Below are 57,671 nucleotides of genomic sequence, written 5' to 3'. Positions count from 1 at the left end.
GAAACCCGGCAACCAAAAAGCAGCAGCTTATAGGTGCCAATTCCTGCAAGATCCGGTCGGATTTTGAGAGATAAGAGAAGATAGAGTGTAGGGCTTCTCTTGTTTCAGCGAGAGAAGCCCTTTAATGTACGCATTCTCAAAAAAGGAAGCTGGATGGTTGAGGTTAGAATTCAGAGTATTCTTATACACATATGGGAGGAAGACAAGTTGAAAAAGATTACTGCCATTATCTCAGCGTTACTCGCATGTTCACTGATTTTTGTACTTGCCGCCTGCGGCAACGGCTCTTCTAAGGAATTGAGCACGAAAGAAATAACCGTCGGTGTGACCGGCGGACCGCATCAGCAGGTCATGGAGCAGGTCGTTAAGCTGGCGAAAAAAGACGGCCTGAAGATTAAACTGAAAGTATTTAATGACTATAATCAGCCGAATATTGCGCTGAACGATAAAGATCTGGATGCCAACAGCTATCAGACACTTCCGTTCCTCAAGGATCAGATTAAGAATAAAAATTATAAGATCACCGACGTATTCAAGACGGTCGCCTTTCCGATGGGCATCTACTCCAAGAAAATTAAAAGTCTTGATGAACTGAAAGACGGCGACAAGATTGCGGTACCGAACGATCCGGCTAACGAACTCCGCGCACTGCAGCTGTTTGAAAAAGCCGGTGTCATTAAGCTGAAGAAAGGATCGGGCATCACATCGACAAAGCGCGACGTAGTCAGCAATCCGAAAAATCTGAAAATTGTTGAACTGGATGCCGCTCAGCTTCCGGCACAGCTTGGCGAAGTAGCTGCTTCAGCGATCAACACAAATTTTGCAATGGGCGCCGGTCTGACCGTCCTGAAAGATTCGATTTATCACGAACCGCTTGAAAACAATCCATATCCTAACTACTTCGTTGTCCGTACCGATAATAAGAATGATAAAGTTGTGAAACAGCTAAAGAAATATTATCAGTCGAAAGAAGTTAAAGCCTACATTAAGAAACAGTTTGGCGGTTCTGTAGTTCCTGCCTGGTAAGGAGGAAGTCATCATGATTAAATTGCAGCATGTGTCAAAGACGTTTCGTGTCGGAAAAAACAGAATTGAAGCCTTGAAGGATGTTTCTCTGGAGGTTCACAAAGGTGAAATTTTTGGCGTCATCGGCTTCAGCGGTGCGGGAAAGAGTACGCTGATCCGCTGCGTGAATCTGCTCGAGCGCCCAACCAGCGGACAGGTAGTTGTTGATGGTGAAAATGTACTGCAGTTGAATAAAACCAGGCTGCGGTTGCTGCGCCGGAAAATCGGCATGATTTTTCAAGGATACAATCTGCTGGAGACGGCAAATGTATATGAAAATGTCGCGACACCGCTGAAACTGGAGGGCGTACCGAAGGAAGAAATTAAAGCGCGCACCGAAAAATATCTGGAAATTGTCGGTTTGTCAGATCGCAAAAACGCCTTTCCGAGTCAGCTCTCCGGCGGTCAGAAACAGCGTGTGGCCATTGCGCGTGCGCTTGCGCACGAACCGGAAGTGCTGCTTAGTGACGAAGCAACCAGTGCACTCGATCCGAATACAACCGATGCGATTCTTGAACTTCTGCTCAAGGTAAATAAAGAGCTTGGGATCACTATTTTCCTGATTACGCATGAATTAAATGTGATTCAGCGTATCTGCGACCGGGTAGCGGTCATGGAGAACGGTCGCGTTGTGGAACAGGGTACGGTGGTTGATGTGTTTACGCAGCCGCAGCAGCCGATGACCAGGCGATTTATCAGCACGGAATCCAAATTTCAGATTCCGGAGACTGTCAAAAGCGACCTGCTGAAATCGGGCAGACTGGTGAAACTGACCTTTATTGGTGAGTCATCGAAAGATCCGGTACTTGCGACACTGGCGAAACAATATGATGTCCTGCCAAGCATTATCGCCGGCGGTATCGATCAGCTGAAGGATCAATCGGTCGGCAGGCTGCTTGTTCATCTGAAGGGCGATGAAGCCAAGGTTGGGACGGCAATCGATTTCCTTCATGATCAGGATGTTCTTGTGGAAGAGGTGAAGAATTAATGGCTGACTTTATCAATGAATGGGGCAGCGCGATCTGGGAAGGTTTTATCCAGACCACACAAATGACGCTGATCTCGCTTGCCTTTTCAATTCTGATCGGTCTTCCGCTTGGCGTGCTGCTCGTTCTGACACGGAAGGGCGGTCAATGGGAGAGCGTCCCTGCCTTTACGATCGTGAACTCGCTGATCAACGTGATTCGGTCTATTCCGTTTATTATTCTGCTTTTTTTCCTGCTTCCATTTACGAAAGCGCTGGTTGGAACGACAATCGGTGTTCGCGGCGTCATCGTGCCGCTTGTTGTAGCCTGCGCGCCGTACATTGCCCGCCTGCTGGAGACGGCGATGCTCGAAGTAAGCAAAGGTGTGATTGAAGCCTATCAGTCTATGGGCATTTCAACACCGAAAATTATCTGGCATGTCATCATCCGCGAGGCCCGTTCATCGATCATTCTTGGTTTGACGATTGCCATCATCGGCCTGATCGGCGAAACGGCAATGGCCGGCTTTGTCGGTGCCGGAGGTCTCGGCGATCTCGCCTATCAATTCGGCTACGTACGTTTCCAGCCGGATGTCATGTACGCAGTCATTATTATTCTGATCGTGATTGTACAGATCATTCAATCGATCGGCAACGTGATTGCCAGGAAACTGAAGAAAAACTAAAAGCGGACGGCGCAGACGATTTTTTGCAGCAATCGTTTGACTGCCGCTTTTTTTACATTTATAATGTTAAGTATACTTAACATATTGTTTGATGTATTTTACATTGAAGCGAGCTGATTGATGTGCATCTTCGAAATCATGTCAAAGAATTACGGGCGCGTCATGACTGGACTCAGGCGCAGCTGGGGGCGCGCGTCGGTGTGACCCGGCAAACCATTGCTTCGATCGAAAAGGGGGATTATGTTCCGTCGCTTTTGCTCGGGCTGCAAATTTGCAATGTGTTCGACTTGACCATGGAAGAGGTTTTTATATTGGAAAAGAGGGAAGAGCAGGGATGAAAAGGCTGATTTTTTCGTTTATTATGTCTGTGAGCATGATCGTGGCATTTGGTGCTGCACTGATACCGTGCATTCAGATTGCGGAGGGATTCGCTTCATTCATTCGCTCGCCGCATCAATTTTATGTTGAAGTCAATTTGCTGCCGGTTGTGCCGCTCGTTATTTTGAGCTTAATCGAGGCCGTTGACTACTATCTGGGGAGAAGAAAGGGACGCCCGTCGTTCTGGCAATACCCGCTGATCATTCCTGCGGCTGATGAGCGTGAACGGGCCATCAGTGCTCAGGCGACAGCCACGGCATTTCGTGCGATATGGTTTATTGCTCCGTTTTGTGCGGCGCTGATGGTGCTTCATCCGATTGTCCGTCAGTCAATCCCTGCGTTTCCAGTCTTTGTTCTGCTCATTATTCCGCTTGTGCAGATTTGCGTGTATTATTTTAAGATCAGAAAAATTTATTTGTAGGAACGGAGGATGACCATGGATCGGAGTAAACTAGATCAGACGATTACGACGGTGCTCCAATGGACATTAAATCTTGTACTGATTGCTCTGGCCGTTGTGCTGTGCGTGGCATTGATCAAGGAGACTTATCAATTTTTTACCTATCTCTTTCTGAGTGAGAATGCTTCGTACTATCACTTGCTTGAAGGCATTCTTGTTTATTTTCTTTACTTTGAATTTATTGCCCTGATTATTAAATATTTCCAGGCACACTATCATTTTCCGCTGCGCTACTTTGTTTATATCGGTGTCACTGCGATCGTCCGCCTGATTATCGTCAGTCACGATCATCCACATTCTATACTGCTTTATTCGATCGCGATTCTGATCCTGGTTGGGGCGCTTTACATTGCCAATACGAAAATGCTGAAACGAGAATAAAAAGGCGCCTTTTCACTTCAAGGCACCTGAAAAAAGAATTCACTATGGAGAGTAAACGGTTACAAAAAAGTCAGTCGTGATAGGTCTGAGCGATTGCATCGGCCGTGACGATTGCGTTGAATACGTCATCGGGCGTCACTTCGAATGGCATGTTGCTCATTGTGTCATTTGCTGCACATGCAAGCTCTGCAACTTTGCGCCATTCTTCATCGACAAATTCGTTGACACCAAGGTCGGCCAAAGTTAACGGAAGTCCCACTGCTTTTATGATGTGAATCACTTCTTCCAGTTCTTCCTGCGGTGCATTTTCAAGTACGAGATGGGCGAGTAATCCGAACGTCACTTTTTCACCATGCTGTACGCGATGGAGGGCGGGGACTGCGGTCATGCCATTGTGAATTGCGTGTGCTGCCGCAAGACCGCCGGATTCAGCGCCAACACCACTCAGATATATGGTTGCTTCGATGGTCGCCTCAACGGCCGTTGTCGACAGCTTTTTCTCCACTGCATGAATGGCGGGCACTGCATTTCTGCGGATCGTGTCGTAGCATTGCTTTGCGAGACCAACACCAATCAGTGACGGACGCAGATTGGCCAGGTTTATGCCGTTAGCCCTGTAACATGAGCGCGCTTCAAAATAAGTGGTCAGACCATCGCCAATACCGGCCGCAAAAAATCGTTTTGGAGCAGCTGCAAGTATGTCCGTATCCGCGATGACCATATCCGGGTTGCTTGGAAGATAGAGATAGTGGTCAAACTGACCTTCATCTGTGTAAACAACGGCAATCGATGTGCATGGTGCATCCGTTGACGCGATGGTCGGATAGATGACCACCGGAAGCTTTTCATAGTAGGCCACCGCCTTTGCGGTATCGAGCGTTTTCCCGCCGCCAATGCCGACGATGACCTGAGCGCCGGCAGCCTGTGCCAGCTTTCGGTTGCGATCAATTTCCGTTTGTGAACATTCATAATTGAATTTCTCGAATGTTGCTGTTTTTCCGGAGGCATTAAATGAAGCACCGCCCACCCGTCCGGCACGATCCACAATAAATTCATCGCAGATGAAATACGCATTGTCGCCGAAACCACTGATGTAACTGCTGATATTTGCGAGTATGCCTTTTCCGACAATGAATTTCTTGGGTGAAGTCACTGACTTTGCAAGCTTAGTTCCTTTTGCTAAAATAGCCGTATCTGCCATAAAAAATCATCCTCCCTTTGATAGGTCCATTATAAAAGGATCACTAATAAAATTCTAGTGAAAGCGCTTAAAAATATGAATAATTTGTGAATAAATGTAATTATAACGGAAAAATCACGTATTTAAGTGACTATAACTATTGACAAATGGTTAACAATTAATTTTTATTCTGCGAATTTGATCTTGAAAACGCGAACTATTGAAATTCTCAGATACATAAGGTATGGTACTGTTGAGAGACTATGAACGGATCATCTGTGAATAGCCAATATACGTGACTAAGGGGTAGAAAAAATGGGAAAAGTGCTTGTTTTCGGGCATAAAAGTCCTGATACCGACGCGATCTGCTCGGCGATTGCGTTTGCTGATTTGAAGAATCAACTTGGGGAAGAAGTGGAAGCCATCCGTCTCGGCGATCTGAACGGTGAAACGGAATACGTGCTGAAACACTTTGGCGCTGAAGTGCCGCGCCTGGTCAAGACTGTTGCAAACGAAGTGCCGGCAGTCTATCTGGTTGACCATAACGAACGTGCGCAAAGCGCAGACGATATTGAGGATGTCGATGTTCTCTCTGTTGTCGACCACCACCGGATCGCCAACTTCGAAACAAAGGCGCCGCTTTACTACCGCGCCGAACCTGTCGGCTGCACGGCCACGATCATCAACAAGCTTTATAAAGAAGCAGGTATCGCCATTCCAAAGACAATCGCCGGACTCATGCTGTCTTCGATCATTTCTGATACGCTCCTGTTCAAATCGCCGACCTGCACTGAAGAAGACGTAAAGGCAGCCAAAGAACTCGAAGCAATATCTGGAGTCGATACGCAATCATACGGCCTGGACATGCTGAAGGCCGGTACCAATATTGCCGACAAAACGGCTGAAGAACTGATTTCCATTGATGTGAAACCATTTAAAATGGGCAAGTACGCCGTCGAAATTGCCCAGATCAATGTGGTTGACACTGATGACGCACTTTCACGTCAGGCCGAACTCGAAGCGTCGATTAACAAAGAAATTGATGCCAAGGATCTCGATCTGTTTGTTTTGGCGGTGACCAACATTCTGACCAGTGATTCCGAAGTGCTGGTTCTTGGAAAGGCAGCCTCAGCAGCCGAGTCCGCATTCCATGTCACTTTGGACAATAACGTCGCAACGCTCAAAGGCGTCGTTTCCCGCAAAAAACAAATCGTTCCCGTACTCACTGAAGCACTCACAAAATAAGCGAATCAAACCGGAAGCAGAGGGGTGTATCCCTCTGCTTTTTTAGCGTCCGGAAATTATAGAATGCTGGTGTCTTCTGGGAAATTAGTAAAGAACCGTCGAATTCATAACGAAGTAATGGAAATTAGAAACGAATCGCTACACTCGTAACGAACCGCTGAAAAACAGAAACGAACCGTCGAATTCGTAACGAAGTAGTGGAAATTATTCGACCGGACTCCGCTGATTTACGCTTGTTCATGACACAATCCGTTGTTTTTTCGCAGCTGAGACCTCTCCAATGCCTCATTCATGCAGCTCGAAGCTGAATCACGTATAATGAGAAAAAAGATTTCTTTGCAAGGGAGACTTGGATTCATGCAAAATGCAACGATTGAGCTGCTGCTAAACCACCGCTCTATTCGGAAATTCAAAAAACAACCGTTAACGGATGATCAGATAAACCTGCTTGTGGCCTGTGCGCAAGCTGCGTCTACGTCAAGCTTTACCCAGTCTTATTCAATTATCGGCGTTGAAGATCCGTCGATAAAAAAACAGCTGAGTGAAATATCCGATCAGCCTTATGTCGATGAAAACGGCTACTTCTTCGTTTTTGTTGCTGATCAATACCGCAACAAGACCATCGGTGATCAGAACGGAGCGGATACCGCGGTTTTGGACACGACCCAGAGGCTGATTGTGGCACTTGGCGACGCGGCATTCGCCGCCCAGAACATGGCAGTCGCAGCTGAATCAATGGGTCTTGGCATCTGCTATATTGGCAGTATTCAGCGTGATATCGACCGGACGGCGAAATTGCTGAAACTTCCTGAGTATACTTTTCCCGTGTTTGGACTCGCGGTCGGCTATCCGGACCAGCGTCCGGAGAAAAAGCCGCGTCTGCCTCGCACCAGTATTTTTCATAAAAATCAATATAATGCGGAATCCCGCAACGAAGAATTAAACGAGTACGACCGCAGAATCGAGGAATATTACCACACTCGCAGCGGCGGACAGCGCAAGGAAACCTGGACCGGACAAATTACCCGGGGTCTTGGCCTGCCCGCGAGAATGGCTCTGAAGCCTTTTCTCGAAAAACAGCACCTGGGCAGGCGCTGATCGATGGATCTGGTGCCATGGCTGATTATTACCCTGAAAACGGTTGTGCTCACGGTTTCGCAATTTGTGTCTCTGCTTGGCGGGATCGTGCTGGGCGGTTTTGTGCTCGGTTTCCTTGAGCGTCAGGCCAATGCCCGGATTGTGAGCGTGTTCGGGATGGGCGGCATTTATGTCACTGCATGGCTTGGCACTCCGATTCATGAATTGAGCCATGCAGCCATGTGCCTTGTTTTCCGCCATCGTGTGATCGAAATCAAACTGCTTCAGGCAGTCGATGCAGGAGGAACGATGGGCTACGTCCGCCATGCCTATAATCCAAACAGTATGTATCAGCGGATTGGCAATCTGTTCATTGGTGTCGCGCCGATTATCGGTGGCAGTCTGGCCATCGCGCTTTGCGCTCGCTGGCTCGTGCCGAATCTCTCCGCCGATCTGATTAATTTTTCGGACACATCCCGCCTTTTCTCAATTTTTGATCTGTCATCGTGGCTGCTGCTCGGCAAGTCGGTGATCGCTGTTTTTCAAAAACTTCTGGTTCCTGCAAACGCAGCCAGCCTGAACTACTGGCTGTTTCTTACGCTTTCTCTGTGTATCGCTTCGCGTATGTCGCTGAGCCAGGAAGACATCAGCGGTGCGCGAAGTGGCGCGACAGCACTGTTTGCTTTTCTGCTTTTTATTAATGTGCTCGGCACGATCCTTGATCCAAGCCTGCGTGGACAGATGATGTTTTGGATCGGCCGTCTGAATTTTATTCTGATGGTCATGCTAAGTGTTGCCATCTTTTTTTCACTGCTTGTCTGGTGTCTCAGTCGGGTGATCTTTGCGGTTGCGGCATGGATAAGGCGGTCGTGATTATCAATATAATTGGAGGCATGCCTTATGAGCCAATTTAAAGGCTACATCGGCACTTATACGAAAGGAACAAGCGAAGGAATCTACTCATTTGTTCTGAACACGGAGCGAAAGGAACTTTCTGAATTGCGCGTTGCGGCCAAAGTGGACAACCCCACTTATCTGACCCTCAGTTCGGATAACCGTCATCTCTATTCAGTCGAAAAAAAAGAGTCAACTGGAGGCGTGGGCGCTTTTACCGTTGGTGCATCCGGTGAATTGGAGTACATCGGCGCACACCTCAGCGAAGGCGCACCCCCCTGCTATGTCGCTGTCGACCAGGCCGGCACACACATTCTGGATGCCAACTATCACCGCGGCACCGCGGCACTTTATAAAGCGAATTCAGGAAAAGGGGTCCGCCTGATGGCGGACGTGAAACACCAGGGTTCTGAAGCACTCTCTGAGCGTCAGGAAGAGCCACATGTCCATTTCACCGGCTTTACACCGGATGAGCGCTTTGTGGTAACGGTCGATCTCGGTCTGGACGCGCTCACCACTTATGATTTGTCGGAAGGACAATGGGTGGAACAAAACACGCTGATTTTTAAGCAGGGTTCGGGTCCGCGCCATCTCGCGTTCCATCCGAACGCTCCGTACGCCTATGTGATGACCGAGCTCAGTTCGGAAGTTGTGGCTCTTCGTTTTGACGCGGATCGCGGCGCTTTTACAGCTTTTCAGACGATCAGCGCGCTGCCTGCAGGCTACACTGGACACAGTCAGGGTGCGGCGATTAAAATCAGCGCTGACGGCCGTTTCGTTTATGTATCGAACCGCGGGCATAACAGTATCGCTGTTTTTCAAGTTGGTGAGGAGAATGGAAAGCTGGCATTGATCGAACACGTGGCGACTATGGGAGACTGGCCGCGCGATTTTGAAATCGATCCGAGCGGACAATTCCTGCTCGTTGCCAACCAGAATTCAGGAAATCTCGTGCTTTTTGAACGCGATACTGTCACAGGACGCCTGCATGCGCAATCGTCAGTACTTGCCGTTGCGGACGCGGTCTGTGTGAAATTCCTTCATTATTGAAGCTGGGCGAGTTCCTCATGAACACGGGCTTCAATTTTTTCCAGGCAGGCGTCAATTGTATTGGCGAATACGCGATGACCGTTGACGATCGCAAAAGGTTTCAGACTGCACATGCCGCAGACGTTCAGACAGTCGTAGTTCATGACCGCCACTTCCGGGTGGCGGGCTATTTTTTCCAGGTGCTGGACGGTCAGCGATCCGTAATCGCATACTTCGATCGTGACCAGTCCCAATCCGTCATTCATCACCTGAGCCTCCTTGGTGAACTGAAACAAATCAGCTCTTCATTTTATTCGGACAGATATCCGCCTGCCCAAATCAGACAGGCGCAGAAATCCCGAAGCGCACAAACCGCTTCGGGATTCTTGTTAAAGAACAGTCTTTGTCGCGAGTGTCTTGTTATAAACATCAGAGACGAAGTCCCAGTTGATTAAGCTGAAAAAGCTTTTCACATACTCGGGCCGCCGATTCTGGTATTTGAGATAATAAGCGTGTTCCCAGACATCGAGACCAAGCAGCGGGGTGGCGCCGTCCATGAGCGGACTATCCTGATTTGGTGTGTTGGTGACTTTCAGAACGTTGAGTTTATCGACGGCCAGCCAGGCCCATCCAGAGCCAAACTGTCCGGTTGCCGCATTCGTGAAGGCTTCCTTGAATTTGTCGAATCCACCGAGCTGTTTGTCGATGGCTTCCGCCAGAGCACCGGCAGGTTCCTGTGATCCGCCGGGAATCAGTACCTTCCAGAAGAAGCTGTGATTATAATGGCCACCGGCGTTGTTACGCACCGCCGTCCGAATATCCTCGGGCACCTTATCCAAATGCGCGACTAAGTCGGTCAGCGAACGGTGTTCAAGTTCCGGGTGCTTATCAAGGGCTGCATTCAGGTTCGTCACATAGGTCTGATGGTGCTTATCGTGATGAATCAGCATCGTTTGCTTGTCAATGTACGGTTCCAGAGCATCGGGAGCAAATTCGAGTGCAGGCAGTTCAAAATGACTCATTAAAATCCTCCTTTTACCAAAATCATTGCCGACCCCAATTCTATTGAATCAGAAAATGGGTACCCTAATCAATTAATATGCCTCAAAAGCCGCACTTCTATACGCGAAATACATGATTAATCGAGCAGATGGATCCAAATTGGGAGATGCGGCCAACCCAAGGGAAACTTCAACCGAACCGTAGAAAAGTTGAACCGAACGCCACAGAATTTCAGCCGAACCGTAGAAAAGTTGAACCGAACACCGCAGAATTTTAACCGAGCCGTAGAAAAGTTGAACCGAACGCCACAGAATTTCAGTCGAACCGTAGAAAAGTTGAACCGAACACCACAGAATTTTAACCGAACCGTAGAAAAGTTGAACCGAACACCGCAGAACTTCAGCCGAACCGTAGAAAAGTTGAACCGAACACCGCAGAATTTCAGCCGAACCGTAGAAAAGTTGGACCGAACACCACAGAACTTCAGCCGAACCGAGGAAAAGTTGAACCGAACACCGCAGAACTTCAACCGAACCGAGGAAAAGTTGGACCGAACACCGCAGAACTTCAGCCGAACACGTAACTTGATCCGCAAGGCTGTAACAATATTCTGATGAAGAGAGTCACCTCAGCCGAACCCCATCCACAAATTAGAAAACTTGGCTGCGCCAAGCCACTGGCGAAGGCGAAGCCTTAGTAGCACTTACATTCATTTCCTTGAATCTTTTATTTTTTATACTTACCAGTGTAAAAAAACACGGGCACATCGCCCCGCATTCTCGTACCCTGTGTCAGACTTGAATGCCTGCACGCTTCATCAGCCGCGCGACAGCAATCTCAGCTTCTTGTAAAACAAACGTTTGATCAATGGTTTTCATCCGCCTGTTCTCCATCACAATGCGTCCGTCGATCATCGTAGTTTCGACATCCGAACTCATTGCCGAGTAGACGATCCGCGAAATCGGGTCGGTCCCGTATATCGGATTGCAGTGAAAGGTATTGAGATTCAGAATGGCCAGATCTGCCTTTTTCCCAGGTTCAAGGCTGCCGATTTCATCGGACAGGCCGACGGCCCGCGCTCCGTCGATCGTTGCCATGCGAAAAACCTGATGCGCGTTCATCGCCGTCGGTCCATTGGCCGGCTTGTGGATCAGCGCGGCAAGCCGCATTTCCTGGAACATATCCAGATTATTGTTGCATGGCGCGCCATCTGCCCCCAGCCCAAGATTCACGCCCATCGCCGCCATCTGCGGCACTTGAGCAATGCCTGAGGCCAGCTTCAGATTGGAGCCCGGGCAATGGCTGACATGAACGCCGCGCTTTTGAATAATCTCTTTTTCTTCTTCACTCAGCCAGATGCAGTGTGCGAGAATCAGCCGTTTATTTGCCAGACCAATATGGTCCAGATAGACAATATTCCGCATACCGGTATCATGTTCGACTATTTCAATCTCCCCGCGATTTTCAGACGCATGCGTATGAACGAACACCTGATAGTGATCGGCAAGATCGCGCACTTGTTTCAGAAGTGGTTCGGTGCAGGAAATGACGAAACGGGGGGCGAATGCATAACGAATTCTGCCGTTGCCATGGCCGTTCCACCTTTCAAGCAGGTCGACGCTTTCCTGTAAGGAGTCACTTGTTTTTTCATGCAACCCGGCTGGAACATCGTTGCCTTTATCCATCATGACCTTGCCAGACAGCGCGCGGATGCCGCTCTCCGCGATCGCCTGAAATGCTTCGTTCGTATGATGAACGGTTTCCATATCGACAATGGTCGTCGATCCGCCAGCGATCAGCTCACCGATTCCGAGCAGTGCCGACAGATAGATGGATTCCTTGTCGTGCGCCGCTTCAAGCGGCCAGATGCGCTCGCGCAGCCAGTCCATCAGTTCCAGATCATCCGCCTTGCCGCGGAACAGCGTCTGGCAAAGATGAATATGTGTCTGAATGAACCCGGGGATGACTGTCCGCCCGGTTCCGTCGATCACGCGGTCACCGGGCCTCGATTCCGCCTTTGCGCCGACGGATTGAATACGGTCACCCGCGATGACCAGATCACCGCGCGCAATGGTCCCGTGTTGATTCATCGTGATTAAGTCCGCGTTTTTAATGATGATTCTCCCCACCAATATCATCTCCAATTACATGTTTGCCGTTACGCCCTTCAATGGATCCGGGCGCGGCAGAACAAAAAAAGGGCTACGAAACACTATGCACAGTACATAGCATTCGTAGCCGGGAATTTACGGTTCCCAGGTAGAAACCCTTAAACCGTATTATTAAGGATATACGAAAACAGAAAGGATGAAGTTTACGAAGATAATCATAATCGAATGCAAAGAACACGTCAAATAATGTGTCAGAAAATCTGACCAACATAAAAATTTGTTGCGGCAAATCTGACATGACGGGAAGCAGTATGACAAAAATGGCGGTCAAAGCCTGAAAACACGAAAGAATAAAACGGTTCTGTCACATAATTTAAACAGAACAATCAGATTATTAAATACATTACATAAAAAAAATAAAAGCTCACGGCGGCAATTTTATATTATTATAGAAACAGGTCATATCATGTGAGAAATTATTCCACAAGTGGGGCTGTGGATAGATGCGGAATCTGACAAGGAGGGACTTTCATGTCTGTATTGCATAAATTTCTTGATGAAAACATCGTTCAGGATTCGTTTGAAACGCCTGAACTGCTTGAAAGATACTGGTCGGGATCCTGGGGCAACACCAATGCGGTGGGAAAAGTCAGGAAGGTGTTTGTCCACCGACCGGGTGATGAAATCCTGGAATTAAATAAAGCAAAATTCGAACCGGAGGCAGGCGCACGTATTCTTCGCGATGAAAAAGGCAGCATTATCAGCTACTGCCTGAGCAACGAACCGCTTAATCTGGCGAAAATGCAGGAACAGCATGACCGGATGACTGATGTTCTGAAGCGTGAGGGGGTCGACGTCATTCCGATCATTGAGGATGACGCATTGCTGACGAACAATCTGTTTGCCCGTGACGTCGGTATGGTCATTCCGGGCGGTCTGATTCTCGCTCGGTTCGCGCTGAAGTTCAGATATGGTGAAACGCTGCGGACATTGAAGACGGCCGCGCAAATCGGCATGCCGGTACTGGCATCGATTCAAGGCCGGGGTTTTGTTGAAGGCGGCAGTTTCATGGTCTTTGACCGCAAAACGGCGATGGTCGGACGCTCAATTCGTGTCAATCAGGAAGGCATCGATCAGCTGCGCGCGATTCTCTCATGGCAGGGGATGGAGCTTGTTGTCGTCGACCTTCCGTCCAGCATGATCCACCTCGATGAAGTATTTAATATGGTGGACAAGGACAAAGCGCTCGTCGATCCGTCCAATTTGCCGCACTGGTTCCTGCAGGATCTGCAGAAGCGTGGTGTTCAGCTGATTTACACTGATCCGCTTGATCCGCCGATGACGACCAATTTGCTCTGCCTCGAACCGGGGAAGGTGCTGTTTACTTCACGCGGTGTGCGAACGATCGAGGCACTTGAGAAAGCAGGTATCGAAGTGATCGCCATTCCGGTTGATGAATTGAATAAAATGGGCGGCGGCATTCACTGTTCGTCACTTGTGCTGCAGCGTGATCCGATCGAATAAGCGGCAGAAAGGAGAGAGTGGCTCATGTACGAAGCAATCAAAGATTTGCCGATGGAAGAACAGATTGAGAAAATCGCCAGAGCGCTTGTCAGTGTGAAAAGCGTGAACGGTACAGAGGGTGAAAAGGATATCGCGGATGAACTTGCGACGCTCATTCGCTCATTCCCTTATTTTAAGGCGCATCCGGATCATGTCTGGACACAGCCGCTCGCCTCAGACACACTCGGGAGAAAAAATGTGTTCGCTTTTCTTGAAGGAGCGTTTGAAAAGAAGCAGACCATCATATATCATGGTCATATGGATACGGTCGGTGTCGATGACTTCGGTTCCATTGAGGCGCATGCACTTGATCCTGATTTTCTCTGTCATTATTTTGCAAACGACGATAAGGACAGCGATGCAAGGAAAGATGCGCGATCCGGCGACTGGCTCTTTGGACGCGGCATGCTGGACATGAAAAGCGGCGATGCGGTCCACCTCAGCAATCTGCTCTATTATTCAGAGCATCGGCACGCGCTGAAGGGCAATCTGCTTGTGATGTTCAATCCCGTTGAGGAGAATGACCATGAAGGTGTGATGGAAGCCGTTTCCGAACTGCTTCGATTAAGGGATGAAAAGGGGCTGAAGTACCGGCTCGCAATCAACGGCGATTTTAACAGTCCGCTCTATAATGGCGACCCGAAACGCTATGTCTATACCGGGTCCGCCGGCAAGCTGCTCGGATGTTTCTATATCCGCGGGCGGGAGACACATGTGGGTGAAACGCTTGCCGGCATTGATCCGACAGTCATTGCGAGCAGGATCAATGAACAGCTGAACAACAATATGGCTTGTGCTGAACAAATTCCTGATGAAGTTATATTACCGCCCTCCTGTCTGTACCTGAGAGAACGAAAGGCGTTCTACAACGTGCAGACGGCGGGAACGACCTATCTGTACTTCAACTATTTTCTTTACGAGCGCACGCCAAACGATGTGCTCGAGCAGCTCAAAACGGTTGCCGGGCACGCATGCGAAGAGCTTGCTGGTTTTCTTGAGAAACAGTATCAAGCCTTTTCAAAAAATTGCGGCATTCAGGGACAGACGCCGGAATGGTCGGTCGATGTACTCAGTTACGGAGAATTTGTTAAAGAACTGACAGAGAAGGGCGTTCCGGTGGATGAAGTTACCGAACAGGTTGTCCGGGCCAATCCCGGCGAAGATTTTCGCCAGATCAGCTTCAAAATTATTGAAGCGCTGGAAGCGCGCGCCGGGGACAAGCGGCCGAAAGTGATTGTCTTTTTTGCGCCTCCGTACTGTCCGCACAATTATTTGCGAAAAGAGGTCGCTGCCGAGCGGCGCTGCGACGACATTCTTGACCGGGTTCTGCGCCAGGCTGCGGAAGAGACAGGTGAACAATTTGCCAAGAAACGTTTTTTCCCGTATCTCGCTGATGGCAGTTATCTTGCCGTGAGTGAGACCGCGGAGGAGACAGCGGCTATTCTCGGGAACTTTCCCGGATGGGGCAGGACCTACCGCGTACCGCTCGATCAGATTCGCAGACTGAATATTCCGGTGCTTGATATGGGTGTTTACGGCAAGCGGGCCCATACATGGATGGAGCGCGTCTACAAACCGTATTCCTACGGAGTGCTTCCGAAGCTGATCCGTTCCATGACTGAACAGGTGCTCGACGATCCGGACTGAACAATGATGGGTTTTCTTTCCTGTATTATAGGAAATATAATATATTGATAAAAAGAGGCGAATGAACGATGTATAAGAAATCAGGACTAATCATGATGGCTTTGCTTCTGCTTGTACTGTCCGCATGCAGCAGTTCAGGCAGCAGTGACTCAGGCAAGAAAAAAACGATTGTGATGGGCACGAGTGCCGATTACCCGCCGTTTGAATCCGTGGATACGGCAAACGGCAACAAGATCGTTGGTTTCGACATTGATCTCGCTCAGGCGGTTGCTAAAGAACTTGGCTACAAACTGGAAATCAAAAATCAGGACTTTAACGGTCTGATTGCCGCACTGAGCAGCAAGAAAGTGGATTTTGTGATGGCCGGCATGGTGGACACACCGGATCGCCGCAAGCAGGTTGATTTCTCGAAAACGTACTACCAGTCATTTCAGGTCATTTTGACAAGAAAAGACACGAATATTAAGACGATGGACGATCTGAAGAACAAGAAGGTCGGCGTGCAGCTCGGGACCACTCAGGAAACGCTGGCGAAGAAAGTCAGCAAAACGATTCCGATGAAAATACAGACATGGGACAAGCTGAACGAAATGGTTGAGGCGATGCGCGCGGGCAAACTGGACGCGATCGTAACGGTAGATACGGTTGCTTACGGATATACAAGCAAGGATAAGAAATTCCAGCAGTTCAAGGCTGTTGTTGACGGAAAAACTCAGTACGATCCGATCAGCGCAGCGTTCCCTAAAGACAGCAAACTGGCCGCTCAGTTTGATAAAGCACTGAAGAAACTGGAAAAGAACGGCAAAAAAGATGAACTTGTCAACAAGTGGATTAAAAATCAAAAATAGAAAAGCATTGAAAGGATAATGGGGCGATGGAACAGCTTTTCACCGGTTTTAAAACAATTGCTCCTTCGATTCCCTATATCATCAACGGTATATGGGTAACTTTGGGGATTGCACTGGGCGCGGCGATCATTGGTTTTGTGCTCGGAACGCTTCTGTCATTGTGCAAGATCAGCAACATCGGCATTTTGAATGGCTTTGCCCGCGGCTATACATCGATTTTCCGTGGCACACCATTGATCATGCAGCTGGCGCTCGCCTTTTTCGCGGTACCGCAGCTGCTTGGTCTCGGTGATGTCAATGCGACCACTGTTGCGATTATTACGTTCGGGCTGAATTCAGGCGCTTATATGTCTGAAATTATCCGTTCGGGCATTAACGCGGTCGACAAAGGTCAGTTCGAGGCCGCCGGGGCGCTTGGCGTTGGCTACTGGCCGATGATGAAAGACATCATTCTCCCGCAGGCCATTAAAAATATTCTGCCGGCGATGATGAATGAATTTATTACGCTGACTAAGGATTCGGCAATTGTTTCAACCATTGCCGTTACCGATATGATGCGGCGGTCACAGATTGTTTCGGCGCAGTACTACACGTATTTTCCACCAATGTTTGTTGCCTTTATCATGTATTATCTGGTTGTTCTGATCCTGACCTTTATCGGCGGGCGCATCGAAAGGAGACTGAGCCGCAGTGATCAAAGCTGAGCATGTTTATAAAAATTTTGGCAGCATTAAAGTGCTTAAAGATGTTTCGCTGCAGATCAGCCAGGGCGAAGTGGTCGTCATCATCGGTCCGTCCGGATCCGGAAAGTCAACGTTCCTGCGCTGCATCAATCTGCTCGAACGCCCGACTTCGGGCACGGTTACGGTGGACGAGCAGAACATGACGGCGCTGAAGCCGAAACAGGTCATCAAAGTACGGGAGAAAGTTGGTATGGTTTTTCAGCATTTTTATCTTTTTCCACATAAGTCCGTACTTGAAAATCTGATCTATGCACCGATGAAGGTCAAAGGGCTTTCCAAAGACGAAGCCGTCAGAAAAGCGGAGGAACTGCTGAAAAAAGTCGGTTTGCTGGAGAAAAAGGATCAATATCCGAATAAACTCTCAGGTGGCCAGAAACAACGCGTTGCGATCGCCCGCGCGCTGGCGATGGAGCCGGACTACATGCTGTTCGATGAACCGACTTCGGCGCTTGACCCGGAGATGGTTAAGGAAGTGCTTGACGTGATCCAGTCTCTGGCCGAATCCGGCATGACCATGGTGATCGTGACGCACGAAATGGGCTTTGCCCGGCAGGTTGGCGACAAAGTCGTATTCATGGATGACGGCCGGATTCTGGAATCCAGCACACCGGAAGCTTTTTTCAGCCATCCGCAGACAGAACGCGCCAAAGACTTTCTGGAAAAAATCCTTTAATGGATCGCATTCCAGTTTTGTTCGATCAGCCGGATCAGATGCATCGTTTTCTGATCACGCAGCTTATGCGTCGCAATCACAAGCGAGGTCTGGATTTCGACTGGCTTCTGATTTAAGACGATTTCATGTAACTGGCGCGCAGCCAGTTCTTTTTTGACAAGATTGCGCGCGATCAGTCCGATTCCTATGTCATTCATGACGGCGCTCTTGACCGCTTCAAGACTGCTGGATTCGATGATTTTGCGCGGCCGGATGCCCGCTGCCCGCATGTAGCTGTTCATCTGTTCTTCAAATGGACCGATGATTTCATATTTGATGAACGGATAATGGTCGAGCAGTTCATGATCGGCATATTTTTCAGACAGCGCGCTGGAGGCGATCAGAATCAGATCCTCTTTTTCTGAGATCATGACATTGGTGATGCCGGCTTTATTATAGGTTCCGGAAATAATGCCGATGTCAAAGGCGTTGCTGTTGATTCCGTCGATCACCCGGTCGCTTGTGCAGGAGACAAGCTTAATCCCGATTTCCGGGTAGACGGCAAGGTATTGACGAATGATCGGAGGAAAGTAGTGTGTGCAGAATGTCTCCGAGGCAGCAATCGTCACTTTGCTCTCCGAACGGCTTTTTTTCTTAAGGTCGCTGTTCATCTGTCCGAGCACGGAAAAGATCTGATCCGCATAGTGTTTGACGAGCTCGCCATGCGCGGTCAGAAACGTCTGCTTGCCGATTCGGAAAAAGAGCGGATGTCCGATATCCTGTTCGAGCGCGCGAATCTGCGCGGTGACGGTCGGCTGAGAGAAATTCAGCTGTTTCGCGGCCTGAGTGAAATTGAGCAGATCCGCTGCCGTCTGAAAAGTTTTCAGTTGCCTGAGTTCCATTGACCGCTCCTCCTTGAGTTGCGCGCAGCACATATAAATAAACGCTTGTTTAACATCATTATATAATAGTGTCTGCCAATCATTAAAATAAAGCGCGATAAAACCAGGTTTTTTAATTTTGAAAAAAAGGGATGGAGATTATGCCGGAAAAAAGCATGTATCAGCAAGCCCTGGATCTCTTTCCGCCGGTTGCCTTGCGGGCGACTCAGCTCGGTGTGGTGAAAGGCGAGGGAGCCTATGTCTGGGATGAGAACGGGAAAAAATACATTGATTTTGCAAGCGGTGTGGCTGTTGTCAATTGCGGTCACAATCATCCATACGTGGTAGAGAAGGTTAAGGAACAGATTGACGAGCTGATCCACGGCGGTCACAATGTCGTCTACTATCCTTCCTATATTAAACTCGCAGAAAAAATTCTCGGCCATGTCGGTCGGGACTACAAAATCTACTTTTCAAACAGCGGCGCCGAAGCCAATGAAGCGGCGATCAAGCTGGCCAAGCAGGTAACGCATCGTCCCGGCATCATCTCCTTCAAGCACAGCTTCCACGGCCGTACTTTGGCGACGACCACGCTGACCGCATCCAATGCCAAATATCGGCGTAACTATGAAGGCCTGCTGCCGAGTGTGTATTATGCTGACTTTCCATATGCCACACGGTCGGGATTGAGCGAGAAGGCGGAAGTGGAACGCTGTCTGCGGTCGATCGACGAAATTTTCCATGACCTGATCGAACCGGAGCAGGTTGCCTGTATGATTCTTGAACCGATCCAGGGCGAGGGGGGCTATATCGTGCCGCCGAAATCGTTCCTGCAGGCGGTTCGCAAAATCTGCGACGATCACGGCATTCTGCTTATTTTCGATGAAGTACAGACTGGATTCGGACGGACCGGTAAAATTTTTGCCTATGAAAATTTCGATGTGAAACCGGATATCATGAGTCTTGCCAAAGCGATCGCCAACGGGTTCCCGCTCAGCGCAATCGTTGCCCGCCGCGACCTGATGGACCAATGGCCGGCGGGCACTCACGGCGGAACCTTCGGCGGCAATCCGGTTGCCTGCGCCGCCGGTGTCGCCGTTTTCGAACTGCTTGAAGCCGGACTTGCTGATCACGCGGCAGAAATCGGCGCCTACTTCAAACAAAAACTGCTTGAACTTACAGAAAAACACGATGAAATCCTTGAGGTCCGCGGTCTGGGCCTGATGATCGGGATCGAATTCGTTGATCGAAGCGGAAGGCCGGATGGCGCAATCGTCACCGCGATCCGCAAAAACGCACTTGAAAAAGGTCTGATTCTGCTCAATTGCGGTGTCGACCACAACGTCATTCGTTTTATTCCGCCGCTGATTGTCACCCGCGATCAAATCGACGCTGCCTTTGCCATTTTCAAAGACAGTGTTGAAGAAGCACTCCATGAAGCCGCACAGAAAAAGTGACTGAAGACCTCAAAACCGGCCGCCCTGATTAAATAGGGCAGGTCGGTTTTTTTTACAAGAGTAAAGAAAGTATAAGATTTTGACCCACATGAAAACCAATAAACCAGTGTCTTGCCGAGAATCAAAGCGGAAGTGCGCTGGCGCCTGCGGAGCGTTCCTGTTGATCAGCGAGCCAGGGAAGACCCCGCAGGAATTTGCCTGCCTGAGGAGGCTTCCGGATCGCCCGCGGCAAGCGAGCAACTGAAGCGCCGATTCAGTACCATAAAGACACGAACCCAGTTCGATTACACAGAGCAAAAGGAACTTCCACTAATGTAGGGGAACTTTCAATAACTATAAGGAACTTTCGCTAAGTACGCATATCTTCTGTATGCAACGCGATCCATACACATTCCTGATGATCACGTTTCGTTCCCACTTTAGGTCCGTTCGTTACGATCCTGTCTTTCCTTCCAGTAAAGTGCTCGATTTCAGGTGCATTTTGCGAGATTCGGTCGTATTTTACTAAGTAAAATGCTGGTAACTGCATTTTTTAAAGCAAAATGAATTGATTTTCCAAACTGTATCTCATATAATTACATTAATCTCCGAAAAGGGGAATCACTCTATGAACAGTCAGTTTACGATTGCCGTTCATTGCCTGATCGTGCTTGCCAGGACACCGGATCGAGTGTGGAACAGCGAGTCACTTTCACAGAAAGTATACACTCATCCGGCACGAATTCGTAAGATTATGAGTTGTCTGCGAAAAAGCGGCCTGGTCGAGACAAAGGAGGGCATTGGCGGCGGCTATCGGCTAGGTTGCAATCCGAGCGCCTGCACATTAGCACGTATCTATCAATCTATTTCCTGTGAACCGCTGAAGCTCAGCTGGTGTTCAGCTGGCTGCGCGCAAGATCCCGAATTCGAGCGTCTCCGTTCCGTGATGGATTTTGCTTTTAACGGGGCAGAACGCGGACTCGAAGAATATCTCGAGCGCTGGTCGATCGATATGCTGGCTAAGAAGGCATCGACCGACGTGCAAACAAAAAAAATTGCAATGCATAATCATATAAAACAGATCGGTGGTGAAGGTTGATGCAACAGAAATCCAATTGGAAAAAAGGCGACTGGGTGAAAGGGCGGACAGTCAATGGCGAACTCATGCATGGGTTCATCGTGGACTGCAATCAGGAAGAGGGCACCGTCAAGGTCCATGTTGTAGCGTGTGACCGGGAGACAACGGTTGGCCGTGTCATCGAGACAATCGGTTACCTGATCAAGCCTTTACCGGAGCTGCCCCTGAACGGTCAGCAGTTGCGCAGCATGACCGACCTGGCTTTAATTACGGCTGACCGCGACTGGTTCATGCAGCTGTCCGAGCAGCTGTCGGCAGCAGACGACAGTAAATCCGGTGATGGTCAGGCACAGGCAGGTTCCTGGTACTGGTCTGCCCAGCACTGATTTGGAACAAGTGCGAAAAAAGCACCTGTTCCTTTTTATTGCGCGCATTTAGAGGCAGCGACAAAAGCGGCGCTGATAAAAAACTTAACCTCTTTGTCTCTCCGGTTTTGATATGGGGTTCCTCATCTTTTTCCGTTCTGCTTTTTAAAATAAGTTTTTTAGGCCCAAATTTTAGATGAGTAAAATTCTTTTCTCTCTTTTTAATCTGTGAGAAAATAGACAGGTAAAGGGGGGCAGATGAATGATTAAGTCTTTGAACGACACAGTAAAACTGAATAATGGTATTGCAATGCCAGGGTTCGGACTTGGCGTCTGGAAGGTGAAGGACGGCGAGGAAGTGATTCACTCGGTTCTTTCCGCGCTCAGGGCGGGGTACAAAATGATCGACACGGCGGCCATCTACCGAAACGAGGGCGGTGTTGGTGAAGCATTGCGTCGGTCCGGAGTCCATCGCGATGATGTGTTTATCACAACAAAGGTCTGGAATGCCGACCAGGGCTATGAGTCAACACTGGCCGCGTTCGAGACGAGCACGAAGAAGCTCGGCATCGAGACGGTTGATTTGTACCTGATTCACTGGCCGAAAGCCGGAAAGTACAAAGAAACATGGAAGGCAATGGAAAAGCTGTACAAAGACGGCCGCGTGCGTGCCATCGGTGTTTGCAATTTCCATAAACATCACCTCGAAGATTTGCTTCAGGATGCGGAAATCAAACCGGCTGTCGACCAGATCGAATTGCATCCGCTCCTGACTCAGGTACCGCTGCGAAATTACTGCTACAAACAGGCAATTGCCATCGAAGCTTATTCACCGCTTGGAAGCGGCGGCCTGATTAATCATCCGACCCTGAATGAGATCGGCAAAAAATACGGGAAAACCTCTGCGCAGGTCATGCTGCGCTGGGATGTGGAGAATGAAATCATTACCATTCCGCGTTCAACGCAGGAAGCGCACATCATCAGCAATGCTGACATTTTTGATTTTGCACTGTCACCGGAAGACATCGATAAGATTGATGCGTTGAATGCAGATCAGCGGTTCGGCGCAGACCCCGATCATTTTGATTTTTAACCCTGTTTACATTCAATGTTGATTTTCTGTGCGGCAGGCGGCCGCGATTGAAAACAACAGCAGAAGCCTGATTTTTTAATGAGAAGCACAGTTTACGGTTTGCTGCTTCGGGGGAAGAAAAGTGTTACCCTTCCCGGCAAACCGGTAGCCTGCAAGCCGGAAAAACAAGGGAAAAGTATCCGTATAAAAACAATCCCTGAGAAAAGGGCCTGGCGAAGAGACCGCCAAGCTCTTTTTTGACCGCAGAGACGGTGAGCTTCACTTTTCAGGCTGTTTTAAAAAGGAAATCAAGTCTGCGTTCCGACAAATAAAAGGAGTTTTTCACTGTGACAACGAATGCAACAGCTCAGGAAATAAAGCGCGGGCCGATCACGGTTGCCCTGATCATTGGTGCCTTTGTCGCCATTCTTAATGAAACCTTGCTGAACATTGCACTTTCAGATTTAATTCAATATTTTCATGTGACAACGACGACCGTCCAATGGCTGACAACTGCGTATCTGCTCGTCATTGGCATTCTCATGCCGGTCACCGCGCTGCTCACCGGTTGGCTGACCACACGCCAGATGTTTCTCGGCGCCATGACCGTTTTCTTCGCAGGTACGGTCATTTGCGGTTTTGCACCTAATTTCAGCTTTTTGCTGCTCGGACGTGTCATTCAGGCTGCCGGGTCGGGACTTATTCTTCCGGTCATGATGAATACGATCTTGTTTATCTATCCTCCGGAAAAACGCGGCGGTGCAATGGGACTGATCGGGCTCGTCATCATGTTCGCGCCGGCACTCGGACCGACTCTGTCAGGATTGATTATCGCCTCGCTGTCCTGGCGATGGCTGTTCTATCTCGTTCTTCCGCTTGCCGCATTTTCCATTTTATTTGCTGCCCGCTACCTGACCAATGTTTCGCAGGTGACGAAGCCTAAGGTCGACGCGCTTTCCGTTGTGCTCTCGACGCTTGGGTTCGGCGGGATCGTCTACGGCATGGGTTCCGGCGCGGAAGGCGGATGGATCGCTCCAATCTTTATGCTCATTGGTGCCGTCAGTCTGGTGCTCTTCGTCTGGCGCCAGCTTGTCATAGAAAATCCAATTCTCGATTTTCGGGCATTCAGGTACCCGATGTTCACATTGGCGACAATCATTCTGATTCTGGTTATGGTTACGCTGTTTGCGACGATGATTTTACTGCCGCTCTATCTCCAGCGCGCGCTGCTTCTGTCATCCTTTGCGGCAGGGCTTGTTCTCTTGCCCGGCGGTTTGATCAACGGTATGCTTTCACCGGTTATGGGCAGACTGTTTGATAAATTCGGTCCGCGCTGGCTCGTAACTCCAGGGCTGCTGATTATGTGTGTCGTGATCTGGCTGTTCAGCCGAATGACGGTTTCAGAAAGTATGCTCTACGTTATTATTCTTTATGCCGCTTTGCTGATCGGCATGTCTATGGTCATGATGCCGGTATCAACAACCGGTCTGAATCAGCTGCCTAAGCGTCTGTATCCCCACGGAACAGCGATCATGAACACGTTGCAGCAAGTTGCCGGCGGTGTCGGCACCGCTCTGTTTGTCGGTATTATGGCAGCCGGGCAGCAGGCATACCTGAGCAAATCTGAGAATCCGGAAGCACCGGCACAAGCCCTTCAGGCGCTTGTTTCTGGCATGAGTCATGCCTTTTTCTTCGCACTGATTGTCGGTGCGGTTTCACTGCTGCTTTCCCTGTTTCTGAAACGGACGATTGCTCCGGCAGAAAAAGAACAATCTCAAGGGTAAACGCGGACTGTTGTACATTTTGAGGTGAAAAAATGGTTATTGATCCGCAAATCGTCAGCTTCGCACAATTTTCGCCAGAACATCTGAGCACACTTGTGCTCATTGCGACATTAGGGGTCTGCCTGTTTCTTTTCAGGCAGACCCTTTTTATGCATCCGTTTTTTCGCTATCTGCTTGCGATAATTCTGATTACCGGTGAGGTCGGCTATCAGATCGGAATGATTGCTGCTGGGAAATGGTCGCTGCGCGGTGCATTGCCGCTTCAGGTGAGCGACATGGCGGCACTTATTGCGGCAATGATGCTGCTTACGCGGTCACGGAAAATTGCCGAAGTTTTGTATTTTATAGGGATTGGCAGCGCGGTTCATGCATTGGTCACGCCGGATCTTGGCACGGCCCCGCTGCATATTCTGCAGTTTTTTGCCACCCATGGCGCAACTGTACTCGCCTGTCTGTATATGGTTGCTGCCGAACGGGTTCATCCGCCGTACCGCGTGCTCTGGCTTTCTGCGCTGATTGTCACGCTTTATGGTGTCCTCATATTCGCGGTTGACCGGTTTCTGGAAGCCAACTATTTATATTTGATGCACAAGCCCGCGGTGTCGGTGCTGAACTGGCTCGGACCATGGCCATGGTATCTGATCTGGGTCGAAGTGATGATGCTTGGCGAATTTCATCTGCTTTATTGGCTGATCCGCAGGAAAACTGATGAGCCGCGTCGAAATGAACCATAACTCATTTCAGAGGTGATGCCTATTGATCATGAAAAAACTATTGATTCCAATGAAGCTGCTTGCCGGCGAAGCGCTGCTCGGACATCTGCGCGATGTGCACCCATCCCGGACTGCTCTGGAAAACGAACTGGCCAGACGCCGCTCCGGTTGGAGGGGCGAGCAGAATCTCGCCTATTATCTGGATCCGCTCGATCTTCGCATTTTTTATGACCTTCATTTGGATGGCTGTCAAATCGATACTTTGATTCTCCACCCATTTTTTCTTACCATTTTCGAGGTGAAAAATTATACCGGAACCATCATTTTTGAAAGTGAGTACGGCCAGGTGATCCGCTGCTCTGACAACCGCCGCGAAGGCTTTCCAAATCCAATCCTGCAGACGTTGCGTCATCAATCCGCACTCCGGCAGTGGCTGAATAGGCGCAATCTGCCTCAGCTTCCGATCGAGGCTCGTGTCATCTTTGCACATCCGGGCACGATCATCGAAAATCGTTGCCGCTCGCCGTTGATCGTTGAACGAGTCATCCATGCCGAACAAGCCCCACTTCAGATCGAACAATTGATCAGCAAACACAACCGTGATCATGGACACGGCTGGCAGCAGATCTCAAATGCACTGCTTGCCGCTCATACTGAACCGTTCCCAAACATCATGAAAGCTTTCAACATTCAGCCTGCCGAACTCCAATGCGGTATTCGCTGCCCACACTGCGGCAGCTTCGACACGCAGCGCATTTATGCCGGCTGGCATTGTCCCCACTGCGGTATCACATCCAAAACCGCCCACCAGCCGATGATCCTGCATCATTTCCTGCTCCACGGCCCCACGATGACGAACAGACAATGCAGAGAGTTTCTAGGACTTGCCCCCAGTCAAAGACACATAGTGAATTACTTATTAAAAAAAATGAACCTCAAAATCTCCGGATCGGGAACAGGAAGAGGACTCTATTACAAGGCCCCCACCCACGAACAGCTGCATGACTACTTTTTACCCAAAATCAGCCAAACCTTCTATCGAAGACATTTTAATAGGTAGATAGAGTTCATCTGAACACTGCAAAAATTGAGCCGAGCAGCGAAATCTGTACTGAAGTGAGGAACTTCCACCGAACAGGGCAGAAGTTCCACCGAACCGCGGAAATGATGGACTGAACAAGGCAAAAGTTCCACCTAATGCCACGAAAGTTCCACCGAACCGAGGAAAAGTTGAGCCGAACCGCGAAAGTTCCACCGAACGCCGCAAAAGTTCCACCGAACCGTGAAAAAGATGAACCGAACCGAGAAACTTCCACCGAACAGGGCAGAAGTTCCACCGAACGCCGCAAAAGTTCTACCGAACCGCGTAAAAGATGAACCGAACCGAGAAACTTCCACCGAACAGGGCAAAAGTTCCACCTAATGCCACGAAAGTTCCACCGAACCGAGGAAAAGTTGAGCCGAACCGAGAAACTTCCACCGAACGCCGCAAAAGTTTCACCGAACAGGGCAGAAGTTCCACCGAACGCCGCGAAAGTTCCACCGAACCGAGGAAAAGTTGAGCCGAACCGAGAAACTTCCACCGAACAGGGCAGAAGTTCCACCGAACAAGGCAGAAGTTCCACCGAACAGAGGAAAAGATGAACCGAACCGAGAAACTTCCACCGAACGCCGCAAAAGTTCCACCGAATCGCGGAAATGATGGACTGAACAAGGCAGAAGTTCCACCGAACGCCGCAAAAGTTCCACTTAAACACAAAAAAGATGAACCGAACCAGGGAACTTCAACTGAACACCAATCTGAGCTCTACTCCCTCTTCAGTTCTTCACCATGAAGGAATTTTCCAAAGGGAAAATTTCCAAATCATCTCCACATCTTTTAATGAATAGCTAAGTTTTCCATTAGATATCAATTTTTGTCCCCCCAGCCCCAAACGCCAACCAATAATTTTTGAAAAAGGCGCGTGTTCCGGTCTCATTCGGACACGCGTTTTGTCTGAAAACCCTTGTCCCTATTGACTTTTTGGTATATAACCGGAACTCGTTTAATAAGATGTTACAAACTCACATACGGGGTTTCGAGGTGAGCGCGGTGGGCTTGGAACGAGCATGATGCGTTGATACAGTTCCGTTTCCTCCAAAGATTGTCTCATTTCGCATTCATGAATACAGGGAGGCGAGTGGTGTGCATGATTACATCAAAGAGCGTACGATCAAGATTGGAAAGCATATCGTGGAGACAAAAAAGACAGTGCGGGTCATTGCCAAAGAATTCGGCGTTTCGAAAAGCACTGTCCACAAAGATTTGACGGAGCGGCTTCCGAACATCAATCCGGAACTGGCTAACGCAGTAAAAAATGTGCTCGATTATCACAAGTCAATCCGTCATCTTCGGGGAGGAGAAGCGACAAGGCTTAAATATCAGAAGGATACTGAAAGAGCGGTTCCCCATTAATTGGCAGTTTTCCGGTACAGAAAAATTTGGAAAATCGTTTAAAAAATGTCGACTGTAGCGTTTATTTTTCGACAAAACTCCCTGTTATGCATGGATTTATGCTAAAATGAAATAATGATGATAAGTATCCTAGCAGCAGTCTAGGTGTCTTGAACAGGGAGGATTTGGCGTGTTTTCGAGAGATATCGGAATTGATCTTGGAACGGCGAACGTACTGATTTACGTAAAAGGGCAGGGCGTTGTTCTGAACGAACCGTCCGTCATCGCAATTGATACGGATACAAAACAGACGCTGGCAGTCGGTGAAGAGGCGAGACGAATGGTCGGGCGCACGCCGGGCAATATTGTTGCCATCCGCCCGCTCCGTGACGGAGTGATCGCTGATTTTGAAATCACAGAACTCATGCTCACGCATTTCATTAATAAAATTAATGTAAAAGGCTTTATGAAAAAACCGAGAATTCTGATCTGCACCCCGACACATATTACGTCGGTGGAACAGAAGGCAATTCGTCAGGCTGCCGAACGCAGCGGCGGCAAGCAGGTTTATCTTGAAGAAGAACCGAAGGTGGCCGCTGTCGGCGCCGGCATGGATATTTTTCAGCCAAGCGGCAACATGGTCATTGACATCGGCGGCGGTACAACCGATATTGCCGTCCTTTCCATGGGCGATATTGTGACCTCTCAGTCCATCAAACTGGCAGGTGACAAGTTCGACCAGGAGATTCTCAACTACATCAAGAAAAAGTACAAATTACTCATTGGCGAGCGCACCGCCGAACAGATCAAAATAGCCGTTGGTACCGTCTATAAGGATGCGCGTGATGAAAGCATGGATATTCGCGGCCGTGACATGGTTACCGGTCTGCCGAAAACGCTGACCATCCACTCCAGCGAAATTGAAGAAGCGCTTTCCGATGCTGTAGCCACGCTTGTCCGGGCAGCAAAGAACGTTCTTGAACAGACGCCTCCGGAACTGTCCGCCGACATCATCGACCGCGGTGTCATTCTGACCGGCGGCGGTGCGCAGATCCACGGTCTCGACCAGCTGCTCGCAAGCGAACTCAAAGTTCCGGTTGTCGTTGCAGACAATCCGATGACCTGTGTCGTTGAAGGTGCCGGCAAAATGTTGGAACATCTGGATAAACTTCCGAAGCGCAAAGCAAATTAACTGCTCTGCGCTTTCATGCAATGAAAACATAGCCAGGCCCTTGTGAAAAAGTGCGGCAGATGCCGCACCGGGACACCGTATCTGGTGTACAGTGATGAAATTGGCGGATTTCCGGATTTTTTGTGAGCTAAATAAAATCAGGCAGGTGAAAGCTGTTGATCAGAGGATTATACACATCGGCTGCGGGGATGATTGCCCAGCAGCGAAAGCAGGAAACATTATCAAATAATTTGAACAATCTTGATACACCAGGGTATAAAGGAGATCAGACCAGGCTTCGTACGTTTCCCGAACAACTGATTGATCGAATCGGCGGAGACAACACGATCAGCCATGAGGTTGGCAGTCTGGCGACCGGCGTGTATATGGATGAGACCATTCCTGACTTTAGCCAGGGTACTGTAACTGAGACAGGCAAAACAACCGATGTCGCACTGATTACCTCGGCGTTGCCTGTCAATCCGCAGACCGGGGCGCAGGAAGGTGCCTTGCTTTTCAATGTCCGGACTCCTGCAGGTAACGCGCGTTACACGCGTGACGGACACTTTACGCTCAGCCCGTCCGGATATCTGACCGATGATTCAGGCAATCAGATACTGAATACGGCTGGTCAGCCCATTCAGCTGCCTTCTGACCAATTCCAGGTCGCTTCTGACGGAACAATCACATCAGGAGGCGCGAACTACGGACAGATTGCGGTCAGTTATGCGGCGAACACGAACCAGCTCGTGAAAGAGGGCAATGGCCTTTTCCGTCTGAATGGTGGCGGCACATTGCCTGCTGCCGGCGGAAATGCGCAAATCAGCTACAGCCTGAAGCAGGGATCCGTCGAAGGGTCCAATGTCCAGGCCGATCAGACGATCACGGATATGATGGAATCCTACCGATCTTTTGAAGCCAACCAGAAGGTGCTGCAAATCATTGACGGGACACTTGATAAAGCGGTCAACCAGGTCGGCCGCATAAATTGATGAAGGGCAGGTGCTTTTTATGCATCAGCAAATGACGGCTACAGCCGTAACCTTAGGCCAGATACAGCAGCAGCTTGCAACGGTTGCCGACAACATCGCGAATGTCGGAACAACGGGTTACAAGAGTAGGGACGCAAAGTTCATCGATCTTCTGGTCCAGCAGATCGACAATATGCGTCCTGCCGATATAGACGGCACCGATGAGGCCAATCGGCTGACACCGGACGGTATTCGAAGAGGTTCCGGCGCGCGCATCGGTGACACATCGCTTGATCTTGCCAGTGGCTCGATCAAACAGACGGACAATCCGCTTGATCTCGCACTGACCGATGACCATCAATTTTTTACCGTTGCTCTGACAAGTGGCAACGGTACGGCGACAACGGCTTACACACGTGCCGGTGACTTTAATGTACAGCCCGATCCGGCTGACCCGAACACGCTGCGCCTGCTGACTAAATCCGGGATGGCAGTGCTGGGAACGAATGGACAGCCTATAACGATTCCCGCGCACTATCAGAGCATTCACATCGACCGCACAGGTTCAATTAATGTCGAATTGGCAAGTGGCGCGCAGGTCAATGCCGGTCAGCTCGGCCTTGTCACGGTCAGCCGTCCGCAGCTTCTGGAAAGCCAGGGCAACAGTCTCTATACTTTGCCTAATCTCGCCCAGCTTGGCATCGGACTGAATCAGGTAGTTCAGCAAGTTCCGGCGGCTGACGGAAGCGTTGCCCAGGGCAAACTCGAAAATTCCAATGTAGATCTGACTAAAGAAATGGCCGATCTGATCAACCTGCAACATAATTACCAGCTGAACGCACGTTCCATTTCGATCAGTGATCAAATGTCCGGTCTGGTTAACTCCATGCTGCATTAAGTGAGGAAGGCGAGTAATGAAATCGAACGGTAAGCTACATAATCAGGATGAAACGAGAACAGCCGTCCGTAAAGCACAAAAAGCGGGGGCAGTGCCGGCAAAAAGGGTTCAAAAGCAGGATAAAGAAAAACAGCCGCTTTACAATCCTTTTTTTCATTATCGGAAACGTCGCTTTCCCATCTGGCAGCGACTGATTGTCCTGATCGCCCTGAGTGCGGTTGCACTCGTGGGTGGTGCCATGTTCGGGTATGGAGGTCTGGGTCACCGCAACGTGTGGGCTGTATTCGAGCCCGCGACCTGGCAGCACATTCTCGATTTTCTGAAGACTGATTAAGCAAAGGAGGGACATATTCCAATGCTCACCATTGATGAAATAAAGAAAATTTTGCCGCACCGTTATCCGTTTCTGCTCGTCGACAAAGTACTCGAAGTCGAAGATGGAAAAAAGGCAGTCGGCATCAAAAATGTCACCGTTAACGAGCCTTTTTTCCAGGGGCACTTTCCGGATTATCCGGTGATGCCAGGCGTTCTGATTGTTGAGGCGCTCGCGCAGATCAGCGGCATCGCCGTACTTAGCCAGGGACAGCAGGAGAACATGCTGACACTATATGCCGGCATCGACAAATGCCGCTTTAAGCGTCAGGTGCGCCCCGGTGATCAACTCAGGCTTGAATCCGAGATTCTCCGTTTCCGCGGCGGCTTTGCCAAAGCCAGAGGCACGGCCACCGTCGACGGCGAAATCGCCTGTGAAGCGGAAATGATGTTTGCCTTGAAACCAGCAGAATAAAATTGACAGGGACCGCGTTTTCGTGGTCCTTTGTTACAAGATAAGAAAGATATGATTTTGCCCAGTAAGAAGCAACTAGCAAAAACAATACATTGTTAAACATCAAAGCAAGCAGCCGCAACGATGCAATCCAAAAGAATCGATCAACAACTCATGTTGGAGATTGAGGAAGGGCAGTGACCGCTAAATCGCACAGACACAGTGATGTTGTGATCAATGCCAGGTTTTCCTTATTCAATGAGCCACCCCCCAATACTCGGTCAATACGTATCGCTTGCGTAACGATGCAGAATACATAATGATAAAGGTAATAAAGAATTGGAGGAATTCGTATGACGAAGCTATCAGAGACAGGCTTTCAATTTGGGGTTCAGGATGCACCGCTGACTTTAACTGTATTCACTAATCTCGCTTGTCCGCACTGCGCCGCTTTTTTCAACAATTACGAGACCGAACTGCTTCCGGCGATTGAGAACAGGCAGCTCAGGCTCGTGCTTAAACCGTTTGACAAGCCCAAAATCGGTCTGCTCAAGGGTAATCTTGTACATTTGTTCCTTGACTACGAGGATCAGGCCAGAGTCAATCCGATCATTTTGCAGCTGTTCAAGGATCAGGCTGAATGGAAGGCCCTCACGGACAGTGAGCTACAAACCTATCTGAATGAAAACTATAACCTGGAAGTACAGCCGGGCAACACCGAACGCAGCCTCACGATTACTCAGGAAGCCGTTGCTTTTGACGCAACTTCAGTACCAACCGCACTTCTCAGCAAACATGGCGGCACACCTGTCAAAATCGAACAGGCCGAGCTGACGCAAGAGCTTCAGGCTGTAAGCTAAGTAACAGGCAGGAGCAGAAGTGTTCGATTGGTGCCGCTCAGACGCAGACGATCAGAAAAAGACTTTTGGAAAATCTTTCTTTTTAATGCTGACAGAATGGCCACATTCTTAAGAAATTCTCCAATAAAAGGATGTGATTTCAAGGAACATCACAAAAGGGCACTTAGTCGTGAAAGGGGTCGCTGAATAACGAAAAAGCAGCGGTCATTACTTAACCATATAAATTATCTGAAAAAGAAATGTGTCAGATTATCTGACGCATTTCTTTTCTTATCGCAAAAAATAGCATAAAATTAATTTTGTTTTTATCTAACAGGAACACTGTTCCATTGAACGGAACGATTCGTGATCTCATCATTTTGGGTGAACAGCCAATTTTAAAGAACCACACTGGGTTACCGCATCACACACATATCAGAAAAAGAAGGGTAGAGAAGAAAAATGACAGAGTCAGGCAGCACGGTAGAACGGAATGAGACAATCGGGTCTTATCAGCATAAGACATTATGGGCATCTATTGTAGGTTATGCGATGGACGGACTGGACATGATGATGCTTTCATTTGTTCTTCCGCTGATTATTGCCGCTTACAGCCTGAACGCGGCACAGGCAGGAAGCATTTCGACCATTACCATGCTTGGTGTAGTGGTCGGCGGGTATACGTTTGGCATTCTTGCCGACATCTATGGACGTGTCCGCATATTCACGTGGACCATCCTTGTGTTCTCTGTATTTACCGGACTATGCGCATTCGCACCAAACTTTGAGACGTTTAATATTTTCCGCTTTCTTTCCGGACTTGGTCTTGGCGGGGAATTCGGCATCGGCATGACACTCGTAACCGAAACCTGGCCGAAAAAACTGCGCACGCGTGCGACTTCGTATGTCGCTCTGGGCTATCAGGCAGGTACCATTCTGGCGACGCTGACGGCTGCTTTTATTGCACCTCATTTCGGCTGGAAGGGCGTTTTTCTTGTTGGCGTTTTGCCGGCACTGCTTGCGTGGTGGTCGCGCCGCAGCCTGAAAGAACCCGATATCTGGCTCAGAACTAAAAATAAAAAGCAATCATCTATTTCCATCGTAGAACTGTTCAGGAGCTGGCGCATTACCGGAACAACGCTCGGGCTGATTATCATTTGCAGTGTACAGAATTTCGGTTACTTCGGCATCATGAACTGGATGCCGACAATGCTCGCGGAGCAACATCACTACACCATTAACGGTACCGTTGTTTGGACGATTTCCACAGTCATAGGAATGGTCATAGGTATTATCACGTTCGCCTGGCTCGCTGACAGATGGGGACGCAAACCGGCATATATGACTTTTCAGATTTGTGCAGCGCTGATCGTCTGGATCTATTTTCAGATTGACAACCCGACACTGCTTGTCGTACTTGGCTCTGTCCTTGGTTTCTTCGTCAACGGGATGATGGGCGGATACGGCGCGCTTCTTGCCGAACATTATGCGACGAGCGCACGGTCCACTGCTGAAAATATTATCTTCAACACCGGACGTTTTCTTGGCAGCTTCGGCCCGCTGATTATCGGTTTCATGGCACTGAATCATTCACTCAGTGCGGCACTTGGCACAATTTCCTTTGTCTATATTCTCGCGGCGCTGTCGATGCTTTTACTTGTTCCGGAAACAAAAGGCAGGGAGCTTGCATAATCAGGAAAAGGGCGTGTTCACGATCGAATGGATGAATCGCTTGGTTAAGGTGATGGATCAAATCAGTGATTGCCCGGTCGGCGGTGTCGGAATAGCAGAACTTTCCAGGCAAACGCTGCTAAGCAAGGGGACGCTGCATCGTATGCTGCAGAGCATGATTGACCATCAACTCGTGACGCAAGATACGGAATCAAAAAAATATATGCTCGGTCCGAAATCGATGGCATGGGGAAGTGCCTTCCTTCAGAATCGTGATCCTGTCGGTCTGCTTGCACAGTATTGCCGGCAGGTCGGGGAAGAGACAGGACTGTACGCCTTTATCTGCCGTTATCAGGCTGATGAAATATTCTGTACGCACACACATCAGCCGTCGAGCGCGGGCAACAATTTTTTTGTCCATGTCGGACAGCGGATGCCGGTGCACGCAGCGGCAGCTGCCCAGATCATTCTGGCATTCCAGTCGGAGGAAGACATCAGCCGCATGATAAAAAAAGAGCCGCTGAATCCTTATACACCGCACACACTGACAGATCCTGAGAAACTGTTGGAGAAGATCCGCGTGGCGAGAAGCGAAAAAGTTGCTTACTGCAGTCAGGAACTGGAGCTTGGTACGTCGGCACTCTCGGCCCCTGTTTTTCATGGGGAAAATCGGGCAGCGATCAGCATCAGCCTGGTTGGCGAATATCAATATTTTGATGCGCATAAAACAGAACTGATCCGGTCTTTGCAGTGCATCGCAGACCGGGCAAGCAATCATCTAACTTCAATGCAAAGGCTGAGTTCGTTATTTTAGGAGAACAGATTGCTGTCAGAAGGGGGCGGGCAGAAACCATATTTTTCTATGAAAGTACTCTCCCCCCAGATAAGGAGAATAATAGCATTGTTTTGAGCACTGGCACCGTCCTGTATTCGGATCGTTTTCGCCGATTACTGAATCTGTGGTGACTGAACCAGTCTGAAGAACCGGTGATTTTTTATTCAGCATAGCATAGCCCTTAATTAGAAAACCTGGCTTTGCCAAGCTCTGACGGAGGCAAAGATGCCGTCGCACTTAAAGTGTAAATTCAAGAGTATAAAAACAAACAGAGCAGTCGGCTGACAAAGCCGGCGCTCTTATCTTTTTAAGTACACAGGTTACATGAGAAGCACAGAGAGACAGCGACATGCGTAATCAATCATTCAGGAAATGCAGTGAGGATGGCGATCAGCAATGGTTAAGGCAGAACGAGTAAAGGCAACAATGGAAGCATTAGGGAAAATCGGCAGTACCGAACGCGGAATGATGCGCCTCGCATACAGCGAAGAAGAAAGGCAGGCAACCGATTATTTTATCGCTCAATGCAAAGCTGCCGGAATGTCAGTACGCACGGATGCAGCCGGCAATGTGATTGCCCGCAGATCCGGTACCTGTTCGAACGCTCCGGCAATCGGAATTGGCTCGCATCTTGATACCGTTATCGAAGGAGGAAAATATGACGGATCACTCGGCATTATAGCAGCCCTGGAAGTAGTACGTGATCTGAACGACCATGGCATACGAACACAGCATCCGATTGATCTTTTTGTTTTTGCCTGTGAAGAATCGTCGCGTTTTGGTTTTTCGCAAATCGGCAGTAAAGTTTTGGCCGGACTGATCACGCAGAAAGACATTGCTGATCTGACCGATAAAGCAGGAAACACCATTCAAACGGTCTTTGCTAATCGCGGCCTCGACTTCGGCAGGCTGGGCGAAGCACAGCTGCCAAAGCATGCGCTTGCTGCCTTTATGGAACTGCATATCGAGCAGGGACCGATACTCGAAGGAAAAAATCTGCCGATTGGCGTGGTCAGCGGTATCGCCGCTCCGACTCGTTTCAACATATGTGTGAGAGGACATGCCGCTCACTCAGGTTCGACACCAATGAATCTGCGCCAGGATGCCCTGATCGGTGCCGCGGAAATTACAATCGAACTTGAGAAAGCAGCACGCCGGGAAATGCAGCATGGAACGGTTGCCACCGTGGGTGACATTGAAATCGCGCCAGGGGCGATGAATGTTGTCCCGGGTGAAACACATCTCAAAGTCGACATTCGCAGTATTTCACGTACATCTAAAGACCGTGTCGTCAAATGTCTTTATCTTTTTCTTGATCATTTGCGCGATACGCGCCATCTGCAGATTGATTGTCATCTGCTGAGCAATGAAACGCCTGTACGCATGGATCCTCAAATGATTGACATGTTCGAAAAGATCTGTCAAAAGCAGAATATCAGGTTCACGCATATGCCTAGCGGCGCGGGACATGATACTATGAATATGGCAGCGCTGTGTCCTGTGGGTATGATTTTCGTTCCATCCGCCGGAGGAATCAGTCACCACCCCGATGAACACACAGACCTTGCCGAGATCATTACGGGTATCGACGTGTTAAAGGCGGCCGTTCTTGAACGGGCAGTTGCTGAACCCACAGAAAAGCAAGTGTGAAAAGAAAATGGCGATATTCTCAGGCGGAAACTGAGCGAGCAAGGTGTTCAATGATGAAAAAATAAGCAGCACGGGAGCACATAGAGTGTCTAATAACATGCCCAGATTAAAAATCCATTGCATCGTGAAGTAGATGGAGGTGGCTTTTAAATTTTTAAGACTGTTGTGTATAAGCGGGAGGGAATCTAAGCCATCCTTTTTTTAAAGCAAGTTTCTTTGCCTTGACCCCAATGATCAGCTTGTCAGTCTGAAATTTGAAAAACATAATGGCGACATCTTCACGAACGCTTTGGCTCGCCGCGAGTGAACACTGCCCGATTGCAGCAACTAAATTAATTTGAAGAACATTGATTAATTCTTTATCTGACTGTTTAACACTGCCAGGAATTAGCGCAGATGACTCCGGCTTTATCGAATAGCCGTCAGTTGGCGTAATTCCTTCTTTTTTCATAAATTCATCGATTTGTTTTTTGTGCGATATCGTCACTGCATAGGCATCTTCAAAAAGTTTCAGAAGCTCTTTATCTTTTGTTGTATGAAGAGCAATCTGGTACTGCTCAATGACTCCGTCAATATAAGATCCATATGTCCAGAGAGCCATAACCTCACCAATATGAACGGGTCTTTTTTCTCCATCTGAAAGTGAACGTATCGTACTCAAAGCTACATTAGCAACATCAATAATACTTGGCATAATCGCACCTCGTTTTTAGATTATAATTCCAAGGATCAGAAAATATATGCACGGTACAGATAATTAGCCCAGAAAACCTACACTCAGAAAACACAGGACTCTGGTTTTCAGCGCCTGTAACTTATTGCAGAATTGACGAATAGGCTGTCACATGGTAAGTCTATGTAGAGAAGATTTCAGCGGGATTTTTTCGCTGATGCAGAAGGATATAAAAAAAAACGAATCGAGGCGGATACATGAACTGGGACTGTGTCATTAAAAACGGAACCATCGTCACACCAAACGATACGTATAAAGCCGATATTTATATCAAAGACGGGAAAATCGCCGCGATCTCATCTGAACCGCTCGAAGGAAATACAAAAAGAGAAACTGACGCTACCGGAAACTACATACTGCCCGGACTAATCGATGTGCACGTCCATTCACGCGATCCGGGACCAATCTATAAGGAAGACTTTTTCACCTCAACTCAGGCGGCCGCCGCCGGCGGAATCACCACGGTTTTTGATATGCCGAACACGACACCGCCAACGCGTGACGCGGCCAGTTTTCAGGCGCAGGTCGCCAACCTGACACCAAAAGCCCATGTTGATTTCGGTCTCTGGGGCATTGCGCTCGGTCCGATGAATAATGCCAGTCTGCCTGAGCTGCATGAATCAGGTGTCATCGGCTTCAAATATTTCTGGGGCTATGCTGTCAATAAGAACACGTTTCAGCTGACTTACAATTATGAGCCAGGCATGAGTGATGTGCTGCCGCCGCTGACCGACGGCGAAGTGTACACGATTTTCCAGCATGTTGCCGGAACCGGCAATGTCCTTGCGATTCACGGCGAAGACAGCAGCCTGATCCAGGTGCTCACCGAACAGGTGAAAAGAACAGGACGGACTGATTACGAAGCCTTGCTCGACGGCCGCCCGAATCTTGCGGAAGAAGTCACCGTTCAGATGGGCACTGCATTCGCGCGCGCATCCGGCGCAAAGCTGCATGTCCTGCACGTCACTACTGCTGAGGCGGCCGAAGCCATTCGCCGTGCGCAGGCCGGGGGCGCGCCCGTCAGTGCCGAAACCTGTCCGCACTACCTGTTCCTCAGCAATGAGGACTATCCGAAGGTCGGTCCGGTCATGAAAATCTATCCGCCGGTTAAATACAAGAAAGACCAGGATGCACTCTGGCAGGCGATCAACGACGGTACGATCACGATTGTCTCTTCAGATCATGCACCGCATACACCGGAAGAGAAGACGGGAAGCCTGTGGGAGATTCCTGCCGGGATGCCAGGCACCGAAACGATGGTCCCGCTCATGCTGAACGCGGTTAACGAAGGCCGGCTCACATTGCAGAAGCTCGCCGCACTCATGTCCGAAAATCCAGCCAGGCGCTTCGGCATCTATCCGCAAAAAGGCTCGCTCGCGGTCGGTACCGATGCCGACATCACGATCATTGACATGAACAAGGAAGCAACAATCAGGGCGGCGAACCTGCACAGCAAAAGCAAAGTGACCGCCTACGACGGATGGAAAGTGAAGGGCATGCCCATCGAAACAATCGTCCGCGGCGAAACCGTGATGAAAAACGGTGAAATCGTCCACACGCCGATGGGCCGGGTCATTAAACCGGCAAAATAAAAAGACGACAAAGCGCAGACCTCCTGCACAGGTTTGCGCTTTTGTTGTTTGACGGAACGTTGAAGGCACGCAGAATCCGTGCAGATGAAAAAAGAGCATCAGCACGGGCTGCACACGTTCCCCTCGGATAATCAGAATCCTCGATGTCACTGCTGGAGTGAGCAGTACGTGCACTGTCCCTGGTAATGAAAACAAAACAGAGCTGAAAAAGGCATAAGCCGATTGCCGGGCTCGTGCCTTTTTCATTACAGGAATGTTCAGGGCATCCAAATGACTGTTCAGAATGCATCGCAGGATAAAAACATGCAAGCGGCGGGGCCGTAAGCAGGCCGCATGAACACCGAGCCAATCAATACGGCTGGGCAGGATAAAACATCTCGTCTGTTTCCCAGGATTCAACGATCTGTCTTGCCATTGGTAACGGATATCCGGTCCCCATCAGATAAGCGATCGCCGCTGTTTCTCTTAATGCGTGGGGGAACGATGTGTGCTTTCCTTCTTTAAGGCCGTACTTAACGAGCGGGTCAATCGCAGACAGAACGGCATTTTTCAAGTTCTGAGTATCAGGCTTTTGAGCAGGTTTCTGGACCGGGCCCATAGATGGGTTCGAATTACTGTAGGGACTCATGCCTGGATTCATGTTTTGATTCGGATGACTGAAAGGGCTCATAGCCGGATTCATATTTTGATTTTGATTACTATTTCGATTACTGTAAGGATTCATGGCATTTCGATAGGAATTCGTACAATCCGGGCATTCATTCATTGGAAAATCATTCTGCTGTCCATACATCATATTTCGGGTCACTCTCCTGATTGATTTGGGTTTTTAACAACAAATACACTGTATGTAGGCGGCGGCCATTGGTTAACGGCGAAAGCCCAGGAGACAAGATGATCATCGAAAAAGTGACAGCGAAGTAAGGATACAAGATGAAACACAGGCTCCGTCAGTTGTTGTTTTTTTCGCTTGAATTTTATTGTATCTGCCACCCGCTGCAAAGAAATTTCTTACAAAAAATATAGAAAATAAAAAAATAACCATAGACAAAAATAATCTATGGACTTTATTTATCTATGGATATATAATAACCACGTAAACAATTCCCGCCTGTCAAAAGAGGTGAACCATTTAATGAAAATGAAAAGCGGCGTCGAGCAGGCCATCTGTATTCTTGCCATGCTTGCAACACAACTGAACCAACGCCCATTGAAGAGCTTTATTCTCAGCAAGCGACTCCAGGTGTCGGATTCTTATTTGAAAAAAATTGTCCGGCATCTGGTCGTTGCTGGGCTGGTTATTTCTTCAGCAAGCAAAGAAGGCGGATTTTCACTTGCCAAATCGCCGTCCGAGATGACGATGCTGGATATATTTGAAGCCATTGAAGGTAAAAAAAGTGCGATTCAATCCTCACATTTGGCTGAGCGCGTCTTTTTTTCCAACGATCATGTGATTCAGAAAGAAAACGAGGTACTGAATATTTTTGGCGAAGCGGAGCGCTTATTCAAACGGAGACTGAGTCAATTTTCACTCAATGACGTTCTGACCAGCCACGATTATGAGAAAAAGCAATTCGACTGGGTAAGCCTCACCGATCAGTCAGTGCAAGGAAAGGCAGGAGACAGCAGCAATGATCAGAAGTGAATGGAAGAAAATTATGACAAACAGGAAACTGATCGTGATTCTTTGCGGAATCATGGTTATTCCGACACTCTATGGGCTCATTTTTCTCTCCTCCTTATGGGATGCTTATGGGAAAATGGAAGAACTTCCCGTTGCCGTCGTCAATCACGACCACAAAGTCAGCTACCAGGGCCAGCAGTTAGCCGTTGGTGACGATATGGTCAGGCAAATGAAGAAATCCAAGGCGCTTGACTTTCATTTTGTCAGTGAACACGAGGCGGAAAAAGGGCTGGCGAACGGCGATTATTATATGATCCTGACGATTCCCGGCAGCTTCTCAAGTCATGCAACCACACTGATGGACAAAGATCCGAAGAAAATGAATATCACCTATAAAACCAATGCCGGAAACAACTTCATCGGCTCTAAGTTCTCCGAATCCGCTGCGGTGAAGCTGCGTGACCGCGTGTCCAATGAAGTCGCAAGCATCTACGCGAAAACGATGTTTGATCAAATCGCCGAAGCAGGCAGCGGCATGAGCAAAGCCGCTGACGGCAGCCAGCAACTGAAAAAGGGCATCAGTCAACTCAGTAGTGGAAACAGCAAGGTAACCGGCGGTTTGAAAAAACTTGCATCCAGCAGCCTGACGTTCTCTGACGGCGCCAACACATTAACCGAAGGGCTCAACCAATACATTGCCGGTGTCCAGCAAGTGAATCAAGGTGCTTCAGATCTGAATAACGGACTTCGATCACTGCGCAGCAAAGTCGGTCCGCTCAGCGAAGGCGTTTCATCACTCAGCAGTGGTGCGGATCAGTTGAACGGCGGCGTAAGTGCGTATACCAAAGGCGCGTCGGATCTGAACGCGGGTGCCGGACAACTCAATACAGGAATCAATACGCTCGCGGCCAAAGTTGCGCCGCTTCAATCTGGAGTTTCCCGTCTGAACAGCGGTTCATCCCAACTCAGTTCTGGATTGACTGACTACACCAATGGCGTTTCTCAGTTGAAAGACGGAACAGCCGCGCTGAACACCGGCATACAGCAGCTGAACAGCCAGGTGCCGGGAATTGTTTCCAGCTCTCAAACACTGGGCGATGGACTGCAAAGGCTAAGTTCAGGAAGCGCGCAGCTGAATGGTGGGTTGAGTCAGTTAAGCACCCAGGCAAACAGCAGTGCACAGCAAAAACAAATGAAAGACTTGCAGACAACGATCACAACTTTAGGACAGACCATTTCAACTGTCCAAGACCAAGCAACGAAGGACAGCTTAAATAAAACGTTGGGACAACTTCAAGATCAGCTTGCGGACTTGCAAGACCAAAATCAGCAAATGGGCGCAACGCTCACCCAACTGCAAGCAGCATCAGACCAGCTCAATACCGGCCTGCAGGAAGCAAACGATCAAGTCCAAACCGCAAATAAACAATTGCCAGCATTCAGAAGCGGTGTTCAAAAGCTTGCGCAATCCAGTAACAAGCTGGCAATTGGAGCAAGCAATCTGGCGCAGAACAGTGATGCATTGAATCAAGGTGCTGATCAGCTGACTACCGGCCTGGGTCAACTGAATCAGCAGCTTCCGTCATTAGGTGGTGGGGTGAAACAGCTGCAATCCGGAAGCAACAAACTGTCAAACGGTACGCAGCAGCTGGCTGCCAACGGATCGGCACTGCAAACCGGATCCGCTCAGCTCAGCCGCGGTCTCCAATCGCTGAATGGACAGATCCCATCACTGACCGGCGGTATCAGTCAACTGGCGGACGGCAGTGCCTCACTATATTCCGGCACGCAGCAGCTCGCTACACAGGGCGGTGCTTTGACAAGCGGCGCGCAGCAACTGAGCAGCGGATCCCAGGCAATTCACAACGCTTCCGGCCAGCTCGCAAACGGCTCCAGTCAGTTGGGCGACGGCATAACCAAACTCGATTCCGGCGCGTCAAGCTTAGCAGGAAAACTATCGAGTGGAAGCAAGCAACTGAGCAGTCTTCATCCGAACAAGCAAACGTACCAAATGATGTCGAGTCCGGTAACCGGCAGGCATACTGAAGCATCCGATGTACCGAACAACGGAACCGGCATGGCCCCGTATATGATGGCGATCGGCCTATTTATCGGTGCAGTTGTGCTTAACCTTCTTTACGATAAATACAGCCCAAGCACAGAACCAAAAAGCGGATCCGCATGGTGGGCAAGCAAGATGTCCGTGCTCGGGGCAGTCGGCGCCTTGCAAGCCGTACTCATGTATTTCCTGCTAAAAGTAACGGTGGGCCTGCAGCCGGTCGATCCCGGACGAACCCTGTTTATTCTCATCCTGACTGCACTGACGTTCATGGCCATCGTTGCTTTGTTCAACCTGCTCTTCGACAAAATCGGCGCCTTCTTAATGCTCATTCTGCTCGTCCTGCAGTTAGGCGGTTCCGGTGGCACCTATCCGATCCAATTAACCAATGGATTCTTTGAAGTAATTCATCCGTATTTGCCGATGACCTACGTCGTCCACGCTTTGCGTCAGACACTGTCCATCGGCGGCAGTCTCACTGAGGATCTGATCGTGCTCAGCGCCCTGCTCATTCTCTTCAATGGCCTGATCATCGTGTTCTTCGCACTGAAGAAGCGAAGTCTTATCAAGACCCAGCAGCAAAACCACACACAAATCGTAACAGGAGATTAACAGACCGAAAAAAGCGCTTTCTCATTTACTTGAGAAGCGCTTTTTTTATTGATCGATGAAAAAAGTTGCACCGAGCCGAGAGACTTCAACCGAACCAGGGAAAAGTTGGACCGAACACCGCGAAAGTTCAACCGAATCAACGAAAAGTTGGACCGAACACCGCGATTCTTCAACCGAACTGAAGATAAATCGTAACGAAACCTACCAAAGTAGTAACGATGCTAGTAAAAATCGTAACGAAGCTCCTCAAACTTGTAACGAAGCTCCTCAAACTTGTAACGAAGGCATCGAAAATCGTAACGAACCACATAAAAGTTGTAACGAAATTCGCACAAGTCGTAACGAATTTCGTCCCTCTCTTCTAACGAAGCACCTCAAAATCGAAACATCGCGTCCCACTATCCAAAACTACATCTCTGTCTGTTTACCCTGTATAAATCTCACCATCTGGATAGCGAATATCAACATGCGAACGTTTTGTGACGGAGAACGCCAGCGTCAGCGGCCCGACTTTTCCGAAGAACATCAGAATCATAATCACGACTTTGCCGAACGGAGTCAGATCTGCGGTCGCACCAATCGTTTCCCCAGCGGTTCCGAATGCGGAAACCACTTCAAACAGTATAACCAGAAACGGCTGATTCTCCGACAGACAAAGCAGGAACAGCCCGATCAGCACTGCGAGCAGCGAAATGGAGATGACCGCTACCGCGCGCACGATTACCTGATGGCGGATCGTACGCCTGTAAATCACTACTTCGCGCCGCCCCTTTAAAAAGGTGAATGCCTGAGCGATGACAATCATGAACGTCGTCAGCTTGATTCCACCGCTCGTTGATGTGCTGCCGGCGCCGATGAACATCATCAGCATGGTCAGCAGCAGCGTCGCCTGACTGAGCCCTGCCGGATCAATTGTCGTCAGTCCAGATGTGCGCGGTGAGATGCCTTGGAAAAAAGCCGCCCACATTTTGTCGCTGAGCCCGAGTGGGCCAAGCGAACGCGGATTATTGTATTCAATGAGGAAAACAGCGAGCACAGCAATACAGTTGAAGACCAGTGTGCCGACGATCATCACCTGTGCATGCAGCGACAGCCTGCGAAACCGATGTGTGGAGAGCAGTTCGGCGAGCACGGTGAATCCGATCCCGCCAACGGTAATCATCGTGATCATCGTCAAATTGATGAGCGGATCCCCGACGTAGGCGCCCATGCTGTCAGGAAAAAGTGAAAAACCAGCCTGATTAAATCCGCTGATCGAGTGGAACAGGCTGTAGAAGAGCCCTCTTGCCCAGCCAAACTCCGGAACAAAGCGAAGTGCAAGAAAAAACGCGCCGACAAGCTCAATCGCAAAGGACAGGACAAGGATCCAGCTGACGAGCCGGATCACCCCGCCGAGCGATGGCGCGTTGAGCGCCTCCTGCATGAGCTGCCGCTGGCGAACGGATACCTTTTTTCCAAGTAAAATAACAAAAAAAACGGCAAACGCCATAACGCCGATACCGCCGACCTGAATCAGTACCATCAGTACAAGCTCACCGAAAAAGGTAAACGTCTCGTTTGTGTCAAAAGGAGACAGGCCGGTGACCGTCGAGGCCGATGTCGAAAAGAAGAGTGCGTCCAGCCAGGAAATCGGCCGATGCACGGCAATCGGCAGTTTCAGCAGAAGTGTACCGATGAAGATTAAGACGAACAGCAGCATGGAAAGCAGAAGAGGCGGGTTCGTAGAGATATTTCTAAAATTGATTTTTGCAAACAGTTGATGGACGGAGTGCATTACTTTTCTCCTTAATATGTATGTAAAGGATAGTGCGATTCGTTGCACGGATTGGTGCACTTGCGAAAAGTTACGGTTTCCACATCTGTTCGCGAGCGGAAAGATTAATCGGATCCGCTGCAATGCAGAAGAAAGCCACATTTTTAAAGTCACCGATCCACACAACCAACTTTATAACCATGATCACAGGCGGTAATCGATGATGATCAGATGCCTTCCTTCTCAAACCGTTCGAGATCATCCGTCTTGCCGATGATCAGCAGTACATCGCCATGCTCCAGCTTCAGTTCGCCGATGCTGCGTACAATGATGCGGCGGCCGCGACGGATCGCGATGACGTTGCATCCATAGTTTGCCCGCACGTCGATTTCCATAATCGACCGCCCGATCAGCCGTTCGGTGACTTCAATCTCGATAATACTGTAATCCTTGGACAGTTCAATGTAATCGAGGATTTTGTTCGCCGTCGCCAGATGCGCAATTCGATAGCCGATTTCAACCTCCGGACGAATGATCTTATCAGCGCCGAGCTTTCTCAGAATCTTTTCATGGTAATCATTCTGAGCCTTGGCCCAGATCTCCTTCACACCGGCTTCCTTGAGCAGCAATGTGGTCAGAATGCTCGCCTGAATGCTGCGTCCGATCGCCACGATCACATGGTCAAAATTCCGAATACCAAGAGCCTGCAGCACCTTCTCATCGGTCGAATCCGCCTGCACCGCCTGTGTGACGAATTCGGAGAGATCATTCACTTTATCAAGGTCAATATCGATCGCGAGAACCTCGCAGCCCATATTTGTCAGCTCCATGCTGATACTTGAGCCAAGCTGCCCGAGACCAATCACCGCAAACTGTTTGTTCATTATAATCGATCCTCAGTCCACAAAATTGTCGGAATTTACGTTCGTTCTAACTTCACTTTATGTGAACGCCCGTTTGATGTCAAATTCTGCCCAAAAAAGCATAAGCAAAAAATAGTTTTCGACAAAACATGCAGGAAGCGAAGAATCCTTGTCCATTAACCACTCAGACCCATTTTATTGGCGAAACATGACAGGGCAGGAACTCGTGATCACCGGTGGATGCGGCACTGTCAGACAAGGAATTCCGCCCGAAAATCGAGAACATATTTATCAATAAAGCTAATGTTGTTTTCTTCTGACCAAGGCAATGTTGCGTGTCACGAGCCTCGCAGATGGATGTGCCCGCGGCAAGCGAAATTTGACAAAACCATCAATTAAAAAGAAGGGAGATTGGAAGAAATGGCGCGGTTTGCGTTTTACCATGAATCCATTGACAATCGGACAATCTCAGACGCATATAACAAACCGACAGCGATCATCGAAGCAGCTGACATCGAAGCGGCATCAGAGCGTTTCTGTCAGAAGTACGTTTTGAAGCAGGTAGATCTGGAGAAGCTGCCGGAAGGAGAGTACCGCCTGTACACCAGGACAACACGGCCTATCTGGCATCGTCAGGAACATGTGTATGACATCACATCCGCGGACTAAAATGGCTCGATCGACAGATATGACGATGAGCTGGACACGATTTCATAACTGAAAATACAGGAGCATAAGCGCCTTTTGAAACATACTTGTAAACAAAACGTAAATATGGAGAAACAAAACGCAACAAAAGCCGAAACATCAATTCTCTGTGACTTTCTTCCCATACTTTCCTCTTTTCATAAAAGTAAAATGTGCTATAATGCATATAGCTCAGGCGAGCTAAAAATGTCGAGTTTTGGCTATATCATGCAGATAAATAGTGTATAATAAGAGAATCCTGGGTTCTCGCTCTTTCCATTTTAAGCTGATTTTAATAGAGATAAGTTAGAATTGTCCTCAATACTCAGCGAGACGCCATGACAGAATTTTCCACGACAACATGATCTGTGTCTCCATTATCTTAGGGGGTTTTTTGATGAAGAAAGTCAGAAAAGCGGTCATTCCGGCTGCGGGGTTAGGTACACGCTTCTTACCGGCAACCAAGGCCATGCCAAAGGAAATGCTTCCCATTGTCAATAAGCCGACAATCCAGTATATTGTCGAGGAAGCTGTTCAGGCTGGTATTGAAGACATTATTATCGTTACCGGCAAAGGAAAACGCGCCATTGAAGATCATTTCGATATTGCATACGAACTGGAACAGAATTTGATTCAAAAAAATAAATTGGACCTGCTTGAGAAAGTACGTGAGCCATCCAGAATTGACATTCATTACATTCGTCAGAAATCGCCGCAAGGTCTGGGTCACGCTGTTTGGTGCGCCCGCAACTTCATCGGTGACGAACCGTTTGCCGTTCTGCTTGGCGACGATATTGTTCAGGCGGAGACTCCGTGCATTAAGCAATTAATCAATCAATATGACAAAACGGGTGCATCCTGCATCGGTGTCAAGGAAGTGCCGGAGAATCAGACACATCGCTACGGCATCATTGATCCGAAATCCCAGGATGGCCGTCTGTATGATGTTCGCAAATTTGTTGAAAAGCCGAAAAGCAATTCACCATCCAACATGGCAATCATTGGCCGCTATGTGCTGACCCCGGAAATCTTTGATTTTCTTGACAAGAAGGAAATTGGTGCCGGTGGTGAAATACAGCTGACGGATGCGATTCAGAAACTGAATGAACTGCAGGGTGTATACGCTTATCAGTTCGAAGGCAAGCGCTACGATGTCGGTGAAACACTTGGCTTCGTCCTGACTAACATTGAGATGGCGCTCAAGGATGAGAGCATTCAGAAAGACGTGCTCAAGGGCATTGAGAAAATTCTTCATGACAATAAACTGCCACTGGAAAACAAGTAACATCCGGCTGTTCATTTAATGATGATTGTGAGGGTTTCGAATGAAGATAGCGGTGATTGGAACCGGCTATGTGGGATTAGTTACAGGTGTTGCGCTGTCGGAGATTGGAAACAGGGTAACCTGTATTGATGTCGATCCGAGTAAGGTTGAGAAATTGAGCAACGGTATTCCGACCATCTATGAACCAGGTCTTGAAGAACTGATCCGAAAGAATCTTGAATCAGGGAATCTGAGTTTTACCGCAAAACATCAGGAAGGCCTGAGTGACGCAGAGGTTGTCTATATTGCGGTCGGAACACCGCAGCGTCCGGACGGTGCGGCAAATCTTGACTATGTGGAACAGGCTGCGCGCGATATTGCCGCGAATATTACCCGGAATGTCATCGTTGTCATTAAGAGTACGGTTCCGGTTGGCACGAATTTTCATATTAAAGACTTAATCAATAAAAACACAAAAAACGGTATTCAGATAAAAATCGCTTCAAACCCGGAATTTCTCCGTGAAGGTTCGGCTGTTAAGGATACCTTCCACGGCGACCGGATCGTGATCGGAACGGAAGATGAACAGACAGCCGACATTCTGGCCGAACTGAACCAACCGTTCGGCGCGCCCATTGTGACAACGGATATTTCCAGCGCGGAAATGATTAAGTACTCTTCAAATGCTTTTCTGGCAACGAAGATCAGCTTTATCAATGAAATCGCCAATCTGTGCGAAGCCATGGGTGCCAACGTGGAAGAAGTCGCGAAGGGTATGGGGCTGGATCACCGCATCGGTCCCGATTTCTTAAAAGCAGGAATCGGCTACGGCGGATCCTGCTTCCCGAAAGATACCAATGCGCTTGTTCAGCTCGCCGGCAATGCAAACCATGATTTTAATCTTTTGAAATCAGTGATCGAAGTCAATAACCATCAGCAAGTATTACTGCTTAATAAAATCGAATCCCGCTTCGGAAGCATTCAGGGTAAGCGTGTTGCCGTTCTGGGACTTGCATTCAAACCCAACACGGATGATCTGCGGGAATCACCCGCTTTTGTCATGATTCCAAAGCTTTGCGCCATGGGCGCCGATGTGATTGCTTATGACCCGATTGCCGTCTCCAATGCAAAGAGACAGCTGGGCACAGACATTGACTATACAGAAGACCTGCATGAAGCACTGAACAATGCTGACTTTGCAATCATCATTACTGACTGGCCATCAGTAAAGAATGCAGATCTGGCCATTTTCAATACACTCATGAAGGAACCGGTCGTCTTTGACGGCCGCAACTGTTACGCGCTGGACAAAGTGAAGCAGGCAACGCTTGAATACTATTCAATCGGACGCCCCGATCAGGCACCGGAATTGATTGGGTAACAAGAATGAATGGGCAAACGGAGGAACAAACGATGGCTCTATCAAGAACTGAGATTGAGACTCGCTATATGAAACCAACAACAAAATATATATCATCCACTGGACTTGTCATCAATAACAGCAAATCCTATTTATTTATGAAAAGACTGATGGATATTCTGGGAGCACTGGCAGGTCTTATTTTGTTATCTCCGGTTTTCTTGCTTGTGGCTCTGTTGATTAAAATGGAAGATCCGCATGGTCACGTTATTTTCAAACAAATTCGTGTCGGAAAAGATGGCAAAGAATTTTATATTTATAAATTTCGCTCCATGGTTTCCAATGCGGAGCAGCTGCTTAATAAGCTGCTTGACAAAAATGAAACAACAGGTGCTATGTTCAAGATGAAAGAAGATCCACGTGTGACGCGGATTGGTCATTTTATCCGTCGCACGAGCATTGATGAGTTGCCACAGTTCGTAAATGTCCTGAAAGGCGATATGAGCCTTGTCGGTCCCCGTCCCCCGCTCCCACGCGAAGTCGATGAATACACCGAATACGATATGCAAAGACTATTAGTGCAGCCTGGCTGCACCGGCCTGTGGCAAGTCAGCGGGCGGAGTAATGTCGGGTTTGAGAAAATGGTGGAATTAGATATTAAATATATTAACAACAGGTCATTTTTCGAAGATATGAAAATTATTTTCAGAACTTTTGGAGCAATGTTTGGCTCTAGGGATGCGTACTAACAATGATAAGTGATTGGGTGAAAAGCTTGAAAAAAGTTTATTTTATGAAATCGAGAATAGCCTCAAATTGGTATGAATTTATATTTTTCCTTTCGTTTGTATTAGTGCCAATCATTGACAGTCTTAATGGGTATTTGCTGTTTACATTTGGACAATCTGTTTTAGGCCAATTGTTCAGAACTGTTGTGATATTAATATTTTCCACCCTTATAATAAAGTATAGTAGTGCACCTAAGCTTTTGAAATTGTGTTTACTGATTATTCCGCTATTATTATTACAGATAGGCTACTTTTTGATATATCATTCAATTCATGGCCTTGTGTTTGATTTAACAAATATTTTCAAGATTATTTTTATTATTGTTTCAATTGAAACATTTAGAGTGTTGAAAAAGGAAGAACTCGTTTCAAAGGGCACCATAGAAAATATACTTAATTTTTGTCTGATTTTGTTTCCCTTAACAATTTTAATACCTAAAATTTTAGGTGTTGGGTATTCAGCCTACAGCAATGGAGGAGGATACTCAGCTTTTTACTATGCAAATAACGACATTAATATAGTTCTGATCGTTTTATTAATATATTCTTTGGATTTACTTTTTAATAGTGTGTCTTTACATCAATTTAAATTTCGCTATCTTTTTTTACTTATTTTAATGGTGGTTGTGACACTTTTAATTGGATCAAAATCTAGTATAGCATTCTTTGTTATATCGATTTTAATATATCTATTGCGCAGTTTTAGAATTAACTCCATTAAATCTAGTATTAACTTTCTAGTTGGTATACTTATTTCTGTTTCAATATTTTTAATGTTGGTCTTAACGGTGTTTGCACAAACAGTTGGAAAAATAATTGAGCGAAATCTATATTTTTTTAGAATTTCAAATAATATTATTGATTATATTTTTAGTGATAGAAATTTATTCTTAGATTCAGCATTACATTTTATTTATTCTGATCATATACTGCCAAAAGTTATATTTGGTATTGGTTTCTATCAAAAAAATGTAAATACAGGCATTGCAGTTTCACATTTTTTTGGTAGCGCACCCCGGCAAATTGAGATGGATATCTTTGACACCTTCTTCGCCTATGGTTTGATTGGTTTTATACTTATTTATGGATACATTTTTTTAATATACATTAGGCATCTTGTTTATTCAAAAAAGAAAAAAGAACTTTTTGGATATAATTTAAGCTTTATTGTAATTATTGCATTTAGTACATTAGCTGGTCATGTGCTTTATTCTGCATTGTCAGGAAGTTTTTTAGCATTAATTTGTTCTATGCTGTTGATAGAAAATGATGAAAAAGATAGCAAAACAGATATATGTTTAATCAGTTCTTCGGGAGGCCATTTAGAACAACTTAAAAGATTGCTACCGATTGTGAAGGAGTACTCACATACAATTATTACTGAAAAAAACACATCAACATCCAATATGAATAATTTTTATGAGGTCAATTATTTGATTCAACAAGATCGAAAAAAAACATTATTCATATTGGTTTATTTAATAAATTTTTTAATATCTGCAGTATTTTATTTGCGGTTTAGGCCGAAGATAATTATTTCCACTGGTGCTGGGGTTGTTATTCCTTTTTGCCTAATTGGGAAATTATTCGGTTCGAAAATTATTTTTATTGAAAGTTTTGCAAAAGTAAATTCTCCAACAATAACAGGAAGAATTGTATATAAATTTGCAGACCAATTTTACATTCAATGGACCGATCTCAAAAAATGCTATCCTAAGGGGATATATAGGGGGACTATTTATTGATTTTTATGACTGTTGGGACCCAGAAGTTTTCATTTGATCGGCTTTTCAGGAAGATGGATGAGTTAGTGAGTAACGGATCAATCATAGATAAAGTGATTGGGCAAAAAGGCGTTACACATTTTGTTCCTTCGAGCTTTGAAACGTTTAATTATATTGATGCACAAACCATGGAAAATTATATAAAACGATGTGAAATACTAATAACACATGGGGGTACGGCATCGATAATACAGGGACTAAAATTTGAAAAAAAAATTATTGTAGTTCCAAGAATTAAAAAATTTAAAGAACATGTTGACAATCATCAAATTGAAATTGCAAGATTTTTTGAATCTAAAAATTATGTTGAAACAGTTTATGATATTTCGGAATTAAAAGAAAAAATTTTATTAGTCAGGCGTCGTCATTATGATAAATTTACAAATGATAATACCAGTCTATTAAATTCTATCGACAGTTTCATTAAAAAGACTTTTGGAAAATAAACTCATGCTGGAAGAGAGTGTTTTGTTATGAATGTATGTTTGTTGACAAATGCGTATCCAAGTAAAGATCATTTATATAAAAATGCATTTATTCATAGAAGAGTTCTTGAATATAAAAGGAAAGGTATTAATGTTGAAGTTTTAATTCCCTCAAATAAATATAGTTCATATATTTTTGAAGGAATTAAGGTTGTTGAAAATAATATACATTCTCTAAGAAAACAATTAAATAACTATAAGCCTCACAAAATAATCATACATTTTTTAATGCCTCCAATAATGAGTATTATCAGTCAACTTGAGTATGAACCAAATATTTTTATCTGGATACACCTATTTGAGGCGACAAGTTGGAAGAGGAGAGTATTTAATATCAATTATCGTTTTCCTGGTTTTGTATTGAGAAATATCATCCAATTAAGTAAATTAAAAAAATTTGTTTTAGAAAATAAAAGCAACAAAAAAATACACTATATATTTGTCTCAAATTGGGTAAAGAAAACAATGGAGAAAGATATTGGAGTTAAAATTGAAAATTATTCAATTATACCTAATTTAATAGACGGGAGATTATTTAATTATAAAAAAAAATCAACTGAGGATATAAAAAAAATCCTTTTGATTAGGCCATTTAATACAAAAAAATATGCAAATGATCTAGCAGTTAAATTTATTTTGGGAATAAGCAAAAAAAAATATTTTAACAAAATAAGTATTACAATATATGGCGAAGGGAGATACTATAAGAAGCTAATAAAAAAAATCGTTCATTTCCCCAATGTACATTGCTATAATCATTTTTTATCACAAAAAGAAATAAAAAATGAGCATGACAAAAATGGCATATTTTTATGTCCAACTAGACAGGATTCTCAGGGGGTCTCAATGTGTGAAGCTATGTCCAGTGGCTTGGTTGTTTTGACATCTAATAATTCAGCAGTTCCTGAGTTTTGTACACATGACAAATCTGGAATGCTTTCAGACAATATAAATGAGATGATAAACCAATATGAAAATTTATACAATCATCCCTGGAAATTTTTAGAAATTTCCAAAACGGCTTCGGAAGAGATACAAAAGAAGTGTTCCTTTACAGAAACAACTGATAGGGAGATCTTACTACTTCTTACTAAACAAGGCTGATGAACATGACCTAGTCATATCTAGCAGGAGGATATTGAAACTTGGACAGATTTCCATTAGTATCTGTAATTTTGCCTGTTTATAACGTGGAAAAATATTTAAATGTTTGTCTTGATTCATTGCTAAACCAGACATATAAAAATTTGGAAATAATAGCAGTCAATGATGGCAGTACTGATAAGAGCAAAGAAATACTGGAATCATATATAGGAAGATTAAGGAAATTTAAAATTATTAATCAAAAAAACTCTGGATTATCTATGGCTAGGAATGCAGCATTGTCATATATTACTGGAAAATATTTATATTTTTTGGATTCTGATGACTATTTATTGTCTAATACTTTTGAAAACCTTGTGACATCAGCAGAAAATTATAACTTGGATTTAATTAGATTTAACGCAAATGTTATTTTGGATTCCGATTTGTCTGAAAATTATTTCGCAGTGGGTGGTAACTATGATGACAATGGTATCTTAATTTCAAATAAAATTTATGGAATCAATGAATTTGTACACCTTAATACAAATAGAAAAATATTTAGACCCGCTGTTTGGTTATATTTTTATAAATCCAAAGTAATCATAGATAATCACATAAAATTTTGGCCTCAAATTAAACATGAGGATGAATTATTCACACCAATGGTTCTTAAATATTGTAATAGGATAGCATATGATCCTAATAAATATTTTCAAAGACGACTTCGGCCTAATTCAATAATGACTTCAGATATAAATGCAGATTTTATGTCTTTTGTCTCAAAAAAAGTAATTATAGAAATACTAAATTCTGAACGAGAAAATAATAAAATATTTAATAAATTTATTATTTTTAGGTTGTCAGTAATATATGAAAGTATGCTTAACTACAAAGTAATGTACAAAAAGAATTTGCTACAAAGTATAGATGAATTATCCATGTTAAAAAAATTTTTTATACGATTAAAATATGTTGTTAAAAAACAAATCAAGAAATTGCTTAAGAAAATGAAAGGAAAAAAATATGAGATCAAGAATAATTTATAAGTATTTTAAAATGAATTTTAAATTTATTTTTTTGTGCTTTATGGGAAGGTTCTCACACCATACAATAACCGGTATCTCTAGATCAGACAGAAAAATGATTGTTTTTCAAACACCAACGCATGGGAATTTAGGAGATCAGGCTATTGCATATGCGCAGAAGGAATATATTAAGATGCATTTCAGAAATTACAAGTATATTGAAATTCCATATAGAGATGTTCTTAAAAGTATAAGATCAATAAAAAATATTTTAGGATCAGAAGATGTTATTTTTATTCATGGGGGAGGGAATATGGGCGATCTATACTTCTGGGAAGAATCTATGAGAAGATATATAATCAAGAAATTAAAAAATCATTTCATTATTTCATTTCCTCAAACGTTTAGCTATAGTTCGAGCATTATTGGGAAAATTGAACTCAGAAAAAGCTGCAACATCTATAGTAAATGTAAAAACTTATTACTTGTAGCACGCGAGACTGAATCATATAGACTTATGAAACAGCATTTTGTTGGAGCTAAGATTGTTATAACACCGGATATTGTATTAAGCTTGAATAAAAAGAAGGAAGACAGAAAAAGAAGTGGTTTATTATTGTGTTTCCGAAATGATGAAGAACAATTTATTGATGATGATTTTAAAAAAAACTTAATAAAGTTCATAAAATCAAAGTATAAAAAAATTCAAGTTAGTGACACAGTCATCAACAAGGAAGTAAACTCCCAAAATAGAAGTAGAGAATTAAACATTCTATGGGAAAAATTTAGAAACTCAGAAGTTGTTTTAACTGATAGGCTTCATGGAATGATATTTTCTGTTATTACATGTACCCCCTGTATTGTATTCAATAATTACAATCATAAAATAAAGTCCACATATCAGGACTGGCTTAAGGATATCCCTTTTATACGATTTGTGGATCTGAATGAATATGAAAATACAAATACAAATGAAGTTTTTAATTTGATAGCGGAATTAAAGCACATAAAGCAGAATGAATGTACGATAAATTTCAACAAAGAATTTGAAACTTTAACTCAATATATTCGAAAACTAGTTTAAAGTGAGCAACTAGTCATTGTTTACTGCTTAAATTATACATGTATTTATTTAAGGAGTTTTAAAGGTGTCTAAAAAAGCGAATGGAGAAACTTCTGCTGTTGTACCCCAAACAAACCGAACGACTAACACAGTTAAAAATTTATTTTTTGGATTCGGAAATCGACTTGTAATTCTAATTTTAAGTTTTATTAACCGTTCTTTTTTTATTAATATATTGGGAGCAGAGTATTTGGGGCTTAATGGCTTATTTGTGAATGTATTATCGATGCTGTCCCTTGCAGATTTGGGATTAGGAACAGCCATGGTATACAGTTTTTATCATCCTTTAGCACAAAAGGATAAAAATAAATTGGCAGCATTAACGCAATATTATAAAAAGTTATATAATTATATTGCGTTTTCCGTTGCGTGTATTGGAATTTCACTCGTTCCTTTTCTAAATACAATAATAAATACTCAAAAAGAAATTCCTTATTTGTGGTTGTATTATTTATTGTTTTTAATAAATTCTGTTATTTCATATCTTTTTGTTTCTAAGATTTCAATTCTAACCGCGGATCAGAAAAATTATATTGTTTCTAGATATAGTACTATCTTTCAAATAATAATAAGTATTTGTCAATTAATTGTTTTGATTATATGTCATAATTATGCTATTTATATAACAGTTATGATCGTATGCACCGTTATCAATAATTTATTATTGGCTCGAAAAACCATAAAATTATATCCATATATTGAAAGAAAAGTTAAAATTAGTAAAAATGAGCGTTCTGAAATATTTTTGAATATAAGATCGGTCTTTCTTTATAAGGTTTCTGGGATATTATTAAATGGAACTGATAATATAATCATTTCAAGTATTATTGGGACAATTTATGTCGGATATTATTCAAACTACAACATGATATTAAATGCCATCAGTCAATTCGTTTCTACTGTATTTACATCGACGAATGCAAGCATTGGGAACTTAATTGTAAATGAAGGTGAAGAAAAAAGATATCAAATATTTAAAACAATGACAATGATAGCCTTTTGGATTGGAGGATTTTGTTCGGTATCACTTTTTATTTTAATTAGTGATTTTATTGAGTTGTGGATAGGCTCAAAATATGTTTTTAATGAATTAACACTAATCGCAATAGTGCTTAATTTCTATCTGAGTTGTATTATGCAACCAATATGGTCATACCGTGAAGCAACAGGATTGTTTAAACAAACTCGATACATAATGTTTTTTACAGCTATTTTGAATCTCTTTCTTTCTCTCTTACTTGGTTACAAATTCGGAATTGGTGGCGTAATTTTCGCTTCATTTTTAGCACGTATACTCACATATTATTGGTATGAACCAATTATTTTGTTTAAGAGTTATTTTAAAAAATCTGCTAAATATATGTTCACCCAGTATTTGATTCAATTTGTAATAATGATTGGTATTGCTTTAATAACATACGCAGCAACGAGTGTGCTCCAAGAAGTAACTTACATTAATTTTATACTTAAGTTGATCATATGCGCGACAATTCCCAATATTGTATATTTTTTAGTTAACTATAGAACCACCTCATTCCAATTTTTGGTTAAAAAAATAACAAAGAGGCGATTAAATTGATCAGTATACTAATACTATCTTATAATGCACCGATATTCACAAAGCATACATTAACGAAACTTCAGCAAACCAAGTATGTTGAGTTTGAAGTTATAGTACTTGATAATAATTCCAACATCCCGACAAAGAAAATGCTCATTGAAATGAAGAAAAATGGATATATTGACAAATTAATACTTGAGACAGAAAACAAGTTATTTGCTAAAGGTAACAATATTGCTTTTCAACACTGCAGCCCAGGCAGTGATTATGTATTATTGCTTAATTCAGATATTGACATCAGGGATGATACATGGCTAAGCAAATTATTCAAAATTCACAAAAAGGGAGCAACCGCGTATGGAGTTTGTGAAAACAATCCTGTCACTAGAGGTGATGGTTTCTGTTTTTTGATAGATAAAGATCTGTATGCAAAGTATAAACTTGATGAAGAATTTGAATGGTGGTGGGCAGTAACTAAGCTACAGGCACAACTCTTGAACAATGGATTCACTGTTACAGCAGTAAGGAATTTTGCCGAATTGCTTCATCATTATGGAGGAATGTCAGGTCAGGCATGGAAAACGGCAAAGGGAATGAAAATCGAAGGGGAGAAAATAAAAACGTGGTATGACAATGCTGTAAGCAATCCGGTTATTATTGATAAAATTTCTGGGGAGAAAAACATATATTCACCACTAAGTTTGACTAATGTAGTTGCTTTTTTAAAAAACATTAATAAAAAGATATTCAAATGAAATTCTATAATTTTAATATATGACGATA

Annotated in this window: 56 protein-coding genes and 2 riboswitches (1 of these 58 running past the window's edge); of the genes, 47 read left to right on the top strand and 9 right to left on the bottom strand. The window is 46.1% G+C overall.

What is annotated here, in order from left to right; translation table 11 throughout:
- Positions 1 to 77: riboswitch (SAM riboswitch) on the top strand (it extends 34 nt beyond the left edge of the window).
- Between the two features lie 130 nt (positions 78 to 207).
- The 6 genes from M3N64_RS04560 to psiE all read left to right on the top strand — a co-directional run bounded on the left by M3N64_RS04560 (position 208) and on the right by psiE (position 3,934).
- Complete coding sequence (locus M3N64_RS04560; RefSeq protein WP_249098766.1) at positions 208 to 1,026, top strand: MetQ/NlpA family ABC transporter substrate-binding protein; 819 nt, start codon at positions 208 to 210, stop codon at positions 1,024 to 1,026.
- Between the two features lie 13 nt (positions 1,027 to 1,039).
- Positions 1,040 to 2,053: a methionine ABC transporter ATP-binding protein gene (locus M3N64_RS04555; RefSeq protein ID WP_249098763.1), complete on the top strand. Its 1,014-nt coding sequence runs from the start codon at positions 1,040 to 1,042 to the stop codon at positions 2,051 to 2,053.
- On the top strand, positions 2,053 to 2,715 hold the full coding sequence (locus M3N64_RS04550; protein WP_249098761.1) for a methionine ABC transporter permease: 663 nt from the start codon (positions 2,053 to 2,055) through the stop codon (positions 2,713 to 2,715). The genes M3N64_RS04555 and M3N64_RS04550 overlap by 1 nt, the downstream gene beginning before the upstream one ends.
- 122 nt (positions 2,716 to 2,837) lie before the next feature.
- Positions 2,838 to 3,053 carry a helix-turn-helix transcriptional regulator gene (locus M3N64_RS04545; protein WP_249098758.1) on the top strand — a complete coding sequence of 72 codons (216 nt, stop codon included), beginning with the start codon at positions 2,838 to 2,840 and terminating at the stop codon, positions 3,051 to 3,053.
- On the top strand, positions 3,050 to 3,514 hold the full coding sequence (locus M3N64_RS04540) for a hypothetical protein (RefSeq protein ID WP_249098755.1): 465 nt from the start codon (positions 3,050 to 3,052) through the stop codon (positions 3,512 to 3,514). The genes M3N64_RS04545 and M3N64_RS04540 overlap by 4 nt, the downstream gene beginning before the upstream one ends.
- A gap of 15 nt (positions 3,515 to 3,529) precedes the next feature.
- The gene (psiE, locus tag M3N64_RS04535) at positions 3,530 to 3,934 is read left to right on the top strand and encodes a phosphate-starvation-inducible protein PsiE (RefSeq protein WP_249098751.1); all 405 of its coding nucleotides are present in this window, start codon (positions 3,530 to 3,532) and stop codon (positions 3,932 to 3,934) included.
- A 70-nt stretch (positions 3,935 to 4,004) separates the two neighbouring features.
- Here psiE and M3N64_RS04530 read toward each other — a convergent pair whose 3' ends face one another.
- The gene (locus M3N64_RS04530) at positions 4,005 to 5,135 is read right to left on the bottom strand and encodes a glycerol dehydrogenase (RefSeq protein WP_249098749.1); all 1,131 of its coding nucleotides are present in this window, start codon (positions 5,133 to 5,135) and stop codon (positions 4,005 to 4,007) included.
- A 294-nt stretch (positions 5,136 to 5,429) separates the two neighbouring features.
- On the opposite strand from M3N64_RS04530, the gene M3N64_RS04525 reads away from it, so the two are divergent.
- The 4 genes from M3N64_RS04525 (at position 5,430) to M3N64_RS04510 (ending at position 9,380) form a co-directional block, all read left to right on the top strand.
- Complete coding sequence (locus M3N64_RS04525; protein ID WP_249098746.1) at positions 5,430 to 6,359, top strand: manganese-dependent inorganic pyrophosphatase; 930 nt, start codon at positions 5,430 to 5,432, stop codon at positions 6,357 to 6,359.
- Between the two features lie 357 nt (positions 6,360 to 6,716).
- A complete protein-coding gene (gene nfsA / locus M3N64_RS04520) occupies positions 6,717 to 7,457 on the top strand; it encodes an oxygen-insensitive NADPH nitroreductase (protein ID WP_249098743.1) in 741 nt (246 codons plus the stop codon).
- A 3-nt stretch (positions 7,458 to 7,460) separates the two neighbouring features.
- Positions 7,461 to 8,309 (top strand): hypothetical protein, encoded by an 849-nt coding sequence (locus M3N64_RS04515; protein WP_249098741.1) that lies wholly within the window; start codon positions 7,461 to 7,463, stop codon positions 8,307 to 8,309.
- A gap of 27 nt (positions 8,310 to 8,336) precedes the next feature.
- Positions 8,337 to 9,380 carry a lactonase family protein gene (locus M3N64_RS04510; RefSeq protein WP_249098738.1) on the top strand — a complete coding sequence of 348 codons (1,044 nt, stop codon included), beginning with the start codon at positions 8,337 to 8,339 and terminating at the stop codon, positions 9,378 to 9,380.
- Here the strand turns inward: M3N64_RS04510 and M3N64_RS04505 are convergent.
- Complete coding sequence (locus M3N64_RS04505; protein WP_249098735.1) at positions 9,374 to 9,625, bottom strand: YuzB family protein; 252 nt, start codon at positions 9,623 to 9,625, stop codon at positions 9,374 to 9,376. The genes M3N64_RS04510 and M3N64_RS04505 overlap by 7 nt on opposite strands.
- Positions 9,626 to 9,748: 123 nt before the next feature.
- The gene (locus M3N64_RS04500) at positions 9,749 to 10,381 is read right to left on the bottom strand and encodes a superoxide dismutase (protein ID WP_249098732.1); all 633 of its coding nucleotides are present in this window, start codon (positions 10,379 to 10,381) and stop codon (positions 9,749 to 9,751) included.
- Between the two features lie 189 nt (positions 10,382 to 10,570).
- On the opposite strand from M3N64_RS04500, the gene M3N64_RS04495 reads away from it, so the two are divergent.
- Positions 10,571 to 10,975 carry a hypothetical protein gene (locus M3N64_RS04495; protein ID WP_249098730.1) on the top strand — a complete coding sequence of 135 codons (405 nt, stop codon included), beginning with the start codon at positions 10,571 to 10,573 and terminating at the stop codon, positions 10,973 to 10,975.
- Between the two features lie 177 nt (positions 10,976 to 11,152).
- Here M3N64_RS04495 and M3N64_RS04490 read toward each other — a convergent pair whose 3' ends face one another.
- On the bottom strand, positions 11,153 to 12,490 hold the full coding sequence (locus M3N64_RS04490) for a 5'-deoxyadenosine deaminase (protein WP_249098727.1): 1,338 nt from the start codon (positions 12,488 to 12,490) through the stop codon (positions 11,153 to 11,155).
- A gap of 86 nt (positions 12,491 to 12,576) precedes the next feature.
- A riboswitch (purine riboswitch) is annotated at positions 12,577 to 12,677 on the bottom strand.
- Positions 12,678 to 13,003: 326 nt separating this feature from the next.
- Here M3N64_RS04490 and M3N64_RS04485 point away from each other — a divergent pair.
- The 5 genes from M3N64_RS04485 (at position 13,004) to M3N64_RS04465 (ending at position 17,946) form a co-directional block, all read left to right on the top strand.
- The gene (locus M3N64_RS04485; protein ID WP_249098724.1) at positions 13,004 to 13,996 is read left to right on the top strand and encodes a dimethylarginine dimethylaminohydrolase family protein; all 993 of its coding nucleotides are present in this window, start codon (positions 13,004 to 13,006) and stop codon (positions 13,994 to 13,996) included.
- Positions 13,997 to 14,020: 24 nt separating this feature from the next.
- On the top strand, positions 14,021 to 15,682 hold the full coding sequence (locus M3N64_RS04480; RefSeq protein WP_249098721.1) for a M20/M25/M40 family metallo-hydrolase: 1,662 nt from the start codon (positions 14,021 to 14,023) through the stop codon (positions 15,680 to 15,682).
- Positions 15,683 to 15,750: 68 nt separating this feature from the next.
- Positions 15,751 to 16,530 (top strand): transporter substrate-binding domain-containing protein, encoded by a 780-nt coding sequence (locus M3N64_RS04475; RefSeq protein ID WP_249098718.1) that lies wholly within the window; start codon positions 15,751 to 15,753, stop codon positions 16,528 to 16,530.
- A gap of 26 nt (positions 16,531 to 16,556) precedes the next feature.
- Positions 16,557 to 17,234: an amino acid ABC transporter permease gene (locus M3N64_RS04470; protein WP_249098716.1), complete on the top strand. Its 678-nt coding sequence runs from the start codon at positions 16,557 to 16,559 to the stop codon at positions 17,232 to 17,234.
- Positions 17,221 to 17,946, top strand: a complete 726-nt coding sequence (locus M3N64_RS04465; protein WP_249098713.1) for an amino acid ABC transporter ATP-binding protein — start codon at positions 17,221 to 17,223, stop codon at positions 17,944 to 17,946. The genes M3N64_RS04470 and M3N64_RS04465 overlap by 14 nt, the downstream gene beginning before the upstream one ends.
- Here M3N64_RS04465 and M3N64_RS04460 read toward each other — a convergent pair.
- Positions 17,943 to 18,827 (bottom strand): LysR family transcriptional regulator, encoded by an 885-nt coding sequence (locus tag M3N64_RS04460; RefSeq protein WP_249098710.1) that lies wholly within the window; start codon positions 18,825 to 18,827, stop codon positions 17,943 to 17,945. The genes M3N64_RS04465 and M3N64_RS04460 overlap by 4 nt on opposite strands.
- 140 nt (positions 18,828 to 18,967) lie before the next feature.
- Between M3N64_RS04460 and M3N64_RS04455 the strand changes: the two genes are divergently transcribed.
- The 17 genes from M3N64_RS04455 to M3N64_RS04375 all read left to right on the top strand — a co-directional run bounded on the left by M3N64_RS04455 (position 18,968) and on the right by M3N64_RS04375 (position 36,489).
- A complete protein-coding gene (locus M3N64_RS04455; protein WP_249098708.1) occupies positions 18,968 to 20,263 on the top strand; it encodes an aspartate aminotransferase family protein in 1,296 nt (431 codons plus the stop codon).
- A 607-nt stretch (positions 20,264 to 20,870) separates the two neighbouring features.
- Positions 20,871 to 21,341 (top strand): RrF2 family transcriptional regulator, encoded by a 471-nt coding sequence (locus tag M3N64_RS04450; RefSeq protein ID WP_249098705.1) that lies wholly within the window; start codon positions 20,871 to 20,873, stop codon positions 21,339 to 21,341.
- A complete protein-coding gene (locus M3N64_RS04445; RefSeq protein WP_249098702.1) occupies positions 21,341 to 21,706 on the top strand; it encodes an IDEAL domain-containing protein in 366 nt (121 codons plus the stop codon). Before M3N64_RS04450 ends, M3N64_RS04445 begins: the two co-directional genes overlap by 1 nt.
- Positions 21,707 to 21,950: 244 nt before the next feature.
- On the top strand, positions 21,951 to 22,778 hold the full coding sequence (locus tag M3N64_RS04440) for an aldo/keto reductase (RefSeq protein ID WP_368389892.1): 828 nt from the start codon (positions 21,951 to 21,953) through the stop codon (positions 22,776 to 22,778).
- A 326-nt stretch (positions 22,779 to 23,104) separates the two neighbouring features.
- Positions 23,105 to 24,541 (top strand): MDR family MFS transporter, encoded by a 1,437-nt coding sequence (locus tag M3N64_RS04435; RefSeq protein ID WP_249098696.1) that lies wholly within the window; start codon positions 23,105 to 23,107, stop codon positions 24,539 to 24,541.
- A gap of 32 nt (positions 24,542 to 24,573) precedes the next feature.
- Positions 24,574 to 25,275: a YwaF family protein gene (locus tag M3N64_RS04430; protein ID WP_249098694.1), complete on the top strand. Its 702-nt coding sequence runs from the start codon at positions 24,574 to 24,576 to the stop codon at positions 25,273 to 25,275.
- Positions 25,276 to 25,303: 28 nt separating this feature from the next.
- Positions 25,304 to 26,314, top strand: a complete 1,011-nt coding sequence (locus tag M3N64_RS04425; protein WP_249098691.1) for a nuclease-related domain-containing protein — start codon at positions 25,304 to 25,306, stop codon at positions 26,312 to 26,314.
- Positions 26,315 to 27,439: 1,125 nt separating this feature from the next.
- A complete protein-coding gene (gene spoIIID, locus M3N64_RS04420; protein WP_249098688.1) occupies positions 27,440 to 27,709 on the top strand; it encodes a sporulation transcriptional regulator SpoIIID in 270 nt (89 codons plus the stop codon).
- A gap of 169 nt (positions 27,710 to 27,878) precedes the next feature.
- The gene (locus M3N64_RS04415) at positions 27,879 to 28,880 is read left to right on the top strand and encodes a rod shape-determining protein (protein ID WP_249098683.1); all 1,002 of its coding nucleotides are present in this window, start codon (positions 27,879 to 27,881) and stop codon (positions 28,878 to 28,880) included.
- 155 nt (positions 28,881 to 29,035) lie between these two features.
- Positions 29,036 to 29,851: a flagellar hook-basal body protein gene (locus tag M3N64_RS04410; RefSeq protein ID WP_249098680.1), complete on the top strand. Its 816-nt coding sequence runs from the start codon at positions 29,036 to 29,038 to the stop codon at positions 29,849 to 29,851.
- A gap of 19 nt (positions 29,852 to 29,870) precedes the next feature.
- Positions 29,871 to 30,728 carry a flagellar hook-basal body protein gene (locus M3N64_RS04405; RefSeq protein WP_249098678.1) on the top strand — a complete coding sequence of 286 codons (858 nt, stop codon included), beginning with the start codon at positions 29,871 to 29,873 and terminating at the stop codon, positions 30,726 to 30,728.
- 16 nt (positions 30,729 to 30,744) lie between these two features.
- The gene (locus M3N64_RS04400; protein ID WP_249098675.1) at positions 30,745 to 31,062 is read left to right on the top strand and encodes a DNA-directed RNA polymerase subunit beta; all 318 of its coding nucleotides are present in this window, start codon (positions 30,745 to 30,747) and stop codon (positions 31,060 to 31,062) included.
- A 21-nt stretch (positions 31,063 to 31,083) separates the two neighbouring features.
- Positions 31,084 to 31,515, top strand: coding sequence for a 3-hydroxyacyl-ACP dehydratase FabZ (gene fabZ / locus M3N64_RS04395; protein WP_249098673.1), 432 nt, complete (start codon positions 31,084 to 31,086; stop codon positions 31,513 to 31,515).
- 332 nt (positions 31,516 to 31,847) lie between these two features.
- The gene (locus M3N64_RS04390) at positions 31,848 to 32,354 is read left to right on the top strand and encodes a thioredoxin domain-containing protein (RefSeq protein ID WP_249098670.1); all 507 of its coding nucleotides are present in this window, start codon (positions 31,848 to 31,850) and stop codon (positions 32,352 to 32,354) included.
- 441 nt (positions 32,355 to 32,795) lie between these two features.
- Positions 32,796 to 34,025, top strand: a complete 1,230-nt coding sequence (locus M3N64_RS04385) for an MFS transporter (RefSeq protein WP_249098667.1) — start codon at positions 32,796 to 32,798, stop codon at positions 34,023 to 34,025.
- Positions 34,018 to 34,818 carry an IclR family transcriptional regulator gene (locus tag M3N64_RS04380; RefSeq protein ID WP_249098664.1) on the top strand — a complete coding sequence of 267 codons (801 nt, stop codon included), beginning with the start codon at positions 34,018 to 34,020 and terminating at the stop codon, positions 34,816 to 34,818. Before M3N64_RS04385 ends, M3N64_RS04380 begins: the two co-directional genes overlap by 8 nt.
- Before the next feature lie 417 nt (positions 34,819 to 35,235).
- Positions 35,236 to 36,489: a Zn-dependent hydrolase gene (locus M3N64_RS04375; RefSeq protein ID WP_249098661.1), complete on the top strand. Its 1,254-nt coding sequence runs from the start codon at positions 35,236 to 35,238 to the stop codon at positions 36,487 to 36,489.
- Positions 36,490 to 36,643: 154 nt separating this feature from the next.
- Here the strand turns inward: M3N64_RS04375 and M3N64_RS04370 are convergent, their stop codons facing one another.
- Positions 36,644 to 37,183, bottom strand: a complete 540-nt coding sequence (locus tag M3N64_RS04370) for a DUF3231 family protein (protein ID WP_249098659.1) — start codon at positions 37,181 to 37,183, stop codon at positions 36,644 to 36,646.
- Between the two features lie 236 nt (positions 37,184 to 37,419).
- Here M3N64_RS04370 and allB point away from each other — a divergent pair, with 236 nt between their 5' ends.
- Positions 37,420 to 38,814, top strand: a complete 1,395-nt coding sequence (allB, locus tag M3N64_RS04365) for an allantoinase AllB (protein WP_249098654.1) — start codon at positions 37,420 to 37,422, stop codon at positions 38,812 to 38,814.
- A 349-nt stretch (positions 38,815 to 39,163) separates the two neighbouring features.
- Here the strand turns inward: allB and M3N64_RS04360 are convergent, their stop codons facing one another.
- The gene (locus M3N64_RS04360) at positions 39,164 to 39,610 is read right to left on the bottom strand and encodes a hypothetical protein (protein ID WP_249098651.1); all 447 of its coding nucleotides are present in this window, start codon (positions 39,608 to 39,610) and stop codon (positions 39,164 to 39,166) included.
- Positions 39,611 to 39,949: 339 nt separating this feature from the next.
- Here M3N64_RS04360 and M3N64_RS04355 point away from each other — a divergent pair, with 339 nt between their 5' ends.
- Positions 39,950 to 40,459, top strand: coding sequence for an Rrf2 family transcriptional regulator (locus M3N64_RS04355; RefSeq protein ID WP_249098649.1), 510 nt, complete (start codon positions 39,950 to 39,952; stop codon positions 40,457 to 40,459).
- Positions 40,446 to 43,109 carry a YhgE/Pip domain-containing protein gene (locus M3N64_RS04350; protein ID WP_249098644.1) on the top strand — a complete coding sequence of 888 codons (2,664 nt, stop codon included), beginning with the start codon at positions 40,446 to 40,448 and terminating at the stop codon, positions 43,107 to 43,109. Before M3N64_RS04355 ends, M3N64_RS04350 begins: the two co-directional genes overlap by 14 nt.
- A gap of 424 nt (positions 43,110 to 43,533) precedes the next feature.
- Here M3N64_RS04350 and M3N64_RS04345 read toward each other — a convergent pair whose 3' ends face one another.
- Together M3N64_RS04345 and M3N64_RS04340 are read right to left on the bottom strand one after the other, a co-directional pair.
- Positions 43,534 to 44,883, bottom strand: a complete 1,350-nt coding sequence (locus M3N64_RS04345; RefSeq protein WP_249098642.1) for a TrkH family potassium uptake protein — start codon at positions 44,881 to 44,883, stop codon at positions 43,534 to 43,536.
- 206 nt (positions 44,884 to 45,089) lie between these two features.
- Positions 45,090 to 45,746 (bottom strand): potassium channel family protein, encoded by a 657-nt coding sequence (locus M3N64_RS04340; protein ID WP_249098639.1) that lies wholly within the window; start codon positions 45,744 to 45,746, stop codon positions 45,090 to 45,092.
- 399 nt (positions 45,747 to 46,145) lie between these two features.
- On the opposite strand from M3N64_RS04340, the gene M3N64_RS04335 reads away from it, so the two are divergent.
- The 11 genes from M3N64_RS04335 to M3N64_RS04285 all read left to right on the top strand — a co-directional run bounded on the left by M3N64_RS04335 (position 46,146) and on the right by M3N64_RS04285 (position 57,643).
- The gene (locus M3N64_RS04335) at positions 46,146 to 46,394 is read left to right on the top strand and encodes a hypothetical protein (protein ID WP_249098635.1); all 249 of its coding nucleotides are present in this window, start codon (positions 46,146 to 46,148) and stop codon (positions 46,392 to 46,394) included.
- Between the two features lie 415 nt (positions 46,395 to 46,809).
- Entirely contained in the window at positions 46,810 to 47,697 is an 888-nt protein-coding gene (galU, locus tag M3N64_RS04330; RefSeq protein WP_249098632.1) for a UTP--glucose-1-phosphate uridylyltransferase GalU, read from the top strand.
- A 40-nt stretch (positions 47,698 to 47,737) separates the two neighbouring features.
- A complete protein-coding gene (locus M3N64_RS04325; RefSeq protein WP_249098630.1) occupies positions 47,738 to 49,057 on the top strand; it encodes a UDP-glucose dehydrogenase family protein in 1,320 nt (439 codons plus the stop codon).
- Positions 49,058 to 49,125: 68 nt separating this feature from the next.
- Positions 49,126 to 49,785 carry a sugar transferase gene (locus tag M3N64_RS04320; protein WP_249099412.1) on the top strand — a complete coding sequence of 220 codons (660 nt, stop codon included), beginning with the start codon at positions 49,126 to 49,128 and terminating at the stop codon, positions 49,783 to 49,785.
- Positions 49,786 to 49,787: 2 nt separating this feature from the next.
- Entirely contained in the window at positions 49,788 to 51,569 is a 1,782-nt protein-coding gene (gene pssD, locus M3N64_RS04315) for a PssD/Cps14F family polysaccharide biosynthesis glycosyltransferase (RefSeq protein ID WP_249098628.1), read from the top strand.
- Positions 51,570 to 51,574: 5 nt separating this feature from the next.
- Positions 51,575 to 52,054 carry a PssE/Cps14G family polysaccharide biosynthesis glycosyltransferase gene (pssE, locus tag M3N64_RS04310; protein ID WP_249099410.1) on the top strand — a complete coding sequence of 160 codons (480 nt, stop codon included), beginning with the start codon at positions 51,575 to 51,577 and terminating at the stop codon, positions 52,052 to 52,054.
- 42 nt (positions 52,055 to 52,096) lie between these two features.
- Positions 52,097 to 53,197 carry a glycosyltransferase family 4 protein gene (locus tag M3N64_RS04305; RefSeq protein WP_249098625.1) on the top strand — a complete coding sequence of 367 codons (1,101 nt, stop codon included), beginning with the start codon at positions 52,097 to 52,099 and terminating at the stop codon, positions 53,195 to 53,197.
- Positions 53,198 to 53,238: 41 nt separating this feature from the next.
- The gene (locus M3N64_RS04300; protein WP_249098623.1) at positions 53,239 to 54,225 is read left to right on the top strand and encodes a glycosyltransferase; all 987 of its coding nucleotides are present in this window, start codon (positions 53,239 to 53,241) and stop codon (positions 54,223 to 54,225) included.
- A gap of 94 nt (positions 54,226 to 54,319) precedes the next feature.
- Positions 54,320 to 55,288, top strand: coding sequence for a polysaccharide pyruvyl transferase family protein (locus M3N64_RS04295; protein WP_249098620.1), 969 nt, complete (start codon positions 54,320 to 54,322; stop codon positions 55,286 to 55,288).
- A 64-nt stretch (positions 55,289 to 55,352) separates the two neighbouring features.
- Positions 55,353 to 56,906 (top strand): lipopolysaccharide biosynthesis protein, encoded by a 1,554-nt coding sequence (locus M3N64_RS04290; protein WP_249098616.1) that lies wholly within the window; start codon positions 55,353 to 55,355, stop codon positions 56,904 to 56,906.
- Positions 56,903 to 57,643: a glycosyltransferase family 2 protein gene (locus M3N64_RS04285; protein ID WP_249098613.1), complete on the top strand. Its 741-nt coding sequence runs from the start codon at positions 56,903 to 56,905 to the stop codon at positions 57,641 to 57,643. Before M3N64_RS04290 ends, M3N64_RS04285 begins: the two co-directional genes overlap by 4 nt.
- The last annotated feature ends 28 nt before the right edge of the window (positions 57,644 to 57,671 follow it).

Origin of the sequence: Sporolactobacillus mangiferae, assembly GCF_023336505.1 — a bacterium.
Lineage (GTDB): Bacteria > Bacillota > Bacilli > Bacillales > Sporolactobacillaceae > Sporolactobacillus > Sporolactobacillus mangiferae.
Note: the sequence above shows the minus strand (reverse complement) of the source record. Positions and strands in the feature narration are given on the sequence as shown.

Coding starts and splice junctions, on each gene's coding strand:
- M3N64_RS04475 (WP_249098718.1), top strand. CDS start 15,751: ATGTATAAGAAATCAGGACTAATCATGATGGCTTTGCTTCTGCTTGTA.
- M3N64_RS04405 (WP_249098678.1), top strand. CDS start 29,871: ATGCATCAGCAAATGACGGCTACAGCCGTAACCTTAGGCCAGATACAG.
- psiE (WP_249098751.1), top strand. CDS start 3,530: ATGGATCGGAGTAAACTAGATCAGACGATTACGACGGTGCTCCAATGG.
- M3N64_RS04400 (WP_249098675.1), top strand. CDS start 30,745: ATGAAATCGAACGGTAAGCTACATAATCAGGATGAAACGAGAACAGCC.
- M3N64_RS04295 (WP_249098620.1), top strand. CDS start 54,320: ATGATTGTTTTTCAAACACCAACGCATGGGAATTTAGGAGATCAGGCT.
- M3N64_RS04480 (WP_249098721.1), top strand. CDS start 14,021: ATGTACGAAGCAATCAAAGATTTGCCGATGGAAGAACAGATTGAGAAA.
- M3N64_RS04445 (WP_249098702.1), top strand. CDS start 21,341: ATGCAACAGAAATCCAATTGGAAAAAAGGCGACTGGGTGAAAGGGCGG.
- M3N64_RS04470 (WP_249098716.1), top strand. CDS start 16,557: ATGGAACAGCTTTTCACCGGTTTTAAAACAATTGCTCCTTCGATTCCC.
- fabZ (WP_249098673.1), top strand. CDS start 31,084: ATGCTCACCATTGATGAAATAAAGAAAATTTTGCCGCACCGTTATCCG.
- M3N64_RS04450 (WP_249098705.1), top strand. CDS start 20,871: ATGAACAGTCAGTTTACGATTGCCGTTCATTGCCTGATCGTGCTTGCC.
- pssE (WP_249099410.1), top strand. CDS start 51,575: ATGACTGTTGGGACCCAGAAGTTTTCATTTGATCGGCTTTTCAGGAAG.
- M3N64_RS04540 (WP_249098755.1), top strand. CDS start 3,050: ATGAAAAGGCTGATTTTTTCGTTTATTATGTCTGTGAGCATGATCGTG.
- M3N64_RS04550 (WP_249098761.1), top strand. CDS start 2,053: ATGGCTGACTTTATCAATGAATGGGGCAGCGCGATCTGGGAAGGTTTT.
- M3N64_RS04350 (WP_249098644.1), top strand. CDS start 40,446: ATGATCAGAAGTGAATGGAAGAAAATTATGACAAACAGGAAACTGATC.
- allB (WP_249098654.1), top strand. CDS start 37,420: ATGAACTGGGACTGTGTCATTAAAAACGGAACCATCGTCACACCAAAC.
- galU (WP_249098632.1), top strand. CDS start 46,810: ATGAAGAAAGTCAGAAAAGCGGTCATTCCGGCTGCGGGGTTAGGTACA.
- nfsA (WP_249098743.1), top strand. CDS start 6,717: ATGCAAAATGCAACGATTGAGCTGCTGCTAAACCACCGCTCTATTCGG.
- M3N64_RS04320 (WP_249099412.1), top strand. CDS start 49,126: ATGAAACCAACAACAAAATATATATCATCCACTGGACTTGTCATCAAT.
- M3N64_RS04530 (WP_249098749.1), bottom strand. CDS start 5,135: ATGGCAGATACGGCTATTTTAGCAAAAGGAACTAAGCTTGCAAAGTCA.
- M3N64_RS04375 (WP_249098661.1), top strand. CDS start 35,236: ATGGTTAAGGCAGAACGAGTAAAGGCAACAATGGAAGCATTAGGGAAA.
- M3N64_RS04345 (WP_249098642.1), bottom strand. CDS start 44,883: ATGCACTCCGTCCATCAACTGTTTGCAAAAATCAATTTTAGAAATATC.
- pssD (WP_249098628.1), top strand. CDS start 49,788: ATGATAAGTGATTGGGTGAAAAGCTTGAAAAAAGTTTATTTTATGAAA.
- M3N64_RS04455 (WP_249098708.1), top strand. CDS start 18,968: ATGCCGGAAAAAAGCATGTATCAGCAAGCCCTGGATCTCTTTCCGCCG.
- M3N64_RS04430 (WP_249098694.1), top strand. CDS start 24,574: ATGGTTATTGATCCGCAAATCGTCAGCTTCGCACAATTTTCGCCAGAA.
- M3N64_RS04460 (WP_249098710.1), bottom strand. CDS start 18,827: ATGGAACTCAGGCAACTGAAAACTTTTCAGACGGCAGCGGATCTGCTC.
- M3N64_RS04335 (WP_249098635.1), top strand. CDS start 46,146: ATGGCGCGGTTTGCGTTTTACCATGAATCCATTGACAATCGGACAATC.
- M3N64_RS04325 (WP_249098630.1), top strand. CDS start 47,738: ATGAAGATAGCGGTGATTGGAACCGGCTATGTGGGATTAGTTACAGGT.
- M3N64_RS04485 (WP_249098724.1), top strand. CDS start 13,004: ATGTCTGTATTGCATAAATTTCTTGATGAAAACATCGTTCAGGATTCG.
- M3N64_RS04340 (WP_249098639.1), bottom strand. CDS start 45,746: ATGAACAAACAGTTTGCGGTGATTGGTCTCGGGCAGCTTGGCTCAAGT.
- M3N64_RS04390 (WP_249098670.1), top strand. CDS start 31,848: ATGACGAAGCTATCAGAGACAGGCTTTCAATTTGGGGTTCAGGATGCA.
- M3N64_RS04505 (WP_249098735.1), bottom strand. CDS start 9,625: ATGAATGACGGATTGGGACTGGTCACGATCGAAGTATGCGATTACGGA.
- M3N64_RS04515 (WP_249098741.1), top strand. CDS start 7,461: ATGGATCTGGTGCCATGGCTGATTATTACCCTGAAAACGGTTGTGCTC.
- M3N64_RS04355 (WP_249098649.1), top strand. CDS start 39,950: ATGAAAATGAAAAGCGGCGTCGAGCAGGCCATCTGTATTCTTGCCATG.
- M3N64_RS04425 (WP_249098691.1), top strand. CDS start 25,304: ATGAAAAAACTATTGATTCCAATGAAGCTGCTTGCCGGCGAAGCGCTG.
- M3N64_RS04360 (WP_249098651.1), bottom strand. CDS start 39,610: ATGATGTATGGACAGCAGAATGATTTTCCAATGAATGAATGCCCGGAT.
- M3N64_RS04385 (WP_249098667.1), top strand. CDS start 32,796: ATGACAGAGTCAGGCAGCACGGTAGAACGGAATGAGACAATCGGGTCT.
- M3N64_RS04500 (WP_249098732.1), bottom strand. CDS start 10,381: ATGAGTCATTTTGAACTGCCTGCACTCGAATTTGCTCCCGATGCTCTG.
- M3N64_RS04370 (WP_249098659.1), bottom strand. CDS start 37,183: ATGCCAAGTATTATTGATGTTGCTAATGTAGCTTTGAGTACGATACGT.
- M3N64_RS04510 (WP_249098738.1), top strand. CDS start 8,337: ATGAGCCAATTTAAAGGCTACATCGGCACTTATACGAAAGGAACAAGC.
- M3N64_RS04525 (WP_249098746.1), top strand. CDS start 5,430: ATGGGAAAAGTGCTTGTTTTCGGGCATAAAAGTCCTGATACCGACGCG.
- M3N64_RS04555 (WP_249098763.1), top strand. CDS start 1,040: ATGATTAAATTGCAGCATGTGTCAAAGACGTTTCGTGTCGGAAAAAAC.